Here is a 57516-nt window from a genome sequence, read left to right on the forward strand (position 1 = left end):
AGCTATCCTTGATGAATCAGCGCTTTTAGCCTGCATTGCCTATGTTGATTTAAACCCTGTTCGTGCTAAAGCTGCGAGCACGCCGGAGCAATCGGACTATACCAGTTTTAAAAAGCGATGCGAAAGCGCGAAGGAGTCAAAGCAACCTAAATTACTAGCTCGTTTTATTGGTGGCATGAGTAAGTATAAATCAAAGGGAATACCTTTTGAGTTAAAGTCATACCTGCTACTTGTGGAGCAAACTGGGCGTTGTATCAGCGCGGATAAGCCTGGATATATAGAGCATCATTTACCTCCTATTCTTGAAAGGCTGAATTTGGAAGCTAAAAACTGGTTAACATTAACAACTCAATTTGAAAACTTATTTCATGGAGCTGCAGGTCGAGTAGGGGCTATTGAACGTTATTGCAGTAAAACTGCGCGTAAGCGACGAAGTAACATTACAAGCTGTAAGTTATTACTTGCCAGTTAATCTTAAATTTCTCTCAATTTTTATTTTTTGCAAACACTTGCAGCTAACTTGTGCTTTCAATTCTCATAAAGCTAAATCTTTTGTCTTGGTTGTTATTGTTAGATTAAGCTAATAGGCTAGCTTGCCTACGCAACTATTATTTTAGGTTAACAAATTTAAGGAATTTGGAGATTCAACAGGCACTTTTAACAGTGCCTGTCTTTTTAAATCGTGTTTATTCTAAATTAATTAACTTAGCTCCTAAAACAGCGTACTTATTTTTACCGTTTGCTTGTAAGAAAAAGGCGGCAGGTGCATGAAGTGAAGGTATTGATGTAAATACACTTTTGCATGCGTAAACTGGCCAATTTGTGGAGTTTTCTAGCATATTAATATCGCCAGAAAAGCAACTATAGCCTTGTATTAAAAGCTCTTTATATTTATTTTCGGTAAGCGTTAACGACTCATTTAAAACAAAACTGTTACCGGTTCTAAAGTTCAGGTTGCTTGCATCTAAACTCGTGTAACCTTGGCGGATACTGCTTATATCACCCAATTCTTTAATAATGGGTGACTGTCCTTTGTTGTTTATTGCAATATCTATCTGATAATCACCTAGCTCACTCTTTACAGTTACATCATCTATTAGTAAGTCTACCCAATTGTCTTTAGTGTTAAATGGAATGGCGTGGTACTGGGCTATTTTAGCGCTTTGCCACTCTCCCGAAGTTATTGAATCAATGGTCTTTTTATATAAAACACGGTTAACCTTACGTGCTATTTGGCGATTTGGGTCGTTTGAGTAAGCACCTGATTCAATTAATATAGTTCGGATACCTTTTTCCGAAAAAGTATCCCCAAAACTGCGGTAAGAGTAACTATCGTTGTACTTTCCTAAGTGCCCAGGGATCATGGTTTCAACCGTTTTGGCTAAATGAGCAATAAATTGCATAGCCTCACCACGAATTTTATTCACTTCTCTTGCTTCATTATAGGCGGGTGCTAGCACTGAAATAGTGGCTTGTTCTCCCATTTTTCCGGCACCGTAATAGGCATTCTGATCATGTAAATTAAAGCCGAAATCAGGTTTGAATTCATCAGCCGCAGTCATGAGTATTTGTCCTTCTTTTGTGCGAAGGGCTTTTGCATCACGATTTAAATCAATACCTTGTGCATTATGGCGAGTTTGAGCTGCCGCGCCGTCTGGGTTCACCATAGGGATTATGAGAAGAGTTACTTTTTGTTGCCAGCTTTCTAGCCATTGTGCGTTTTCATCTGCGGTTATAAAGCTTAAAAAATCCATTAGTGCGGCAGTAGCTGTGTTTTCGTCGCCGTGCATTTGGCTCCACATCATCACCTTGATTGGGCCGGTGCCGATTTTTAGAGAATTAAGTGCCTGTCCTTGGAAAGAGGTGCCGATTTGTTTTAGTGTGACGCTTGGATGTTTTGCTGCGCGTTTTAAGTGGGGTTCTATATCGGCGTAGTAAATCGCAGGTTTATCTAAGCCAGCTACAGCGGTGTCTTCAATCGTATTTGCAAGTGTACTGGTACTTAGTGCTAAAAAGGCTGCAGCGAGTACATATAGGCGCATAATCATCTCTTTTATTCCTTATTTTGTTATTTTATAGAATATTATATTTTAACGTCTATGGCTAATCTTTGTTCAGTATTAAAGTTTCGATTGCTACTGACTAAGTATGCTTTAAAACGCTATTTTTATGCTATTTTCTTTTTCTTCATTGCTTTTCGCTATATAAAATACAGTATTACTTTTAAATACTTAGCTTTAATTAGTTTGGCTTTTTACAGTTTATTATCAAATGGCTAAACAATACTTAACCATATGCTGTTAAATTCTACTTGTACCGTCTGTTGACTTTGTTATACTCCACATCGAAATTTCAGTAATTACTGAAACTTTATTGATGAAGATCATGTTACCGCATTAAAAAATAGGGTAAGCCATTTACCTAAAATGCAGTAAAAGCGATAAAAAGGCGTGAGTTTTGCGAGCAATTAATCAGTCACAAGGTGTCAAACAGTCTAGCTTAGCTAGGTTGCAATTGGCTGCGCGTGCGCTTTTTGCTGGTAAAGAGCTAATGTCAGTTTTAGCCTTGTTGCTGATTAATTCAGCGATGCTAATCAACGGCACATTAGAAGATGCTCACGGGCTAAGAAGTTTATTAAGTGAAGGTGCTTTATACGAAACACCGTTGCTTAATGTTTTGAGTTTTTTAGCTTACCCTGTGGTGTCTTGCCAATTACTTATTGGTTTATGCTGGTTGGTCTTCCATTTCTTCCCTGCGCGTCGTGCAGGTGTCATTTTACGTAAAGCGGCCTTCGCTGCGCGTGAAACGATAAAGTCTTTAGTAGTACACAGCGCTCATGGCTGTCGTGCTCCTCCTCGTGTAAGTGGTTGTCTGTAAATAAGCTTTGTTGCTTAAGTTCAGCCATTTTAGTCGTTTTCTAAGTTGTCTTTACTAAGCACCTAGTGGGTTTTTTACGCCCAAATTTCAGTCAGCCAACCTAAACTCCCTCACTTCTTAGCGTGCCGATTTGTCGTGCTCGTTAGTCAGCCGAGGGATATCTGTAGCATCTGTTGCAGAAAAGCGTCGTGTTCTTATTTCGACAAGTGTTAACTTTTAGGTTGTAGGATATTCCTTTGTCAATTCGAAACCTTTGTAATATTGCTCTAGCGTCTTTAGTGCTGGCCTTGTCTGGCTGTAAAGGCGGGGTACTCGATCCAAAAGGTCAAATTGGTGTCGACGAGAAGTATTTAATTATCGTAGCTACGGTGTTAATGCTGATTGTTGTGATTCCAGTTATTGCCATGACAATTTATTTTGCATGGAAATACCGTGATGGACGAGATCAAGAAATTTACGCTCCAAAGTGGGCGCACTCTAATAAGATTGAAGCTGTAGTTTGGACCATTCCTATCATCATCGTTGCGATTTTAGGTGTGATCACGTGGCAGTCAACGCAACAACTTGACCCATATAAACCACTTGAGGGTAAAGGTAAGCACCTTACTGTTGAGGTTGTTTCTTTGAACTGGAAATGGCTATTCATTTATCCAGAGCAAGGCATCGCCACAGTGAATGAGCTTGTTTTTCCTGCCAATGTGCCTGTGCAGTACAAGATCACCTCAGAAAGCACCATGAACTCGTTTTTCATTCCACAGCTTGGTAGTCAAATTTATTCAATGGCAGGCATGGAAACAAAGCTTCATTTAATTGCTGATGAGCCGGGTACTTTTAAAGGCTTCTCTGCTAACTACAGTGGTGCAGGTTTCACAGGTATGAAGTTCGATGCCATTGCAACAGCCACTGAAGCTGATTTCGATGCATGGGTTAACAATGTGAAAAACACAGGCGGTGCACTGACTAAGCAAAGCTATGTTGAACTTGCTAAACCAAGTGAATACGACCCAGTTAAATACTATGCCAGCGTAGATAAAGATATGTTCCATTCAATCGTAATGAAATATATGCAAGCGCATGGCTCTCACGGTGCAATGCAACACGCTATGCCAGAGCACTCAGCTCATAAGAAGCACAGCGAGGACGAGGAATAATCATGTCGTTGTTAGGTAAATTAACATTAGACGCAATCCCGTTTCATGAACCAATTATCATGGTTACCATGACGGTTGTTGCTGTCTTAGGTCTGTTAGTGGCAGGCTTAGTAACAAAATATAAAAAGTGGGGCGTGATTTGGCACGACTGGATCACCTCAATTGACCATAAGCGTTTAGGTGTTATGTACATCATTCTTGCGCTTATCATGCTTTTCCGTGGTTTCGCGGATGCCATTATGATGCGACTGCAATTAGCAATGGCTACTGGCGGTGCAAGTGGTTACTTACCACCAGAGCACTATGACCAAATATTTACGGCTCACGGGGTGATCATGATCATCTTTATGGCGATGCCGTTTATGATTGGTTTAATGAACATCATTTTACCTCTACAAATTGGTGCCCGTGATGTTGCATTCCCATTCTTAAATAACCTTAGCTTTTGGTTAACTGCTGGCGGTGCAATCCTAATCAATATCTCATTATTCTTTGGTGAGTTTGCGAAAACGGGTTGGGTGGCCTATCCACCGTTGTCAGAGTTGTCATTCAGTCCAGGTGTCGGGGTCGATTATTATATATGGGCCTTGCAGATATCCGGCTTGGGTACCTTATTAACATCGGTAAACTTCTTAGCGACTGTATTTAAAATGCGTGCACCAGGCATGACATTAATGAAAATGCCTATTTTTACTTGGGCATGTACGTGGGCGAATATCTTAATTGCAGCATCGTTCCCAATTTTAACTGCTGTTCTGGCTATGTTAACGCTTGATCGTTATCTCGATTTCCACTTCTTCACGAATGAATTAGGTGGTAACGCGATGATGTACATCAACTTATTCTGGGCATGGGGTCACCCTGAAGTTTACATTCTGATCTTACCTGCGTTTGGTATTTTCTCAGAAGTTATCTCAACGTTTGCTGGTAAACGCTTGTTTGGTTATAAGTCGATGGTTTACGCAAGTGGTGCAATTTCGATTTTAGGTTTTATCGTTTGGCTTCATCACTTCTTTACTATGGGCTCAAGCGCTAACGTTAATGCCTTCTTTGGTGTTATGACCATGGTTATTGCGGTACCGACCGGGGTTAAGTTGTTTAACTGGTTATTCACTATGTATCGTGGTCGTTTACGTATTACTGTGCCTGTCCTTTGGACTTTAGGTTTTATGGTGACGTTCACTATCGGTGGTATGACCGGCGTGTTACTTGCTATTCCTGGTGCTGACTACGTATTACACAACAGCTTATTCTTAATCGCTCACTTCCATAACACCATCATTGGTGGTGCGGTATTTGGTTATTTAGCTGGTTTTGCGTTTTGGTTCCCTAAAGCAATGGGCTTCAAACTTGACGAGAGCTGGGGCAGACGATCTTTTTGGTGCTGGTTAATTGGTTTCTTCGTGGCATTCATGCCGTTATACGTACTTGGTTTCTTAGGTATGACACGTCGCTTAAACCACACGAACAACCCTGATTGGAACATTTGGTTATACATTGCAGCTGGCGGTGCGGTGATCATTATGTTCGGTATCTTGTTCCAAGTTGTGCAACTTGTAGTAAGCTTCAAAAACCGCGAGCAACTTGATGATACAACGGGCGATCCGTGGAATGGTCATACTCTTGAGTGGGCATCTGCTTCACCTCCGCAGTACTACAACTTTGCGAAAATCCCTCATGTTGATGACATCGATGCGTGGACAGACATGAAAGAGAAAGGCTTAGCTTACAAGCAAGAAGCCTCTTATAGCCCAATTCATATGCCAAAGAATACATCGGCAGGTGTATTAATGAGCGCAGCTTTAACAACCTTCTGTTTTGCCATGATCTGGCACATTTGGTGGCTTGCAGCCTTTGGTTTACTGGGTGCTATCGTGGTGTTCATCAAACGTTGTTACACCAGCGATGTTGATTACTACGTGCAACCAGATGAAATTGTTGAACTAGAAACGGCTCACAATACAGCCGCTACGAAGGAGGTGAATGCATGAGTAGCATTTCTGCAGGACTCGACACCTTAAACGGCGCACACGGTCATGTCGATGCACATGACCATGAGCACCACGATACAGGTGGTAACACCGTATTTGGTTTCTGGCTTTATCTTATGACTGACTGTTTGTTGTTTGCATCATTCTTTGCAACCTACGCAGTATTGTTCATGAACACTGCTGGCGGTGTGTCGGGTAAAGATATTTTTGAACTTGATTTTGTTGCGGTTGAAACCGCAGCTCTACTACTTAGTAGTATCACATTTGGCTTTGCGATGATCTCTGCTCACGGGCAGAAAAAGGCGGCTACGTTAACTTGGTTGCTGGTTACCTTTGCCTTTGGTGCAGTGTTTATTGGTATGGAAGTGTACGAATTTCATCACCTAATTGCGCACGGTAATGGCCCTCAGCAAAGTGCCTTTTTAACATCGTTCTTCTCTTTAGTGGGCTTACATGGTCTTCACGTTACAGCGGGTCTTATTTGGATGACTGTCCTGATGATTGAAGTTGTGCGCCGTGGTTTAAACCCACAAACAGTGACACGCCTAAGTTGTTTAAGCTTATTCTGGCACTTCTTAGATGTGGTGTGGATCTGTGTATTTACCGTTGTTTATTTAATGGGAGCAATGTAATGAGTCACAGTGAATCACATGTAATTAATAACTTAGAAGTTCATGCACATAATGATCAATCACATGGCAGCGTTAAAGACTATTTAATTGGTTTTCTACTGTCAGTGGTTTTAACGGCTATTCCATTTTGGGCTGTGATGAGTGGTTCGTTTTCTAAAACGACCACTGCATGGTGCATCGTGAGCATGGCGGTTGTGCAAATTTGGGTGCATTTGAAATATTTCTTACACCTAAACTTCAAAACTGAAGACGGCAAGGCAAGTTCATTGTCGTTTATCTTTAGTGCTTTAATCATTGTAATGGTGGTTGGTTTGTCGGTGTGGATCATCTACGAATCGAACGCCATGATGATGTACTAATAACAATTACTTTGTAATTGGTAAAAGATTTACGAAAGGAGCTGGTTAGTCTGAGGTTGTGTCTCCAGTTCTTACAGTCTGTTACTAGCTAGTTTCTTTCGTAATATTGCGTTTGTGCTGAAAATTAGAGGAGTCGAGGAAGTGTTTCGACGTTATTTAAATGTCACTAAACCTGGCATTATCATGGGCAATTTGATCTCTGTCGCGGGGGGATTCTTGCTAGCCTCTCGCGGTGATATTGACCCATGGTTAATGATCGCAACCTTACTAGGGTTATCTTTAGTAGTGGCATCAGGATGCGCGATCAATAACGTGATTGATCGTGATATTGATGTTGCTATGGCGCGCACTCGCAAACGCGTCACAGTAACTGGCGAAATGTCAGCAAAGGCGGCTATGGCACATGGCATCGTGCTTGGTGTTATTGGTTTCGGGTTATTAGCTGTGTATACCAACGTAGTGGCACTCTTATTTGCTACTTTTGGTTACGTCATCTACGTAGGTGTGTACAGCTTATATATGAAACGTCGTTCTGTGTACGGCACCTTTGTAGGAAGTTTATCTGGCGCAGTACCACCTGTAGTGGGTTATTGTGCCGTAACTGGGCAGTTTGATGCTGGTGCTGTGATTTTATTGGTTATGTTTAGTCTATGGCAAATGCCTCATTCATATGCAATTGCAATCTTTCGTTATAACGACTACCAAGCGGCCAGAATTCCTGTGTTACCAGTAGCGCAGGGGATCGAGAAGGCAAAGCATCACATTGTTTTATATATCGCCGTGTATGCGTTGGTTGTGATGTTATTAACCATTAGTGGTTATACAGGTTTAGCCTTTATGGCTGTAGCTTGTACAACGAGTTTTTGGTGGTTGCTAATGGCGCTTCGTGGCTATCGTCGCAATATTGATGTAAGCGGCTGGGCGCGCCAAGTGTTTGCTTTTTCAATTGTAAACATCACGGTTTTGAGCATAGCTATGGCTTTAGATTACCATTCGGTAGCTCCACAGCTACTTGTTTTAACTTAGAAAAAAGTTGCTAACATATCCCAATGTTACAGTAGCAAAGGCCCGGTTTTTTCTCCACCGGGCCTTTTTTCTTTGTTGTTTTTAAAATCGAGCAGCTTGCTCTACTACAATGCCATGACGAGCCGCTAAACGGCGATGGTCTTTATCATAACCACCACCAATCACGGTTGCGACAGGTACATTGTGTTCAAGGCAGCGTTTGAGAACTAAATGGTCGCGTTGTGCTATCCCTTGCCAGCTTATATCAAGTTTTCCTAAGCCATCTTGCTGCCATACATCTACACCTGCATCATAAAGTACTAAGTCTGGGTTTAGGGTGTTTAATAAATAACTCAGCGTATCGTCAACAACGCCTAGGTATTCACTATCAGCGACATTCGGTGCTAAACCTATATCTAAATCGCTGGCTGATTTTCGAAACGGAAAATTCTTTTCACAGTGAATAGAGCAGGTATAAGCATAGGGCTGATGCGCCAGCATTGCTGCGGTACCATCACCTTGATGAACATCTAAATCAAAAATAAGTATATTGGTTACTTCACCACTTTTTATCAGGGTTTCGCTGGTGAAAGCGAGGTCGTTTACCATGCAATAGCCTGAGCCAAAATCAGTATGAGCATGATGAGTGCCACCCGCTAAGTGGCAAGCAATGCCATGTTTAAGAGCTAAACGTGCTGTTTGTAAGGTGCCCAGAGGCGCAGTAAAGGTACGTGCCATCAGCTCTTTTGACCAAGGTAAGCCAATACGGCGCATCGCTTTTTCATCTAAGCGGTTGTGCCAAAGGTCGTGGATATAATTTTCGCAGTGCACTAACTCAAGGGGCTCAGGGCTGCCAAGCATCGGTTGAGTTAGGTTGTCATTTATTAATCCAAGACTTTGTACATGCTCATATAAATAAGCAAACTTACTCATCACAAAGCGATGGTTAGGATCGAAACTAAACGAGTAATTTGGATGATACACCAAGGGTAAGTGGGGATTTAACTGCATAGCTTATTAAATAGCTGAATTTGCTACAGCATAACGAATCTAACGGCAAATGTTTACTCTGGCGCGTGAATTAAATGAGCTAACTCGCGATGTAATAATGCCTCATCACCCAGATTTAGCTCAATCAATCGTTTTAAGTGAGTAATACTATCAATATCGATATGTTCGCAGCGAAGGCCTGCATGCTGATGCTCAACATGGCACAGCTCCACTTGCATTTTAATCTCGATAGTTGACTCTGGCAGGGTAAAGATTAAGTCAGCTTTACTATGAATAGGCACTAAAAATGAATCACTTTTAGTAATGAGCGCACCTTGCAAAGATAGATCAAGTAACTGACAGTGATAGTCGTTATCTTCGATACGAAGGACCGCAGGGCAAGAAAATAATACCCGCGAAAACTCTCTGCGTTCATTCATAGCTGTATCTCCAACTTTAGTTACTTAATAGTATAGATCATAATGGAGTGAGTGATAGCAAAGCTTAATACAACAAAAAAGCCCCTGAGTAGGGGCTTTTTGAGTATCAGCTAATTAGCCAATTTTTTTGTATTTAATACGCTTAGGTTGTGCCGCTTCTGCGCCTAAGGTTTTCTTCAACCATTCTTCATACTCTGTGTAGTTACCATCGAAGAAGTTAATTTGGCCTTCGTCACGGTAATCAAGAATATGTGTAGCAATACGGTCAAGGAACCAACGGTCATGCGAGATACACATTACACAGCCAGGGAACTCTAAAATAGCGTTCTCAAGTGCACGTAGTGTTTCAACGTCTAGGTCATTGGTTGGCTCATCCAGTAGTAATACGTTGCCACCTGCTTTTAATAGCTTAGCTAGGTGTAAACGGTTGCGCTCACCACCTGATAGGTCTTTAACGAATTTTTGTTGGTCGTTACCTTTGAAGTTAAAGCGGCCAACATAGGCACGGCTTGGGAATTCAAAGTTACCAATTTTTAATACGTCTTGGCCGTTAGAGATTTCTTGGAAAACAGTGTTGCTTTCGTCCATGTCGCCACGGAACTGATCAACCGTTGCAAGCTCAACAGTGTCACCAACAATGATCTCACCACTATCTGGCGTTTCTTCACCACTTAGCATTTTGAATAGCGTTGATTTACCCGCACCATTGGCACCGATAATACCTACGATAGCGCCTTTCGGCATTGCAAAGTTTAAGTCATCGATTAATACACGATCGCCAAAGCTCTTCTTCAGGCCTTTCACTTCGATAACTTGGTCACCTAAGCGTGGACCCGGTGGAATAAATAGTTCATTCGTTTCGTTACGCTTTTGGTAATCGTTTTGCTGAAGCTCAGAAAACTGTGCCATACGTGCTTTAGACTTAGCTTGACGGCCTTTCGGGTTTGAACGAACCCATTCAAGTTCTTGCGCGATTGATTTTTGACGTGCTTTTTCAGATTTCTGTTCTTGTTGTAAACGTAAATCTTTTTGCTCAAGCCACGATGAGTAGTTACCTTCCCAAGGAATACCTTCACCACGGTCAAGCTCTAAAATCCAACCTGCTACGTTGTCTAAGAAGTAACGGTCGTGGGTTACAGCAACCACGGTACCTTCGTAGTCGTGTAAGAAGCGCTCTAACCAAGCAACTGACTCAGCATCTAAGTGGTTGGTTGGTTCGTCAAGAATAAGCATATCTGGTTTTTCAAGTAGTAAACGACAGATCGCAACACGGCGACGCTCACCACCCGAAAGGTGTTCAATTTTTGCATCCCAAGGTGGAAGGCGTAATGCATCAGCTGCACGCTCTAACACGTTGTCGATATTGTGACCATCGTGTGCTTGGATGATAGCTTCTAATTCGCCTTGCTCTTTCGCAAGTGCATCGAAGTCAGCACCTTCCATTGCATACTCGTTGTATACTTCATCAAGGCGGTTTAGTGCATTTTTAACTTCGCTTACTGCTTCTTCTACTGTTTCGCGGACTGTTTTGCTTTCGTCTAGTACAGGTTCTTGCGGTAAGTAACCGATTTTAGTGCCTGGTTGAGGGCGAGCTTCACCTTCAAAGTCTTGGTCAACACCAGCCATAATGCGAAGTAACGTTGATTTACCTGCACCGTTTAGACCTAGCACACCAATTTTTGCGCCTGGGAAAAAGTGTAAAGAAATATCTTTTAAGATAGTGCGCTTAGGTGGCACAACCTTAGAAACTCGACTCATCGAGAATATAAACTTATCTGGTAACACCATGAAAGGAGCCTTCAATTTATAAGAAAAATTAACAGCAAGTATTGTATACCCAAACTACCTCAAAATACAGAATTCAGCGTTTATGATAGGCTTAATATCAAGGTGTTATTTACTCAAAGAGTCATACATTTTAATTAATGACCACTCAGAAACACTACTTCATTTAGACATCTAAACATCTAGAGGTTGAAATTTCTAACTATCCGTTCATAATTAGCAGTCAGATAAGTATGCTCGGAGCCAGCTATGCCCATTACAGTAAAAGATGAATTGCCTGCCATTGCAAAGTTACGTCAAGAAAACGTGTTTGTTATGCCAAAAAGTCGTGCTAAAACGCAAGAAATCCGCCCAATGCGTTTGGCCATCTTAAACTTAATGCCAAACAAAGTTGAAACCGAAGTGCAGTTTATTCGCTTGTTAGCAAACTCACCGCTGCAAGTTAATGTTGAGCTGTTGCGCTTAGATACCCATCGCACCAGTAGTAACTCTGAGCAGCACATGGATACGTTTTATCGTTATTTTTCAGAGGTGAAAGATAATAACTACGATGCGATGATCATAACGGGCGCGCCGCTTGCTCATTTAGAGTATGACGAAGTTGCTTACTGGGAAGAACTAAAAGTTATTTTAGATTGGGCAGAGCAGCATGTGACGTCTACGCTGTTTTCGTGTTGGGCGGCCCATGCTGGGCTTTATCACCACTATGGTCTCAAACGTGATCTGAAACCAAACAAACTCAGTGGCGTATTTACCCATAAAAGCTATTTTGACCATGCAGCGCTAACGCGTGGCTTTGATGATACCTTTTTAGTGCCACATTCTCGTTATGGTCATATTGATATCGATAAGATCAATGCCTGCGAGGAGCTGGTGGTGTTAGCCGGATCAGAGCGAGTAGGTGCCTACTTAATTAAAAATAAATCAGGCAGCCAAGTGTATATTACTGGCCATCCAGAGTACGATGCTCATACTTTAAAAGGGGAGTATTTGCGGGACCAAGAAAAATCAGCGGATGCACCTAAGCCAGAAAATTACTTCCCAGACGATAACCCTGACAACGAACCGTCGAAGACCTGGCAAAGCCATGCCTTTTTATTGTTTTCGAATTGGTTAAACTATTATGTGTACCAAACTACACCGTATGATATTAACTTAGTTAGCCAAGATGTAAGGACTAACAACTATGCCGAGTAATGCAGTGAATAAACGCGAACAATTAACCGAGGCGCTAAAAAAGCGAATTTTAATCCTCGATGGCGCGATGGGCACCATGATCCAAGAACATAAATTAGAAGAACAGGATTATCGCGGTGAGCGCTTTAAAGACTGGCATGTACTCATTAAAGGTAATAACGATTTATTAAGCCTGACTCAGCCAAAAATCATTGCGGATATTCACCGTGCCTATTTAGAGGCGGGGGCTGATATCATCGAAACGAATACCTTTAATGCCACGACTATTTCGATGGAAGATTACGATATGGCGAGCCTTAGCCGCGAAATCAACCTCGAATCAGCGAAACTTGCACGCAGCGTCTGTGATGAGTTTGAAGCAAACGATCCTAGTAAACCGCGTTATGTAGCCGGTGTACTTGGACCAACATCAAAAACCTGCTCTATCTCTCCAGATGTAAACGACCCGGGTTACCGTAATATCAACTTTGATAAGCTGGTGGCTGCGTATGTTGAGTCGACACTGGCACTGATGGAAGGTGGTGCTGACCTTATTTTAATAGAAACCATCTTTGATACCCTTAATGCTAAAGCGGCTTCGTTTGCCGTAGAAGAAGCATTCGAGCAAGCTGGTCGTAGTTTACCTGTGATGATCTCAGGCACCATTACCGATGCCTCTGGCCGTACTTTATCAGGGCAAACCACAGAAGCATTTTATAACTCAATTCGTCATATTAAACCGCTATCAATCGGCCTTAACTGTGCCCTTGGCCCTGATTTACTGCGTCAATATGTTGAAGAGTTATCACGTGTTTGCGAAACCTTTACCTCGGTGCATCCCAATGCCGGTTTACCGAATGAGTTTGGTGAATATGATTTAGAAGCCCCTGAAATGGCAAAAGAAATTATCGACTGGGGTAAATCTGGCTTTATTAATATTGTAGGTGGTTGTTGTGGCACCACACCGGCTCATATTAAGGCGTTTGCAAAAGGCCTGAGTGGTGTTAAGCCACGTCAATTGCCAGAGCTTGAAGTGCGTATGCGCTTATCGGGCCTTGAAGCGTGTAACTTAAACTAGGAAACCGACATGACTGACCAAATTGCTGTATTTACTAACGTCGGTGAGCGTACCAATGTAACTGGTTCGGCTATGTTTAAGCGCTTAATCATGGAAGAAGATTACGAGACCGCTCTTAACGTTGCCCGTGAACAGGTAGAAAATGGCGCGCAAGTGATTGATATCAACATGGATGAAGCCATGTTGGACTCAAAAGCGGCGATGGTAAAGTTTTTAAACTTAATTGCCTCAGAGCCAGATATCTCAAAAGTACCGATCATGGTCGACTCATCGAAATGGGACGTGATTGAAGCGGGCTTAAAGTGTATTCAAGGTAAGGCCATTGTAAACTCAATTTCACTAAAAGAAGGTGAAGAGCCGTTCATCCGCCAAGCTAAGTTAATTAAACGCTTTGGTGCTGCTGCGGTTGTAATGGCGTTTGATGAAACTGGGCAAGCAGAAACTGCTGATCGTAAGTTCGAGATTTGTCAGCGTAGCTACAAAATACTCGTTGATGATATTGGCTTTCCGCCAGAAGACATTATTTTTGACCCGAACATTTTTGCCGTCGCAACGGGCATTGAAGAGCACGATAACTACGCTGTTGAGTTTATTGAAGGTACGCGTCGAATTAAACAAGGCTTACCGCACTGTAAAGTGTCGGGCGGTGTATCGAATGTGTCGTTCTCGTTCCGTGGTAACAACCCAGTACGTGAGGCTATTCACTCTGTGTTTTTATATCACGCGATTAAAGCGGGTATGGACATGGGCATTGTAAATGCGGGCCAATTAGCGGTTTACGATGATATCCCTGAAGAGTTGCGCAAAGCTGTAGAAGATGTGATCCTCAATACCGACCCAGGTGCCGGTGAACGACTTGTTGAACTTGCACCAAAATACTCAGGTATGACGCAAGCAGAGAAAGTTGAAGATTTAGAGTGGCGTACTTGGCCTGTCGAAAAGCGCCTAGAGCATGCGTTAGTAAAAGGCATTACCGAGTACATCGATGAAGATACCGAAGAGTGCCGCAAGGGCAAAGCTAAGCCTATCGAAGTGATTGAAGGCCCACTTATGGACGGCATGAACGTTGTAGGTGACTTATTTGGCGCGGGTAAAATGTTCTTACCACAGGTTGTTAAGTCTGCTCGTGTGATGAAGCGCGCCGTTGCCTATCTTGACCCTTTCATTGAAGCCGAAAAAGAAGAGGGCGCAACCAACGGTAAAGTGGTTATGGCAACCGTTAAGGGTGACGTACACGACATTGGTAAGAATATTGTAGGCGTGGTACTGCAGTGTAATAACTACGAGGTTATCGACCTTGGTGTGATGGTGCCGGCAGAGAAAATCTTGCAAACCGCCATTGACGAAAAAGCCGACATTATTGGTTTATCAGGGCTTATTACCCCTTCGCTTGATGAAATGGTGCATGTTGCGAAAGAAATGACTCGTCGTGGTTTTGAATTACCGCTACTGATTGGTGGTGCAACAACCTCTAAAGCGCATACCGCGGTTAAAATTGAGCCTCAGTATGATAAAGGTGTGGTTTATGTCAATAACGCCAGCCGCGCTGTAGGTGTGGTTTCTAATTTATTGTCGAAAGAGTTAAAGCCAGCATTTTTAGAGAAAACCAAGGCTGAGTATGAAAAAGTACGTGAACAACAAGCACGTAAAAAGCCGCGCTCAAAACCCGTTACTTTACAGCGTGCTCGCGACAACGCTGTAAAACTTGATTGGGACAACTACACACCACCTGTGCCTAAAAAGCTAGGTGTGACTGAATTTAAAGATGTTTCGATTGCGACGTTAAGACAGTACATCGACTGGACTCCTTATTTCATGACGTGGTCAATCGCTGGTAAGTACCCACGTATTCTTGAAGATGAAATTGTAGGTGAACAGGCTAAAAGCTTATTCGCTGATGCTAATGCAATGCTTGATGAGCTAGAGCAATCAGGTGCACTACAACCTCTAGGTGTCATTGGTTTATTCCCTGCAAACCGAGTAGGGGATGACATTGAGATTTACACTGATGAGTCGCGTACAACGCTTTTAACTACATCGTGTCATTTACGCCAACAAACTGAAAAAACCGACTTTGCTAACTACTGTTTAGCTGACTATATTGCGCCTAAAGGCACTCCTGACTACTTTGGTGCGTTTGCGGTTACCGGTGGTCTTGAAGAAGACGACCTTGCCGATGCCTTCGATGCTAAGCAAGATGATTATAATAAGATTATGGTTAAAGCCGTTGCAGACCGTTTAGCTGAGGCGTTTGCTGAGTACTTGCATGAGCAAGTGCGTAAAGAGTATTGGGGCTATGCGGTAGATGAAAATCTATCGAACGATGAACTTATTCGTGAAAACTACCAAGGTATTCGCCCAGCGCCAGGTTATCCGGCTTGTCCTGAACATACAGAGAAGAAGAAAATCTGGCAGTTACTTGATACCGAACAGCGTATCGGCATGAAGCTAACAAGTTCATACGCAATGTGGCCGGGTGCGGCGGTTTCTGGTTGGTATTTCTCTCACCCTGAAGCTAAGTACTACGCAGTGGCGCAAATTCAACAAGATCAGGTTGAAGATTACGCTAAGCGTACCAACATGACGCTTGCAGAAGCCGAGCGTTGGTTGTCGCCTAACTTGGGCTATGAACCGGAATAATAACCTTTAGTTATTAGCTTTTGTTTAAATTAAAAACGAGCCCCCAAATGGCTCGTTTTTTTATGCCCATTTTTTATCATACTTTTTTCTTTTTAATTGCTTTAATACTGGCAAATTCCTTCTAATTTATATATTTGTGTTAAAGTTATACCAATTCGCTTAATAAAGTGGTCTATTTTGAGGCAATAAAACCTCGTTGATAACAAGGCAAAAATTTCGTTATTTAGTTGTTCTAAATCAGAAATTTTTAACGCAGGTAGCGACAGGTTTAATCCCTCAAAATGATTAAGTATTATTGCGGATTGGTATTGTTGAGATTGATCAAAAAATCTAAGGTGAAATAGTGATTGATACAGTGAATGCAAGTGACAAAGATAAAGCACGATTTTTACGTGTTTTTGCATTTATTGGTTCAATCACCTCGTTTTTAATGGCGATCACCAGCTATCAAGATGGTTACCATGCCCTTAGCTATTTATTGATTATTGGCGGCTTTGTGTTTGCCTCACCTTTTGTCATTAAAAATCGTGACGAAACCATCGCAGTACTTATGCTGTACGCTCTCTATTCGATGATGTGTTATTTAATTGTCTCTGGGGGGAGTAATGGCACTGGGCCGTTATGGCTATTTATCGTCTCTCCTGTGACATTTTTTATTCGTGGTTTAAAGCGCGGGGCGTTTGATCTTATCTTGCTTGCCATTATTATCTCGGTGCTTTTCTACTTTACCGATCGATTTGGTTACTACAGCTATCCGAGTCATTATTTTCCTACACGGGTCATGCTGTGCTTCTCTATTTTATGTATTTTGGGTGGCTTCTACGAATATTATCGCAACAAATACAGTTTGCAGTTAATGGAGCAACTTAAACTTAATCAAAAGCTGGCTCGTACTGACGCAATGACAGAACTCGCTAACCGTCGCTATGCAACAGAATACTTGCAAGATAAGCGCTTTGGCGAAGGAGCTGTGTTCTTGCTGATGGATGTTGATAACTTTAAACAAATCAACGACACCTACGGTCATCAAGTGGGCGATGAGGTGCTAATATTTTTCGCTGATGTATTTAAAAACGTGTGCACAGAAGAAGATATTATTTCCCGTTGGGGCGGCGAAGAGTTTTTAATTGTGATCCCAACAGGGCATGAGCTTAGAGCCAGAAAAGTCGCTGAAAAAATCCATAAGAAGCTCGCTGAAAAGCCATTTACGAGTGACCAGCATCGGTTTCATGTCACCTTAAGTATTGGCCTGTACGTGCGCGTCGCTGATGAGAGCATGGATCATTGCTTAAACATTGCTGATAAACGACTTTACCGCGCTAAATCACAAGGTAAAAATCAAACGGTTGCTGAAGTAGATTTAGCAAAGCATGAGCCTGCTTGATAAATATTTGCTCTTCGACTGTATTAACTTAGCTGTTGTTTGTTGGTTATTTATGTATGATGTACCCATTATTTACAAGGGCGTGTGAATAGTGAGTTAAGATAAGGAACATCATCAACATCTTCTTTCCGTTAAGTTCGCAGCCTATTTTAAGGCTCATTTTTAATGTCACTTTTAGAATCATTTAAGAAATTGGGTAACTATTTCGGTGCATACAAAGTACATCTATGCTCCGAAGTTAAAGGCCAAGTGAGTGAAAATGGCAAACCTTTAATTAATGCAAAAATAGAAAGGCTACTCTGTTTCTCTGACGGAAAATATGTAGAAAACTATGTATATACCGATGACAAAGGCGGTTTTTCATTTCCAGAAGCCAATATTCGCTCTAACCAACCAGCTGTGCCATTTGCAGAGCTTTTTACATCTCAAATAATAACGCTTATTCATGAAGGCACTAAATATATCTTATGGACATCAAGGTTGTCAGGAACAAAGTATCGCCATGAATATGCTAAAAAATTAAGTTGTTTGAAAGCAGATATATCTGATGAAAAAGTATCTTTCTTTTTCAGAAATGATGAAGTCCAAGGTTATAAATTAAGTGCTGGTGGTATAGCTCGTTGGGATGAAGACTTTGAAGTTATAGATCTAGACTCATATTATGGATTATCGGAAATTGAATCTGATGATGAAGACCATTAATTCTAATATAGGGAAATAAATATGAAAACATTAACGCCAGCTTTTGCTGCTGATTTTGCCGCATTGGCCTATGAAACGTTGGAAAGAGCCCCATTAGAGTCTATGGAATATTATGGCCGATTAGAACATACTTTTCAATGGAAGCTGGTTCTATAAAAGGTGTCAGTGGCTCTATTCTTGAACGAGTTTTTAGTCATTCGACCAACTTTGGTTGTATAGCAAAAGCTAAAAAGGGATTATTTGATGGTGATTATGTCTTAGCATTACGCGGCACAGCTAAAATGCGAGATGTGATTACTGATCTCAATTGTGGTCTGAGTACCTGTAGTAATAATCAGCCTGTACATGCGGGATTTAATCATACTTTTAATTCATTTAGAAAGCAGCTAGAGCAATTCTTTAATAAAAGAGCAAATCAAAAACTAAATATACATGTTGTGGGCCATAGCTTAGGCGGTGCTTTGGCTAACTTAGCTGCGAATTGGTTAAAAAATCACTTTGGTGCAAATGTGAAGCTTTATACATTTGGTGCTCCAAGAGTTGGTTATCATAGCTTTGCTTTACAGACGGAAGCTGCAACAAATAACCATGTTTATCGCTGTGTACATGCCGCCGACCCTGTACCTTTAGTGCCAGTGTGGCCATTTATGCATACTGAAAAAGAGTATATTTTAAATGGTGCTGCCACAATTACTCCAAAAGCTCATAGAATGACAGATCAAACGCCAGGCTACTTAAATACTGCTAGTAGCTTTAAAAGTTATGCTGCTATAAGTAGAGGAATGGAAAAAAGAATACAAGAAGAAGTCAGGCTTGATTATGAAAAACGGTTAGAGTGCACTCGTACTTCTCGTTGGGCAAGAAAAATAGGCGCAGCGTTAATTACTCATTTACGTGATACAGGTAAGTTATATGCTATACAAAACCATTACACAAATACACTTACCGTTTATGATCAAATAGCTAAAGCTCTGACTGATAGTATTGATTTATCTAAAAGCTATACTAGTGATGTGAAGGGGATCTTAGGTTACATGCTGGCTTTTTGTGGCTATCCATTTAAAGCTATCTCGTTTACATATGCATCCATCAGACATATTTTGAAATTGATGCTCACTAATGTATTTTCTCTTGCAGGCCAAGCAATAGCTCTAACAAAATAAATACAAAAGCCGCCAATGGCGGCTTTGTTAGGCTGCGAAACTAATGGCTTTTTTCAAAGTCGTTGACTTCACGCTCAGCTTCTTCCTTTGATTTACCGTATTTTTGCTGAAGTTTACCAACCAGCTCTTTACGGCTACCTTCAATTTTATCTAAATCATCATTGGTAAGGTCACCCCATTTACGTTGTGCTTTACCTTTAAGCTCTTTCCAATTGCCTTCTAAACGATCGCTGTTCATCATAATCTCCTTACTCTGTTAAACATTCACCTTAGTAAGAGCAATCGCTGTACCAATTTGGTGAAACTCATTAAGTGATTGATTTGTAATTATTTTGTGTTTTTGAATCTAATGAGTGGAATTTAAAAGTTTGCAATTACTACGTAGTTTTTAGAATCAGCCTGTAATATTTTCTGTTGCGCTAGTTTTAGATACTTAGTGGCTCTTAGATGTATAGCGATTGATTATCCGCGTGTATTCTTCAGTTGATTTTAGTTTACGTAAACTCTCGTTAAACCGGTCTCTTAAGGCTTCATCATGAAACAAAAAACCATTGGGGCTTTTGCCGAACAAAGCAAACCGCTGCACCGGTTCAGACACATCAACCTCCCCATGTTTTGTAATTAACGCTCGGTAGTAGTCAAAAATTTTTCCGTCCATTTGGATCACTTCATACCGTTCACGATATAAAAGCCGTACTTGGGTTGATTGGTCGTATGTTTCTGAATAATTAGGATTTTCTTTTGCCATGTCGCGATATTCAGGTGAAAGTCGCGCTTTAGCACCTTGCCAAGATAGCACGGTATGATGTTTTAGTTGGGCGATGGACTTGAGGTCGAAATTTCGCTTGGCTAGGCTAAACGCAAAGTTCTCATAGTTGTAAGCAATATCTGAAAAGTAACCGTTCATTTGATTAGCTTCAATAACTTTATTGTTTATATCAGATACTACATCAACTAAGTTTTCATTATATAAAAGGATCCGTCTTGCATAAGGCACGTAGACGAATTGTAGTTGGTAACCTTGAGCACCCAGTGTCGCGTGAAGTAAGTCAGGAATAATGCCTGTGTTGTCTTCAGCCATCACCCAAGGTGGAAGTGTATTGCCAAGTGCAACCGTAATCTTTTGCTGGCTATATGCTTTTTGAAGCGGTAAAGCTAAAAATAGCAAGGTGATTAAAATACGGGTGTAAATCCTGAACAAGTTTATTCCTTATTCTGACTTTTGTGCGGTCGTTTAATCAAGAATAAGTCTAAACTGGCAGAATGCAATGTTTTCACTTTTTAAAGCCCGAAATAGAAAATAAGCCTATAGCCATCGCAATTTTTAGTTTTTTGATACAATGCGTGAAAAGAAAGTAAGAGATACCTAACGTGCTGCCAGTTCAAGATATTTATCAATCCCTGTTAACCACATTACAGAGTAACCCAATGGCCTTATTGCAAGCGCCACCGGGAGCGGGTAAATCAACATGGCTGCCTCTTACCTTAATGCGCGAAGGGCACTTTAAACGCATTGTTATGTTAGAGCCAAGACGACTGGCCGCACGCAATATTGCCCAGTATTTGGCAAGTCAGCAGAATGAAATAGTCGGTGACAGTGTCGGCTTACGCATTCGTGGCGAATCAAAAGTAAGTTCTACAACTAAACTCGAAATTGTCACTGAAGGCATGCTGACGCGTATGTTGCAAAATGACCCAGAGCTTAGTGATGTAGACTTACTTATTTTTGATGAATTTCACGAGCGCTCAATTGCCGCAGATACGGCTTTGGCATTTGCCCTCGAAACACAGGCAGCACTTCGCGATGATTTAAAAATATTGCTGATGTCGGCAACCTTAGACGGCGAACGTTACAGTGAGTTTTTCAGCTGTCCTATTATTTCATCACAAGGTCGAAGCTACCCTATTGATGAAGTGTATATTCCACTTAAAGACGAAAGCCGTTGGCTCGATGACATACCTGCACTAATAAAACAGGCGCTTAGTGAGCAATCGGGCAGTGCTTTAGTGTTTTTACCTGGACAGCGTGAAATCATGCGCGTTCAGCAGTCTTTAAATGATTTAAATGATAGCGTTGAAGTATTTAGCCTGTATGGTGAGCAAAATAAAAAAGAGCAACAAGCTGCTATTGCGCCCGCTAAAAATGGCAAACGCAAAGTGGTACTAACCACCAATGTCGCTGAAACCAGTTTGACCATTGAAGGAATACGTATTGTGGTTGATAGCGGCAAACGCCGTGCTGCCAGTTTCAATTTAAAAACTGGTGTTACTGAGCTTGTTACGCAGAGTATTTCTCGTTCTTCAGCTATACAGCGCGCAGGTCGTGCTGGGCGAATTGAGCCGGGGGTTGTGTATCGTTTAGGCTCTAAGCAAACCTTTGAGCGCCGTAACAGTCATGATGCGCCAGAAATTCTGACCAGTGATATTAGTCAGTTGTTATTAGAGGCAAAGCAGTGGGGGGCATCACTTGCTGAGCTTAGCTTACTCGACCCACCTAGTAGCCAGCAGATTAAACAGGCAACAGCACTTTTAAAAATGCTCGAAGCCATTGATGAAAATGAAAAGCTAACAGCCCTTGGCAGCCAAATGCTTAGCTATGGAGCCGATATTCGCCTCTCGCACATGCTCATTAAGGCAAAGCAACTAGAGCAGCACATGCCTGGTATTTATGTATTAGCGGGGTATTTAACTGCACTGCTTGAAAGCCGCATTAGTATGCCAGCTGATCTTAATTTGGCATTACACAGTCAGCACAGTAAACCGCACCCAGTATTTAAGCAGCAATTAAATTATTGGCTATCGCGCTTAAAGCTCAAGCCGGTTAATGAGCTTAAAACAGAGTACTTGTCGCTGCTAGTGGCACTTGCCTTTCCTGACCGTTTAGCCAAAAAGCGCGGTAATGGTTATTTACTTGCCAATGGTGCGGGCGCCGACTTAAGTGAGGAGTTTTGGCATAACGATGACTATATTGCCATTGCGCATATGGGCGGTCATAAGGGAAACCGGGTTTTTGCTGCTGTTGCCTTTATGCCAAGTGAGCTAGAAGATGAGCTTTCGCATTTATTTGCTGAGCAAACTCGCTGCGAATACGATGAAAAAGCAGGGCGCTTTATCCATCAAGATGAGCTCAAGCTCGGTGCTATCACCATAGCGAGTCAGCCAAGTAAACAGCCCCTAGATAAGAGCGAACGCACTAAAGCGTGGTTAAACTTATTTAGTAAGCAGGGCTTTTCTTTATTTAATGAACAGCCCGACAGTGAGCAGTTACTTATTCGAACGAGTTTGGCAAGTAAGCTGTTACCAGAATCATTCCCGCTTTTAAATCATGATGATTTAATTGCCGATAGCCAATGGCTTGCACCTTATTTGGATGATATTAAAAACCTTGAGCAATTAAAAAAGTTCAATTACAGCGAAGCAATTAAAAGCTGTTTTGATTGGCAGCAGCAAAGTTTATTGAATGAACTCCTCCCCTTGCGATTAACGGTGCCAAGTGGTTCAAATGTAAAAGTGAGCTATCAGCTCGATGGTCCTGCGAAGCTCAGTGTGCGCATGCAAGAAGTGTATGGCATGACTAGCACGCCTTTGCTGGCCCAAGGTAAACTGCCATTATTAATGGAGCTATTATCACCAGCGAGGCGACCGCTGCAGTTAACTCAAGACTTAGCTAACTTTTGGCAAACGAGTTACCGCGATGTGCAAAAAGAAATGAAAGGGCGTTATCCAAAACATTTTTGGCCAGACGACCCCGCAACTAGTCAAGCGACTAATAAAGTAAAAAGTAAGATGTGATTTTAATGAAGCTGAGTGCTTAGCTCAGCTTCATCACTTGCCTTAGAGCTGCATGCTTCATAAACCGTTACAATTTCCAGCCTTGTTTTGGTTTCTCTTTTATTGGCTGTTTAGTAGTCTAATTGAGTCATTAGTAAAAAAGAGAAAGTTGGTGTCAGCAGCTATTACCCTTACTCAATACGTTAAAAAACGTACAGGTGTGCCTCTGGGGCATAAAGATTCGCTGCGCAATATGCTGACACGTTCTCTAGGTGCTAGCTCATTTTATCTGTTTTGGCGATATTGGAATCCGGTGTGGAGCTATTACTTATCTCGGTATGTCATGAAGCCTTGCAATGACATTATGCCGGTTTGGTGTGCGGTTGTTGTTACTTTTGCCGTCAGTGGGGCGCTGCACGATTTAGCGGTGAGTTTAGTGAAGTTAAAGCCACTATTCTTTTTTACTCCTTGGTTTACTGTGATGGGCGCTTTGGTATTAGTAAGCAAGTATAGCCAAATACAGTTTAGCTCTGCTCCTTGGTGGTTAAGAGCGCTCGCCAACATTAGCTTTATTGGATTGAGCTATTGGTTGACGAGCCACCTTTTTTAGCGCGTCACTGCGTTGCTAAAGGGTAGTCAGTGTAGCCTTTTGCACCGCCTCCAAATAAGGTATCTGGATCATGCTGCGTAAGCTCAATACCTTGTTCAATACGAGCTGGCAGATCTGGGTTGGCAACAAACGGGCGACCAAAACCAATTAAATCAGCCCAGCCTGCGGCTATTGCTTGTTCTGCTTTCTCGCCAGTGTATTTGCCTGCATAAATCATTAATCCAGCATAGTTTTCACGTAGCGCTTGCTTAAAACTTTGCTCCATTAAAGGCGCATCATCCCAATCAGCTTCAGCAATGTGCAAATAAGCAACGTTAAGGTCATTGAGTACTTTTGCTGCGCCAATATAGGTTTCAAATGGGTTATCATCGACCGTCCCATTGAGGGTTGTGAGTGGAGCAAGGCGAACGCCAATACGTTCAGCGCCAATTTCATCACAAACCGCTTGTGTCACTTGTTGTAAAAAGCGTAAGCGGTTTTCTAAACTGCCGCCGTATTCATCAGTGCGTTGGTTTGACTCTGAATCAATAAATTGATTAATTAAGTAACCATTAGCAGCGTGAAGTTCAATACCATCAAACCCTGCATCAACTGCATTACGGGCAGCTTGGCGATATTCGTTTATAACCTGTTTGATGTCGTCATGGCTCATTGCGCGTGGCTGTGCTGTGGCAACAAAGTCGGGTTTGTCATCTTCATCAATAAAAACTTTTACGTCTTTAGCTGCAATCGCAGATGGCGCAATTGGTTGCTCGCCACCTGTGTTACTTGGGTGAGACACTCGGCCAACATGCCAAAGCTGAGCGAACATAATGCCACCAGCTTGATGAACTTTGTCGGTTACTTTCTTCCAACCGGCAATTTGCTCGGCAGTGTAAATACCCGGTGTCCAAGCGTAACCCTTACCTAGGGCTGATATTTGTGTGCCTTCGCTGATAATTAAGCCGGCGCTCGCACGCTGTGCATAGTAGTCGGCCATTAACTCATTGGCGATATCACCCGGTTGTGATGAGCGAGAGCGAGTCATCGGTGGCATGGCAATACGGTTTTTTAATGTATGACCGGCAAGTTGTATAGTATCGAATAATTTGTTCATTACGGCTCCTTGAAAGCGAATATGCTTTCAGCATAACGAAAATTATTTATGAAATTAATGCCGGTAATAACAAAACACTTTTGTTAAAAGTGCAAAAAAAACTACAGCGTTAACCTGGGTGCTATAAAGTCTAAAAACGCTAATACTCGTGATGACACACCGCTGTTTTGATAATACACCGCATGCACTTTTTCGCGACGATTAGGGCTCAGTACTTCGCCTTCGAGCACTTTAACTAAACGGCCTGCTTTTAAATCTTCGTTGATCATAAACTCCGACAACAAGGAAATGCCATGACCTTGAATACAAAGTTGGCGCACAGTTTCACCGCTTGATGCACTGATTGAAAATTTAAGGTCTAAAGGTGTGGTTAGCGGCCAGTGATTTAAATGCGGCGCGTCGGTAAAACCAATAAGATGATGTGAGGCTAAGTCGGTTAGCTCATTTAATGGCGGTGCTGCTTTTAAATAATTAGGGCTGGCAACGAGCTGTAATTTACTGACTCCCAAAGTGCGCGCATGCAAGTTTGAGTCAGCAAGCTCACCAATACGAATAGCAATATCGGTTTTATGCTCAAGCAAATCGATAATGTTGTCGTGGCTGGTGATCTCAAGTTTTATGTCAGGATAAGCTTGGTTAAAGGCTTTTAAATGTGGTGCTAATTGGTGAAACACAAAAGGACTTGCAGCATCGACTCTTAATTTTCCTGAAGGGGCGCAGTGTAGAAGCTTTAAGGCTTCTTCGCCTTGTGCTAGCTGACTGAGTGCTTCTCTAGCATAGCCTAAAAATAACTGACCTTCTTCGGTCAGCTCAATACGTCTTGTGGTGCGGTTGAATAAGGTAACGTTTAATGATTTTTCAAGCCGAGTTACCGCCCGTGATATTTTTGCTACTTGCTCATCTAAGGCATTGGCTGCACTTGAGAAGCCGCCGGTATCAACCACGCTAATAAATGCTTCTAAATCTTGGGTGTTGGAGATCACGCTCATGGTTTTACCTTTTCATTTTTGACAAAAGTATTTTGTCACTACTGCTATTTTTTGCAAATTTAATTTTAGCCACAATAGCTGCACTTTCAAAATTAATAGAGGATATGTGATGCCAATAGCATTACTTGCATTAACTCTCAGTGCGTTTGCCATAGGCACCACTGAGTTTGTGATTGTCGGCTTAGTGCCAACCATCGCTGATGATTTAGCGGTTTCGTTACCGAGTGCCGGGCTACTTGTTAGCTTGTACGCATTAGGGGTTGCGGTGGGGGCGCCAGTATTAACTGCGCTTACCGGACGCTGGAATCGAAAACATGTATTACTTAGCTTAATGAGCCTATTTGTAATCGGTAATTTACTGGCTTGGCAAGCACCTAGTTATGGTAGCTTGATCACCGCAAGGATTCTAACAGGCCTTGCCCATGGGGTGTTTTTCTCAATTGGTTCAACCATCGCTACTGGGCTTGTCAGTAAAGATAAAGAAGCTAGTGCCATTGCGATTATGTTTACCGGTTTAACGGTTGCATTAGTAACCGGTGTGCCATTAGGAACGTGGATTGGTCAGCACTTTGGCTGGCGAGCGACCTTTTTAGTGGTGTCTTTACTGGGATTAATTGCACTGATCGGTAGCGCGTTTTTAATTCCGAGCAACTTAAAGCAAAGTAAACCAGCTACTTTGAGTGAGCAGCTAAAAGTAATGGTGCAACCTAGGCTTTTACTGGTGTACTTGATGACCATACTTGGTTATGGCGGCACATTTACTGCCTTTACCTATTTAGCGCCAATTTTAGAGCAGCAAACTGGATTTGCATCAGCCACCATTAGCTTAATTATGCTGGTATATGGGGTATCGGTTGCTGTTGGCAATATCTACGGCGGTAAGTTAGCTGATAAAAAAGGCCCGATTAGTGCGCTGACCATTATCTTTAGTGCTTTGAGTATTGTGCTGTTAGTGCTGACCTTTACCATGCAATCTAAAGTCGCTGCGGTACTGACCATACTTGTATGGGGGGCATTTGCGTTTGGTAATGTGCCTGGGCTGCAAGTCTATGTGGTTAAACTTGCCGAAAAGTTCACACCGAATGCTGTCGATGTTGCCTCAGGGTTAAACATTGCAGCGTTTAATATCGGTATTGCGCTGGGTTCAGTGTTAGGTGGTGTTGTTGTTGAAAACTATTCATTGCAAGACACTGCTTGGATTGGTGCTATCATTAGTCTAGCGGCGTTAATTGCAACACGATACAGCGGTTATTTAGATAAACGCGAGACCCCAAGGCCACAAACAGCTTAAACTAATATATTGATAGTTCGGGGCTTTGTCGTTATTTTAGGTGCGTAGTTTGATTATTAGTCAATAACTAAAACCACAAGGAATAACGATGAAGCACCTTTATTTTCTAGCTATTTGCCTGTTAAGCACATTTACTAGCCAAGCAAAGCAAGCTAACCCAGAGCTCACAGCATTAGCACAGCAGTACTTTAATACCATGGTTGCAACACAAGCACCTAATGCTACCAACAAAGAGCTAGAAGCTTTTTTAGCTTTATTAACTGATGATGTAGCAAACCAACATTTACCTTATCAAACAGATGATTCAAGAGAGCCAGATGGCAAAGCGATGATGCGCAAAGGCATGACTTTTTACCTTGGTGCGCACACTGAATACCAAGCAAACTTACTCGATACCTTTATTTTTAATGATTCTGCCATTGCTTTGCGTTATACCCATCATGCTAAAGGTATACATCCGCAAAACCAGCAAGAAATTGAATACACGCAAACCATTATGGATGTGCTCGAAATCGAAGATGGCAAGATAGCGGTTATTCGTAAATACCACGAATGAGCCTCGCTTAACTTTTAGCCTAATATGAGCGCTTTTATAAGCGCTTTTTTATTAAAAATACGCCTGCAATAAATTTTCTCTTTTTTCCGTATTTCAGCCTAAAATCATACTTTTTAGGCTTTATTTTGAATAAATTTAAAACTTTTTTATATTTCGGATAATAAACGTAAGAACAGTGGGTTAGCTTAACTTACGAGTGTAGCTTTGCGGTTGTTTACAATTTGTCAACCTTGAATTGCCATGCTCATTACCTTAACCTTTATTTTAATTGAACGTTCAATCAATAAAAAATTATGCCGAAAGTTGGAATGGAACCTGTTCGTCGTCAGCAGTTAATTGACGCCACAATAGAGTCGGTTGCAGAGCTTGGTTTGCAAGGCACCACCATAAATAGCATTAGTAAAAAGGCGGGCTTATCGTCTGGCATTATCAGTCATTATTTTGGTGGTAAGCAGGGCTTAATTGAAGCCACTGTGCGTTATTTATTGACCAGCTTAAAGCAAGCTCTGATGAACCAAGTAACGCCGCAGACCAGCCCTGAGCAACGATTAATGTTTATCGTTGAAGCAAACTTTTCGCGCATTCAGCAGCAAAGCAATAACACCAAAACTTGGTTGAGCTTTTGGGCGCATTCAATGCACGACGCCCAGTTGCATCGCTTACAAAACGTAAATAGTAAACGTTTATTTAGTAACTTATTAAGCTCATTCAAACAGTTAATGAGCGATAGTGATGCCAACTTAGCCGCTGAGTTAAGTGCAGCCATGATCGATGGTTTATGGCTAAGAGCTGTATTAAGTAAGTCAGACCAAGATCAATTCGAACATTGTGAGCAATTAGCTAAAGACTACATTCGTTCACTGATAAAACAGTATGGAGCCTAAAATGACCACACCTGTTTACGAAAATTTTATTAATGGCCATTTTTTAAAGAATCAAACTGGCGATACCTTTGCGGTTAAGAACCCTGCAACGGATGAAGTGATTTATCACGTTGAAATCGCTGATGAGTTTATTCAAAACGCGGCAATCGAAAGCGCAAAACAAGGGTTTGCAGCATGGTCTGCAATGACGCCAATTGAGCGTAGCCGTATTTTATTAAAAGCCGTGGCAATCTTACGCGAACGTAACGATGAACTGGCAAAAGTAGAAGTACTTGATACGGGGAAGCCTTGGCAAGAAGCCGAGTGTGTCGATGTTGAAACAGGCGCCGATGTTATCGAATATTTTGCTGGTCTTGCGCCTGCACAAGTGGGTCAGCAACAAATGGTTGGCAATGACTTTTACTACACACGTAAAGAGCCTTTAGGTATTTGTGCAGGTATTGGTGCATGGAACTATCCACTGCAAATTGCGTGTTGGAAATCAGGCCCAGCACTGGCTGCGGGTAATGCGGTTATTTTCAAACCTTCTGAAGAAACACCACTTGGTGCAATTAAACTTGCAGAGATTTTCATCGAAGCGGGTGTACCTGCTGGCGTATTCAACGTTGTGCAAGGCGCTGCTGAAGTAGGGCAATGGTTAACAGCAAACCCAAATATTGAAAAAGTGTCTTTCACTGGTGAAGTAGGCACAGGCAAAAAAGTAATGGCAAGCGCTGCTGGTTCACTTAAAGATGTGACCATGGAGCTTGGTGGTAAGTCACCGTTATTAGTATTTGATGATGCCGATGTATCACAAGCTGTTAGTGCGGCAATGTTAGGTAATTTTTATACGCAAGGCGAAATTTGCACTAACTGTACGCGCATTTATGTGCATAAAAATGTTTATCAGCAGTTTATTGATGAGCTGAAAACACGCACTGAGCAAAATATTATTGCTGGCGACCCAATGGATCCGGAGGTGAATTTAGGGGCGCTTATCTCTAAAAAACACCAAGAGCTTGTACTTGGCTATATCGATAAAGGTATTCAAGAAGGCGCAACCTTGCTAACCGGTGGCAAGGCTCTGTCACCTGCATCTGCACCAAACGGTTACTTTGTTGAACCGACCGTTTTTGTCGACTGTAAAGACGACATGACCATAGTTAAAGAAGAGATCTTTGGCCCGGTAATGAGCGTGTTGGTGTTTGATGATGAAGATGATGTTATTCAGCGTGCAAACGATACCCACCTTGGCTTAGCCGCAGGCGTGTTCACTAAAGATATTCAGCGTGCACACCGCGTGATCCATCAATTACAAGCCGGTATTTGTTGGATAAACAGCTATGGTAATTCACCTGCAGAAATGCCAGTAGGTGGTTATAAGCAATCAGGAATCGGCCGTGAAAACGGTATCGAAACCTTAGATCACTATACCCAAACTAAATCGATTTATGTGGGTATGAGCAATATAGAGAGTCCATTTTAATGAGTACGCAGAACTATGATTACATCATAGTCGGTGCTGGCTCAGCAGGCTGCGTGTTGGCAAACCGACTATCAGCAGACCCTTCTAATAAGGTGTTATTACTTGAAACGGGCGGTAGTGATAAAAGCATTTTTATAAAGATGCCTACCGCGCTATCAATCCCAATGAATACCGACAAATATGCATGGCAATTTCATACCGAGCCAGAGCCATATTTAGATAACCGCCAGATGCACTGCCCGCGAGGTAAGGTGTTAGGTGGTTCATCATCGATTAACGGCATGGTGTATGTACGCGGTCATGCCAAAGATTTTGATGAGTGGCAGCAACACGGCGCTAAGGGCTGGGATTACCAAGCATGCTTACCGTACTTTAAACGTGCTGAATCATTCTACTTAGGTGGTAACAGTTACCGTGGCGATAACGGCCCATTAGGGGTTAATAACGGTAATGAAATGGCTAACCCGCTTTATAAAGCCTTTATCAAAGCGGGCCAACAAGCAGGTTATGCGCAAACTGATGACTACAATGCAGCCCAGCAAGAAGGTTTTGGGCCAATGCATATGACGGTAAAAGACGGCGTAAGAAGCTCTGCTAGCCGTGAGTATTTAGACCCAGTTAAGTCACGTAAAAACTTAACGCTAGTCACTGGCGCCTTAGCTGAAAAAGTATTGCTCGAAGGCAAAAAAGCCGTTGGTGTTGAGTATTCAGTGTCTGGCTCTAAGCAGCAGGCATTTGCAGCAAAAGACGTTATTTTAAGTGCGGGCCCAATTGGTTCACCGCATATTCTGCAATTATCAGGTATTGGTGATAAAGACATCCTGAGCGAAGCGGGGGTTGAGGTTAAACATCACTTACCAGGTGTTGGCCAAAACTTACAAGATCACTTGGAGTTTTACTTCCAATATAAGTGTAAGCAACCAATTACTTTAAACGGCAAATTAGGCCTTGTTTCAAAAGGGCTAATTGGTGCTCGTTGGTTATTAAATCGCTCAGGTTTAGGGGCGACGAACCATTTTGAATCATGTGCATTTATTCGCTCAAAACCGGGTGTTGAATGGCCAGATATTCAGTATCACTTTTTACCAGCTGCAATTCGTTATGACGGTAAAAGTGCCTTTGATGGTCATGGTTTCCAAGTTCATGTTGGGCATAACAAACCAAAAAGCCGTGGTGCAGTAACGATTAAGTCGGCGGATCCACAGGTTGCACCTAAGATCCAATTTAACTACTTACAGCATCAAGATGACATTGAAGGCTTTAGAGCTTGCGTGCGTCTAACTCGCGAGATTATTGAGCAAAGTGCGTTTGATGAGTATCGCGATGGTGAAATTCAACCCGGTAAAGATGTTCAAAGCGATGAAGAAATCGATGCGTTTGTTCGTCAAGCGGTTGAGAGTGCTTACCATCCGTCATGTTCGTGCAAGATGGGTGAAGACGAGATGGCCGTGGTTAACTCGCAAACTCAAGTACACGGTATCGAAGGTTTACGGGTTGTAGATTCATCTATTTTCCCAACCGTTCCAAACGGTAATTTAAATGCGCCAACCATTATGGTGGCAGAAAAAGCGGCGGACCACATTTTAGGTAAGCCTGTGTTATCGGCATCAACTGCAGATGTTGCTATGGAAAAACAATGGCAATCAACGCAGCGTAGTTCGGAGATCTAATAAGGCCACCCGCAGTTTCGGCTGTGGGGCTTGCAGTGGCGCGCATCACGAGTTGTTTGTGATGCGTTAATGCGAGGAATAAAACTGGAGAAACAATGAAGTATTATTACTTATTTTGGGGGGGTAACTATGACCTTTTGGCTTAGTGCTGGCATCATTTTTACCCTGTTAGCAATTGCGGTTATTTTATTTAAATGGGGTACGGTAAGGTGTGTTGGCGTCACACCGGTTAGAACGTTTACGTTCATTGCAATTTTATTTACATCGGGCCTAGATGTTGGCTTGATTATGTTTCCACTGACAGAGTTTGCAGGTTATGCAGACATAAAAGCAAGCCCAGAGTATGCGTTTGCCAATCCATTAGCCATCGAGTTTGGTTTTTGGGGCTTCTTGATCTGGGGATTTTATTTCCTTACGTGCTTTTATTTCTGTGTAATAGAACCCAAAGTAAAATTCTTTGAAATTGCTTGGGTAAAACTAATTAATAACATCGTTATTATTGGTACATGCGCATTTACTGCATTTTTACTGCTGTCGAATTTACCTTGGTATTTGCCGTCGCTTGGTGATGGTGAGTCAATTATTCCGACATTCTACTTAATGGTGTTTGCAGCGATTTGTTTTGCTGTGTATTCGAGCACAGACATTAAGTATGTACGCTTTTTAAGCATTTCTACTACTTGGTTGTTTATCGCTTTAATCGCATTTATGTGGTTCGGTGCCTTTGTGGGTTCTGATGCACAAACATCAGCATTTGTTGATAACCTTGCGTTAATTGGCAGCTACTTTGGCAACATCAATGAGTTTGTATTACCACTAAATGATTACCATGCCTTCTACCTGTTTTGGTGGTTTGCTTGGAGCATTATGATTGGTCAATTTACTTCGCGCTTTGTGGGTGGTTTAAAAACTTACCAAGTACTGGCAGCTATGTTGATTTTCCCGTCTATTCCAATCGCTATCTGGTTTAGTGTTTTGTATCAATACCATGAAGCGGGTATTGCAACTGCAGGCCTGAAAAACATCGCTATGGTGTTTGTTGGTGTGGTGTTTGTGATCAACTCACTTGATTCTTTGATCCGTTTATACACAGATAACCTAAACTTAACGGTGAAACGTTTAGGTAAATTTAATTATATTGCCTTAAATGTGGTGGCGCTTTCATTGTTAACCCTGCTGTTTAAGTTCGACTTTTTACAGATCCAATGGGTTGGTGCGCTCGTTATTGCATTATTTTTCGGCTGTGCTGCGTTTATTGGCTACAGCAAGTTAAAAACAGTGAAAAATATCGAAGGCTCACCAAAAGACAATAAATTAGATTACACAAAAATAGAAACAGTTAGCTAGGGGAAACCAACATGACAACAAGACAAACAGTATTAGCAGCAGCGTTGCCATTGGCATTACTATCGACATCAGCCATGGCTGACTTATCGACTACGGTTACATTGGCATCAGATTACACCTTCAATGGTGTAAGCCAGACTCAGAATGATCCTGCAATTCAAGGTAGTTTAGATTACGCCTTTGCCGATTCAGGCATGTATGTAGGTACTTGGGCTTCAAATGTAGATTTTGGTGAAGGTACTGACATTGAGTGGGATGCTTATTTTGGTAACTATGCTGAGTTAACTGACGCCCTTAGTGTTGATTATGGTATTGCTTATTACTCTTACCATGGTGAAGATTACTCAAGCGACGGTAATTATTTTGAGACTTATGCAAAGTTTGGCTACACCAATAGTCTGGGTTTCACAGAACTTAACTTTTGGTACGCTTGGGATTATTTCGGTACCGATGCTGGACATGTAATTTCTATGCTTGCGCATACCTTTGAAATTGCCCCAAATCATGCAATTCGTGCCAGTTTTGATGTATCTAACTCATTAGATGGCAATAAGTTTGCTTGGGATGGTAATGATAAGTCATACAACCATTATCGTTTAGCCTATCAAACAAGCTTTGCAGGTTTTGATTTTGAGCTTGCTGGCGAAAATACCAGCCTAGACTGGGATACCGCAGACGAGCGTATTGTTGCGTCTATTTCACGTAGCTTTGATTTATAAGTAGCGTTTTATAGTACGGCTTTAATAAAACGGCTAACCTTCGTTAGCCGTTTTTTTATGCTTAGAATATGGGTATTAAATCTCTTCGCCTTCGTGTTGCATCGCTAAATCATCAAGCTCTGCAAGGGTGTAATCAAAGCCACTATTATCGACTTCGTAACGTATTTTCACGCCATAACCACCTTGGCAAAGACTCGCAGTGACCTTAGCCACTGACCAATGCTTAAGCTTGTTTAAAAACCGATTGGCGGTTTGCTGTGAGTCAAAGCGATAACTGACTTGCGATTCCATCTCTTTTCTAGCCTAAAATTTTTTCGAGAGTGTATGAAATTGCTCTGTTTAAATCAATTGCTCATTGAAAAACGCCAATGTGCGTTGCCATGACAGCTCCGCCTGTTTTTCATCATAACGAGAGGTAGAGTCGTTATGAAAACCATGATTTGCCTGTTCATACATATGCATAGTATAAGGCACTTGATGTGCTTTTAAGTCGCTCTCGTATTCTGGCCACGTTGCATTAACGCGTTTATCAAATTCAGCTAAGTGTACAAGTAGCGGGGCTTTGATATTTTGTCTGAGTTCTTTAACGGCTGGAGTGCCGTAATAGGGCACGCCCGCATTGATTAGTTTGCTATCAACGGCTGCTAGGTAGTTAACCATATAACCACCAAAGCAAAAGCCTACCGCACCGAGTTTGCCATTACTATTTGGGTGTCTTTTTATGTATTCAGCTGCGGCAATAAAGTCTTGTTGGATTTTTTCTTTATCCATAGAGCGCTGCATTGCGCGACCTTCATCGTCATTGCCAGGGTAGCCACCAAGAGGGTGTAATGCATCTGGCGCAAAGGCAATAAATCCAGCTTTGGCAAGGCGGCGAGCAACATCTTTAATATAAGGGTTTAAGCCTCTGTTTTCGTGGATCACTAACACTAATGGGTGCTTACCCGTTAAATTAGCAGGTTCGACTAAATAACCTTTACCTTCGCCGTGACCTTTAAACGAGTCAAAGGCTTTATAGCTGGCTTTGATATCAGGGTCATTAAAGGACACTTGCTCAGCTAATGCGTAGTTTGGCAGTAAAGCGCTACTTAGCATTGCCATTGAATAACCAAGGGCGACTAAGCCACCTAGCTTTTTCATAAAGGTACGGCGGTCCATCAAGCCATGGGCGTATTCATCGTACCAATCGAAAGCTTCTTGGGGAATGTGATTGTGGCGTTGCTCAGTCATACTTATATCCTTTAAAAACGAGTTAGGTTTATAACTTTAGCTGAAATATCAGCGATTAACAGCCAGTTGCTTTGTTTGTATTACCATATCCATAAAGCGGCGCTGCCAAATAGCCTTAAAGGCTTTGTTAAATAGGTATAAAAATATTAGCGGCATTAATAACAGCTTTAAAATTAGTAGAGACAAGATATTCAAAAAGTCGATGAATAAGTCTTCGACGGCTGCCACCATGTTGCTAATGCCAGAGGTGACGGTATCGATAATTTTGCTCACTTGCGATGATTGGTCTTGGTTAAGTGATGCATTTAAGTTTTCTAGTTGTTCGTTTAAGGCGTCTTTGTCTAGGTTCAGCTGTCTTTGCTGGTTTAGTACCGCATTAAACTGCGCTGTTAATTGCTGCTTTTTATCAAGTAATGGCTTGGCTTGTTCAAGCTCAGTAAAGGTCAGTCGCTCAGACAAGCTGCGAGTTGCTTGAATCGCTTCTATTTGGCTATCGACCTCTGTTAGCTTAACTTTGAGTTCTGTCGCTTGCTGGTGGTTCTTAATCTGCTGCTCATTTAATAGAGAGAGCTTGTCGAAGATGGTTTGTTTTTCACTATCGACCTCGGCCTTTAGCTTGGCAGATAAGGCCGAGGTATTATTTGCACTGCTATTCACTGTCTCGACTTTCTCGCTCACCAGCTCACTTTGCTGGTTAATTTGCTCATCTAAGAATATCTGGCTGACGAGGCCTGTTGTCAGCACCACCGCAGGCACTAAAAAGCGAATTAAAATCAGGCTTGCCATAATCTTATGACGTAAGTTAGGTAAATAGTTACGCCATTCACAGATAAAGTAAGCGACGACCGAAACAGTAAAAACACCACTAAAAATAACCCCAGAAGAAATGGTGTATAAAATGCGCTGTAAAAATAACGAGCCTATTGCAAGGCGCATAGCATCCGACATGTATTCAGCTAGGTCATTTACTGGGTCGAGTAGTTGTGCAGGTTGAATACTGGCAATACCAATGCCCACTTCGGCTGATTGCAATAGCGATATAGCAGCATTAACTGTACGAGATGAAGCATACACTAGGGTTGATTGTACAAGGGCGCTGTCGATAAAGCGCATAATGAAATGGTTATAATGCTCTAGCCAACAAAGAAGTAGCAGTATTGTAAGAGATAAATACTTGATAATATGTTGTTTAGTTAGCATAACGCCCCCGACAGTTAGTACGTTTCTTCACGCTACACTATTCATAGCCGTTGAAGCAATCTAATAGGATTGAATTATTTTGCCGATTAACTGTCTATGAATTGCTATTCATCGCTTTAGAGGAAATATGAAAGAACCTGCATCAATTGGCCAGTGCTGTATTGAAGATTTAGATCCCGTGCAAGACTTAGGTCGCTTAGTCTCTTATTTACGTTCAAATCTGGTGACTCATCTTGATAATGCGTTAGAGGATAAAGAGCTAACCTCGGCTCAGTACATCGTGGTTGTGCTACTTGCACGCGGTAAAGTAAATACCTTGGCTGAGCTTTGTGAGCACATGGTGTATGACCGTGGTGCCATGAGTCGATTACTTTCTCGTTTAGAAGACAAGGGCTTAGTTGCTAAGAAGCAGTCAGTTGAAGATCGCCGTTCAACTCTTTTATGCCTCACAGAAAAAGGCCAACAGCTCTACCCGGAAATTTTACCCACTGTAAATGATATCTATCGCAAAGCACTCACAGGCTTCTCTGATGATGAGCAAAAGCAACTCGCAAGCTTACTATTTAGAGCAATTCATAATTTAAAAGCATAAATTTCTCTAAGCGGTACATTGTCGCTGTAGATGCATTTTGATAATATAGTTGCCTAGGCATTTAATTTTAACAAGTCCGGGTTGTTATGTTTGAATCATCTTTGCTTGCGCAGCTTCACGCTCAATTTCCAGCTCATCAATTTAGCCCAGAAGGTTTGTCGGTTGTTCACACAGGCCGCTTTGCCAATGCCATTGTTTATCGTTATAAAGACGCGCAATTTGATCTAATTATTAAAGACTTTCAGCACAGCCCGTGGTGGGTGAGAAAAACCATCGCGCCGCTATTTATCAATCAAGAGTACAAGGGGCTGGCACGCCTGCAAGACGTAGACGGAGTGGTCGATAACTTTTGTCGTTTGTCATCAATTGCCATCGCTTATGATTTTATTGAAGGCACGCCACTTCGCCAGCTTGCCTTGCAACAGCAGCATTTACCGGGTGATTTCTTTAAAGAGTTTGAGCGTTTGGTAGCAAAAATGCATCGCCGCGGGGTGGTGCATCTGGATTTACGTAATTTGGGAAATGTGATTTGTTCAAAAGATGGCAAGCCTTATATTATTGATTTTCAGTCAGCGATTCGCTTTGCACGCTTTCCGCGCTGGTTACAGCGTTTTATGCGTGGTGCCGATATGAGTGGGGTTTATAAGGCGTGGCAGAAGTTAGCCAAAGACTCGTTACCGCAAGCAAAGGCGGATTATTTGCATGACTTTAATCATGTGCGTAAGCGTTGGATTTTTAAAGGTTATCCGATTCAACGTGCCTATTTGTGGTGTAGCGGAGCAGTTACTCAGATTCTTAATTCTGAATTTGTTCGCAGTATATTAGATAGATTGTAAAAAGCGCGCTTGCACGCGCTTAGTGGGGAGAACTAGTATTTAGGCCAACCGTTTGCATCCCAATTCAGGGTGCTGATGAGCAATTTAGGGGTGCCATTGTCACCTGCATCATAGGCATGACGAACAATCACATCGGTATTTAAAATGTCTTGTCCCCCTGGACCTACCCATTGGCTGTTACCCGCATCTAGAATGCTACCGCCGCTAGCTAGCATGTCGGTGCCATTTTTATCTAGGTATGGGCCGCGAATGTCACTAGAGCGACCATATGCAATACGGTAAGTACTATTCGTGCCATCACAGCATTTGCCAACTGAAACAAACAAATAGTAATAGCCTTGGCGATACACTATGGTAGGCGCTTCGATGCCACCAGAGCGACTTGCTAAAGAGTAGATTTGACCAAATGGTTTCATGGTCATTGGGTTAATACGCGTTAGTTTAATACCCGAATTCCATGAACCAAAGGCAAGCCAAGGTGCACCATCTTTTGCCACCACAAGATCAGGGTCAATGGCGTTATAATTATTGCTATTGGTCGTGTTAATGACTAAACCATCATCACGCCAATCACCGGCTGCTACACTGCTTGCTGATGTAAGGCCAATAGCGCTAACACGTGAACCAAAGGTCGAAATCGAATAATAAAGCCAGCTACGACCATTGTAGCTTTTTAATTCAGGCGCCCAGACATCAATTCCATCATGATCTGGCACATAGTTGCTCCACCAGCTTAAACCATTTGAGAAAATCGGTTGCGCATCATTCCAATCTACACCGTTACTTGAATATTTACCGTAGATACCAGGGCCTGTTTGAAAAACCCACCAAGTGCCATTTTCATAGCCAAGGGTAGGATCGTGGGTGACTAAATTACCAGTAAGTGGCCAGTGATCTGCTGCGCCATTGGTTGTGGATGGATCCCAAGGGGTTGATTCAACATTAGCAAGCTTGGTTAGCTGCCACTGCTGTGCATCGCTGCCGTTGTAGCTCCACTGGCTAATATTTGCGCCATCGTTGCCATCAAAAGCATAAAGGTCGAGTGCCTTACCACTGTGATCGTTAATGAAGCTGTAATAGCCGCTACCTTCATCATTAATTTGCCAGTGTTGGCTGGCAACATCAGCATACTCATATTGCACCACATTACCGCCATCAGCAGTCGAGAAGTCAAACACTTCGAGGGCTTTACCACTGTTTAAGTTAATAACCGAATAGTTGCTGCCACCTATGTTAGTGATTAACCAGCGCTGGGTGTCGTGATTAGTGTCAGCCCACTGACTAACATTCGCACCATCGTTGGTTTGCGCGCTGGCTACTTCAACAAATTTAGCACTGTACTTTGATTTAATGGTGTATACGCCATTATCAATCGCATAAGCATTGGGCAGTATGAGTGTTGCTGCCAAGCTGAGTGCAGCTAGGGCTTTTTTTGAAAGTATCATTTTGTCTCCAAATCATTGTTATTGAGCTTTCCTTGTGTGTTCTGCTCCTTGGATGAGTTTTGATCAACACCAATTAATTAAGAGTAATGGTGCAAATGAAAACCATTTATAATACTTTATTATATTATTACCTTTGTAAAGGTTAATGGTAAAAATAATTAACAAAAATTTTACCTTCAACTGTTTTGGAAGGGACTTTAGTGTTTAGCTGAGATACAAAAAAGCCACTCAGTGAGTGGCTTTTCGGATGTTATTGAGTAATAAACTGGCTGGGAATATCCCATTTGAGGGTATGCAGTTGGCCTTGCCAAGTTTGGATGGTGATCCACAGTTTATCATCTGCTGATATGGTTTTAGGAGCTATTGCGTGGGCGTGCTGACCATGATTGGTGCCATGCATTATGCCTTCTTCATCTTTAGCAAACTCCGTTAGTGCTAAAGGCGCTTGGCCAATATTTAAATACGCCTGTCGAACATTGCTTATGTCACCTTGATTAAAGGCGATAAAGAAATCCTTCACATACTCATTGTGGTGTGAGTACGGGGCATCTTCATTTAGCGGCATCGGGGCGATTTTAAATTCGCCCGCTTGTTGCTCTTGCCAAAGTGCAGGAAACTGAGGGTTTAATGACTGATAAATAAACCATACAGGTAAAGCCAGTACCACAGCATGTAAAACATACTTTTTACGTTGCCACCAAGTTGCTTGTAAACGAGCCATTAGTTTGCCTCCTGAACGTTATTCACTGGCGCTGATTGGCGCGCTTTTACAGGTTTGTTATTTACTAATTTTGCGGCGTACATCATAAAACCAGTGATCGACATACCACTTAAAATCAAACCAAAGATAAACCAAATAACCTTTGTCCACAGACCGCCAATATTACCGTAATGCAGCGGATCGGCGATATGCGAAAGGGTGAGTAATCCCGACATGGTTTCTGGGCTTTTACTTGCTGCAATTTCACCCGTCCAAGGATTGATTGAAGTTGAGTAAGCGTAGTTATCGTAGAAAATAGTATCGCCACTGCCCATGATATTAAACATGCCGCGGTTATGCTCTGGCAGCATCACATAACTAGGTTTGAAATCTGGGAATTTCTCTTTGGTAATAGCCAGTGCCGCTTTTAAATCGGTTGGCGGTGTTTGTTTATTCGCAGGCAAAGTTGAAACCGCCACGAGCGGTGCATGCTCTTCTATGTCTATTTCGTTATGCCACATGATGGCTTGCACTAAATACCACAGGCCTGTGAGTGCCATTACTGCCATAAACCAAATTGACCAAACGCCACTTAGGGTATGTAAATCTTTTAGGAAGGTTTTTTTGCCTTGGTTAAAACGTAGTTTTGGCTGACTAAATGCACGCCAAAAGTTTTTATAAATCACTAAGCCTGTTACTAGTGCACCTAAAATAACAAAAGCCATGGCGCTGACAAGATAGTAACCTACGCTGTAACCCTCTTGCCAAGGGAAGAATAGCCAGCCGTGCAGGGTACGCATAAATTCAATGAATGAGATCGTTTCATTAACCGCTTGTACTTCGCCAGTGTATTGATTGACGTAAGCCACAGCGTAAGGTTTGTCGGTATCAGTGAAAATAACCGCATTTACCAAGTAAGGCTCATAATTGAGTACACTCATTACATCGGCAGTCGGGTAGGCTTTTTCAACGCTATTAATAACTTGATCAACACCAAGTGCTGGTAAATCATTTGGGTTGTTTGCACGTGCTTCACTGTTGGTCAGCCAAGTAAGCTCATGGCTTATCACAGATACAGTGCCTGTGACGCAAATAAAGCAAAATAGCACCCATACTGGGAGCGAAAACCAACCATGTAGTTGGAACCAAAGACGTTTACTCATGGTAAAAATAGCCCGACGTTAATTGATGATAGTAATTGTTATCATTTAAATTGTACTACAATCTTTTGAGTAAACACAATCTCTGTCGACGAGCTGCAAAAAAGGCGCTTTAAGCGCCTTTATCATTAGTTTGGTTGAGGGTAACAATTCGTTGTGGGAAAGGTATTTCGATATCCGCCTCTTGAATTACTTTAAATACATTGCGGTTCACCGCTAATTTAGTCTCAATAATTTTGGTGGTTGGCACCCAAAAGCGATAGCTCAAGGTAACACCGCTCTCAGCAAAGCGCTCGATACCGACTTGTGCATGAGGAGAATCACTAACTAGCTCATGATCGTTTAGCACCTTTTCGATAAGCTCAATTGCAAGGTCTGCATTGGCATCATAAGCGATGTCTATTTCACCTTTAACTAACGAATAGCTAAACGAGTTATGTATAATTTCGCCAACAATATGTTTGTTAGGAATGGTGATTTCGACTTTTTCTTCGTTAATCAGAATAGTGTGACCAAGTTCAATGGTTTTAACTTGCCCACTGACGCCTTTTACTTCGATGGTATCGCCAACAACAAATGGCCTTGTTGCAATGATAGCAAGGCCCGCACCGTAGTTTGAAAGCATGCCTTGCATTGCTAAACCAGCACCTAAAGATGCGGCACCAATGGCAGCGACAAATGGGGTCACGCTAATGCCAATTTTGCCAAGGGCAATAACTAAGAACATAATGATCAGCAATACTTTGATGACATTGCTGACAAAGTTGGTGAGGGTAATATCGATATTGTGACGCTGCATGAGGCCAGCAACCATGTTCGATACTTTTTGCGCAATCCATAGGCCAATAAATAGAATTAAGATAGCACCTAAAATTTGCATACTGTAGGTGACCAAATATTCCATAATCAGATTGTAGTATTTTTCGACTTGCTGAATTTCTGAGTCAATCATGTGTTTTCCTAACAAGGTTACTGCGAATTCTGACTATACCAGAACATGCTGAATAACAGGATAGAGTATCGGCACTATTATCGCGCTGAGAAGCGCACTTAATGCCATCGCCACAGAGGCAAAGGCACCGGCTTTTGGCTGATCACTAATCAGTGATGCTGTGCCAATGGCATGGCAAGCAGTACCAATAGCAACACCTTTTGCTTGGGCATTGCGAATATTTATCAGCGAGAAAATCAAATTACCAAATATTGCCCCAAGTACGCCAATAAAAATCACCATGGCTGCCGCTAAAGAAGGTATGCCGCCTAGCGACTCTGTTACTAACAAGGTGATGGGGGTTGTTACAGATAAACTTGCTAAAGATGCGCTTAACTGTGCTGGGGCTGCAAAAAAATAACAAATAAGCGACGCGACAAAGGTGGCATTGATCACCCCTAAACTACAACTTATGAGAATTAGCAGCAGGTTCTTTTTGACATGGATAAATTGCTGATAAAGCGGTAAAGCCAATGCCACAATGGCAGGCTCAAGCAACCAGCTTAGAACTTTACTGTGCTCGGCAAAAGGCTCATAGGGGAGCTTCAGTGCCACTAACAACGCTGCAATTAACACAATTGCCCAGCACACAGGGTTACTAAGCGCTTTAACAGTGGCGTGCTGGGTTTTCGTGTTTAAAAATCGCAGTACTAAGAAAAGTACAATAATAAGCGGGACGCTGAGCCACCATAAACTAACTGTCATTTTCACGGCCCTTAAAATAGGCGATAACAGCGCCTATGATTAAAACACTACTCAGTGGCACGACTATAAAAATAGTCAGTAATAAAGGCCAGTTCTGTGAAATTAAACCCAGATGTTCAATAATACCAACCCCTGCAGGGATGAAAAACAACGGCATGTAATTAAGTAAAGGGCTGGCTGTTGGTTTTAAATGCTGTTCTTTAACGAGGCCTGTTAACAGTAGCACGAGCAGTAACACCATACCGAGTAATGGAGCAGGGAATGAGCTTTGAAGCAAAGTCGTTAAAAACTTGGCAACGGCTAAGCAGGTAAGAATAATAACGCTACTGATAAGGTATTTCATAAGTCAGGATAATTGCGAATAAAGTACAATTACATCATACCCTTGTCAGTTGTACTATGCGACTTTAGCTTACCATGATTTGGCATTATTAAACTTGATATCCTCTGCGCCTTTCGCTTTTGCTATCGCTTTTTTAGTATTTGGATTCATCAGTAAGCGAATTTGACTCCAGGTTTCTTTAGCGAGAATCTTGCGCTGCTGTGAGCGAAAGCTTTGCTGTGTGATTCGTTTAATTGCAGCAAGGGTATCCGGCGAGCGCGCCATGAGGGTTTCTAGTACAGCATCGGTTTGTTTATCAACGTCATCAGTAAGTTGTGTAACTAAGCCATATTCTTTAGCGTCTTCAGCCGAGACAGGACCTGCATGACTTGCCAACCAAAGTGCTTGGTCACGCTTCATTAAACCTGCAAGCACCACGTTAGCCCCCATATCAGGGCATAAGCCCCACCGGGCTTCCATGATCGCTAATTTAGCGTTTTTATCGACGATGCGATAATCAGCGCCGAGTGCGATTTGCATACCGCCACCAAAGCAGTGTCCGGTTACTTTTGCTATCACCGGAATACTTAAGTCTTGCCAACCTAGCACCACTTTTTGCGCTAGATTTTGGTTTCCTGGTAACCATTTGAATAAAAGCTTGATGATATTGCTTGGCTTTTTCATCACTGCAGCAACATCCAGTCCAGAGCAAAAATGCTCACCTTCTCCAGAGATAACCACCGCACGCAAGCTGCGATCACGTTTAATTTCTTTGATTACGTTTGAAAGCTCAACGAACATAGCAAAACTGAGTGCATTTTGTTTCTCGGGACGAGCAAGGCTAACCCATGCGACTTGTTGTTTTATTTCTAGTTTTATCATGGTGACTCCTCTGACCTGTTTGTTAGAGCTTACGAGTTAATTACATCTAAGTAAAGAATTGCTGATGTGTCGCAAGTAATCATTATATTTTCCAAAAATGGGTAACCTTGTCATATATTTAGTTACAAATTGGTGTATATTTTTAAAACAAAGGTGCTAGTTCGCAGCTAGCTTTGTTTTGTGATTAGTTAGATACTTTCGCAAAATCTCATGACACGACTAGACTTAGTTTTAAGTCGCGCTACTAGGAGTAAATATATGCTGATGGGCAAAACAGCTCGCATAACTAAACAATCATCTCGTTCTTTGGCTTTTGCTGCAATTTCTGTCGCATTAACAACTACATTAGTTGGCTGTTCAGATGAAAAAGCACAACAACAAACTACGCCGCCACCGGCCGTATCTGTATTTAATGTCGTCACACAGGAAGTTGGTAATTACCGAGAGTTTGTCGCGCGTACTGAAGCATTCCAAGAGGTTGCGATTAGAGCCCGAGTTGAGGGTGAACTCATTGAACGCCACTTTAATGAAGGCTCATCGGTTGAGAAAGATCAGCTTTTATTACGTATTGACCCATCTGAGTATCGCTCAACTGTTGCAGAAGTTGAAGCTGATTTAAAAAGTAAAATTGCCGCAGCGGGCGCCGCTGAAAGAGATTTAAAACGTGGTAAAGATGTGGCTGCGCAAGGTTTTATTTCGCAATCAGATCTCGATAAACTCACCACGAATTTTGAACAGGCTACAGCAGCTGTAAAAGCCGCGGAAGCTGAGCTTGAAAAAGCAAAACTTAATTTAAGCTATACTGAGATACGTGCACCGTTTGCAGGGCGCATCGGTAAAGTGAACTATGATGTGGGTAATATTGTTGGGCCATCATCTAATGAGCTTGCAGAGCTGACCGATGTTGACCCAATTTATGTAAGTTTTCAGGTTGAAGAAGCTGACTACATCTCTTATCGCCAAAATAATCAAGCACCTTCAGAAAAAGACCCTCGTGATGTGCCTATCGACTTAACTTTGCGTTTACCAAACAACTCAACTTTTGCTGATAAAGGCGAACTTGATTTTGCAGATACCAAAATTAACCGCAATACAGGCACGGTTGAGCTAAGAGCCGCTTTTGATAACCCTGATGGCATCGTTATGCCGGGTCTATTCGTCACTTTAATCGTTGAAAGTACGAATAAACAAGACTTGGCACTCATTCCTCAAGTTGCAGTGCAAGAAAACCAGCAAGGAAAGTTTGTACTCGTTGTTGATGACGAAAATAAAGTGGCTATGCGGATTGTTAAGCTGGGTCGTCGTATTAATGCAATGTGGGTGGTTGAATCTGGTTTAGAGGCGGGTGAAAAAGTCATTATTGAAGGTTTACAAAAGGTACGCCAAGGCGCTGAAGTGAAAGCTGTTGAAAAAAATGTCGATGAAACAACCGGCACTATTTCTAGCAAAGCTAACTCTTAGGAGTGAGATATGATCAGTAAAACCTTTATATCTCGCCCAAAATTTGCCTTGGTAATTTCGATTGTTATTACCATAGCGGGTTTAATTTCAATGGCCTTGCTGCCTGTGAATATGTACCCGCAAATAACCCCTCCGCAAGTACAAATTAGTGCCAATTACCCGGGGGCAAGTGCGCAAATTGTTGAAGAGTCGGTGATCCGGCCCATAGAAGAGCAAGTTAATGGCGTTGAAGATATGATGTATATCGAATCAACATCGTCGAATAACGGCACGGCCAACATAACTGTTTACTTTAAAGTCGGTACAGACACGGATATAGCCCAAGTTAACGTACAAAACCGTGTGGCACTTGCTGAAGCAGGGTTACCTGAAGAAGTTAAACGCCAAGGTGTATCGGTTAAGAAAAAGTCGAGTTCGATGCTTCTCGGTATCAACCTGTACTCTAATCAAGAAAATATCGACGCTATTTTCTTAAGTAACTATGCAACCAATTACTTAACCGAGCCACTTGGCCGTATTAATGGGGTTGCCTCTGCTGAAGTAATGGGGGAGCAAACCTATTCAATGCGCTTGTGGTTACGCCCAGATCGAATGGCATCATTAGGTTTAACTGTGTCAGAAGTTCAAGCGGCACTGCAAGAGCAAAATACCATCGTAGCCGCGGGTAAGCTGGGTGCTGCACCCTCAGCACCGAGTCAGCAATTTGAGTATTCGATTCAGGCTAAAGGGCGCTTAAAAACCCCTGAAGAGTTTGGCCAAACCATTATCCGCTCGAGCAAAGATGGTAACTTTGTGCGCTTGAATGATATTGCCCGTATTGAATTAGGTGCAGCAAGCTACAGCACAACAGCAAAGTTAAACCAGCAAGACACTGCATTCATCGTTATTTATCAGCTAACAGAAGCGAATGCGACGCAAGTAGCTGCTGATGTAAAAGCCCGTATGGCAGAGCTGGCTAAACAGCTACCTGATGGTGTTGAGTACTCAATTCCTTATGACACCACAGAGTTCATCAATCGCTCGATTGATGAAGTGGTCGTCACCCTTGTCCAAGCGGTTGGCTTGGTTATTTTAGTGGTATTTTTATTCTTACAAAATTGGCGCGCTACGCTCATTCCAACGGTGGCTATTCCGGTATCCTTGGTGGGGACTTTCGCGTTTATGATGATGATGGATTACTCCATCAACTTAATCACCTTGTTTGGTTTAGTACTTGCAATAGGTATCGTGGTCGATGATGCCATTATCGTTATTGAAAACGTTGAGCGAATACTAAAAGAAGAAAAGCTGCCAATTAAAGAAGCGGTTACCAAAGCGATGGAGCAGGTATCGGGGCCAATCGTGGCAACGACCTTAGTATTGCTTGCGGTGTTTGTGCCAGTAGGCTTTATGCCGGGAATAACCGGGGAGCTTTATAAACAGTTCTCGGTGACGATTTCATTTGCGGTACTCATTTCTTCTTTAAACGCACTGACATTAAGCCCTGCATTGTGTGCTTTATTGTTAAATGAAAAAGCCATGAAGCCGATTAAATGGTTAGCCCCATTCGAAAATATCATTACTCGTTCGACCAATGGCTACAGTAAAGTTATTAACTTTATCCTCAAACGTACCGCGAGAATGGCATTGTTTGCGGTGGTTATTTTTGCAGCTGCAGGTTGGCTAGTAAAAACAGTGCCTACAGGCTTTGTACCAGCAGAAGATCAAGGCTTTCTTTTTGTTGATGTGCAATTACCAGATGCGGCAGCTAGTGGTCGTACCCAAGATGTAATGCATAAGCTGGGCGAGATTGTAAAAAATGAACCAGCGGCAACTGACTTTATTGCGGTTTCTGGCTTTTCATTACTCGGTGGTGCGGGTTCTAATAATGCGCTTGGTATTGTGGTACTCAAGGATTGGGAAGAGCGTACCAGCCCAGAGCTTGGCTTACGTGCAGTACTAACGCGCCTGATGGGGCAGTTCTGGGCGATGCCAGATGCGCAAATCATGGCCTTTAATCCGCCTTCAATACCTGGACTTGGCACAAGCGCAGGCTTTGAGTTTAGGTTACAAGACAGTGAAGGACGCGAGCCTGCTGAACTTGCACAAGTGTTAAATGGCTTAATTTATGAAGCGAACCAGCGTCCAGAGCTGTCAAATGTTTACAGTACATTTAGAGCAAATGTGCCACAGTATTTCCTTGAAATTGACCGTAATAAGGCAAAAGCTCAAGGGGTGGCGCTTAGCGATATTTTCTTAACCTTGCAGGCGCAACTTGGCTCGTTATACATAAATGACTTTAACCAATTTAGCCGTACTTACCGCGTTATCATGCAGGCGGAAAGCCGTTTTCGTCAAAACCCAGCAGACTTACAGTACTACTATGTACGTAATGATGAGGGAGCAATGGTGCCGCTCACTACATTGGCTAAGCTGGAGCCAATTTTAGGCCCTACAAGCTTAACGCACTTTAACTTATATCGTAGTGCAAGCATTAGCGGACAACCTGCAGCGGGTTATGCCAGTGGTGATGCCATTAAAGCAATGCAAGAGCTAGCTGAGCAATTACCTACAGGCTATGTGTATGAGTGGGCTGGGCAGTCTAAACAAGAGATTGAAGCGGGTAATATGGCGCCAATCTTATTTGGCTTAGCGGTGGTATTTGTGTATCTATTCTTGGTTGCGCAATACGAAAGCTGGACAATTCCGTTTTCGGTCATTGCAGCGGTACCGTTGGCGTTATTTGGTGCCATGCTTGCGCTGTATGTGATTGGTATGGAAAACAACATCTATGCGCAGGTTGGTTTAGTGCTACTGATTGGCCTATCCACCAAAACCGCTATTTTGATTGTTGAATTTGCTATGGAAGAGCGTGCGGCAGGTAAAGGTATTTTTGAAGCGGCTCTTAATGCGGCAAGATTACGCTTTAGGGCCGTATTGATGACGGCATTGTCGTTTGTACTTGGCGTATTACCGCTGGTGTTTGCAAGTGGCGCAGGGGCTGGCAGTCGAATATCGCTCGGTATTACCGTGTTATTCGGGATGTTAGCTGCAACCATTTTTGGCACCTTGCTTGTTCCGCTATTTTATACGCTCGTGCAATCAATGCGCGAAAAGATAAAAGGCACAGCAAGTGCGGAGTAAAATCTGTTATTAATTACAAAAAAGTCAGGGCAACCTGGCTTTTTTTTTGGTAAAACTCAAAAGAGGTTTGTTATCATAGCCAGATTCAAAGCGATACACATGTGCAGAGGTTTAAGGAATGGCTGGTCCACGCTTATACAGTGAAGAAGAAGTAACTCATCAGGCTTATGATATCTTTTTAGAATTAGCGCCTGATAATTTAAGCGAGCAAGATATTGCTGATTTTAACGAGCACAGAGAAGAGCTTGGCTTTATTGAAGAAGGTGAGCCTGACGAGCAGTGGCAAGATTTTGTTGCACTAGAAATTGAACCTGAGCTATTTGTTCAAGTCTTAGTAGGACTTGAATTCGACAATCAAGATATCTTGTTTGCGAAAATTTTAATTAGCCGAGACAAAGATGCACCGTTTTGCCACATTCTTTGGAAAGATAGCGAATAACTCTCCAGCCGATGTTTGACTCTACTTTTAGTTGTTTTAATTCAATAAAACGAATTATTTTGCCCGCCCTGCTAGTTTGCAGTTGGCAGGCTTTTGCTGTTGATCCGTTTGAAGACTTTCATGAGTACGGGCAATTATCAGAAGAAGAAATCCATAAAATTCATAAAGGCGAGTTGCTGTACGGAGATATGGAGTTTGGTTTTATGGTAAGCCGCGGTAATACCAACTCAACTAGTTTCAAACTTAAAGGTAACCTTTACCAAGATTTCGAAAAGTGGCGTAACCAATTTAAGCTCGATACTTTATACAAACGTGACCGTAATGAAGAAACCGGTGATGAAGAAGTTTCTGCTGACCGTATTTTTGTATCAGGCCAAGGTAACTATAAGCTAAATGTGAAAAATGAGTCATTTTTCATTTACGGTGACTATGAGCGAGATAAGTTTAGTGGTCTTGAGTTTAAGAGCACCATAGCGACGGGTTACGGTAACCGCATTTACCAAGGTAGCAAGAATAAAGTCGATATCGATGTGGGCCCTGGTTTATACCGCTCGGTGGCTGATCAAGAGACTGCAACAGAAGAAGATGAAACAAAAACCGGTTATCTGCTTCGTCTAGCGCTGCAGTGGGAGCGTACGGTTTCTGCTCGCACTCGCTTTAATCAAGATGTCAGTTATGAACAATCATTGTCAGGGTTAAACTCGCGTTTAAAGTCAGAAACATCCCTGATCAGCAAAATTATGGGTGATGTATCACTCAAATTTACTTACATGTATCGCTATAACTCAAAACCAGAGGAAGATAAGCTCAAGTACGATTCTGAGCTGAGTGCAACCTTTGTTTATAGCTTTTAAGAGAATACTTCAGAATGTATCAACATAAACAGTACGCTATTTTTATTTTTGTTATTTTAGGCTGGATTGGCGCCTTCATTGCCTTAGCTTGGAACTTAATTGGTGCAGATATTCCTCTTATGGCGTTTAGCGCTATCTTAGTGCTGGTGGCCTTTTTGTTTCATGGTTTAACGATTAAGGTGAGCGATAAAACAGTAAGCTGGGCATTCGGTCCGGGTGTATTTGGAAAAACCGTGACTTTTGATGAGATTGAATCTGTTCGAGCGGTAAGTAATTCATTTCGTCATGGTATTGGTCTGCGTATCACCCATGATGGCTGGGTTTACAGTGTATCTGGATTTAGTGCTGTTGAATTGGCAATGAAAGACGGCACGCACTATCGCTTAGGAACCAATGACCAAGAAGGTTTACTGGCTGCGCTTAGAGAACATATTGCTGAACCTGTGACAGACGCTTCTGTGGATACAGAAGAAGTAGTCGAATAACAGATATAAAAAAAGCGCCAGTGGCGCTTTTTTTATAGTAATGGTTTAGTGGCTGTGACCACAACCACCTTCACCGTGCACATGACCATGTGCTAATTCTTCTTCAGTTGCATCGCGTACTTCAAGTACTTCAACATCAAAATGAAGGGTAATACCTGAAAGTGGGTGGTTACCATCGACAATAACGTCTTCGTCTTGAATTTCGATGATCATCACTGATTGGTCGCCAGCGTCAGTCGTAGCGCGGAACTGCATACCCACTTCAATTTCCATACCTTCAAACATTGATTTTGGTACTGCTTGCATTAGGTCATCGTGACGCTCACCATAGCCTTGCTCTGGCTCAACAGTTACGCTGAATGTGTCGCCCGCTTCTTTACCTAATAGCGCATTTTCGAGGCCTGGAATTAAGAAACCCGTGCCAACGATAAACACCAGTGGCTCGCCATCGAAAGAGTTGTCGATGGTGTTTTTGTTATTATCCAATACTGAATAATGCATTTTTACCACTTTGTTTGCTGCTACGATCATAGTCATTCCTATTTATTCATCTTCGAGAGAGTAAGGCAGAGCTTGAATAGATAACTCTACCTGAGGGAGGTGTTTAGCTCGCAAAATTTGGCCTGCTTCATTATCGTTCGGAAGCACAACAAGGCCCATTAAGGTTTGCGTTTGTTGATTATAACTTTGGCTAATAAGCTTGCCAGCACGGCGCCAGTTTTCGCCCATTTGTGTTTCGAGTTCAAGCTCGTCAAGTAAGCCTTCAGCTTTGCCCGAAACTATGTACATAGCACGTTTATTTTTGCCTAGGTATTTCATACGGGCGACAGTTTCTTGCCCTGTGTAGCAACCTTTTCTGAAACTGATACCACCAAGCGCTTGCAAGTTAACCATTTGCGGTACGTATTCGCCAATAGCGTCGCTGTTTAATGACGGCTCGCCTGCGGCAATAGCTGCCTGTTGCCATAACGCGTCATCATCAAGAGCTGTGACGTTATCAGGTAAGCTAAATTCTTCGTTGACCATAAGCAATACGCGGTTATCTGCAAGCTTTAACGCTTTACCGCCAGCAAAATCGACAGCGTTGTGCTCACTGTCAAAATTAATTGCTAAGGTTTCTAGTGTCGCTGTTAGATCATCACCTAGTAAGCCAATTAGCGGTTTTTCAGATTGCTGAATTTCTACTTGCGAAAAAACGGCGTATTTTTTTAACTCGACTAGCGATTGCTCTACCTCAGGTTTTGACCCTGCAAGGTAATAGTTATCAAGGTGTGAAAACAACCTAAACACACCCCAAAGCTTGCCTTTTGCATTACAGTGGCCAGCCCAAAGGAAGTTATCATCAGTTAATTTGTTGATATCTTGCGTAATTTGTCCGTGAAGGTAAGACAACTTATCTTTGCCAGTTAGGCTGATAAGTGAATAAGATAAAGGACATGCGTAAACAGTCGACATAAAAACCTTCTTTACGATATGAATGAGCGCTAATGATAACTTAGTTAGGGTAGCAATTTAAATAGCTGTTTATTCGATAGCAATTTGGTAAACTGCAGACAAATAAGTACGAGGTTTAAAATGACTGAAATTCACAGTAAAGAACGTATTCGTTGGGCATGCCGTCGCGGTATGTTAGAACTAGATGTTTTATTTATGCCATTCGTTGAAGAAGCGTTTGACTCACTATCAAAAGAACAGCAAGCCGTTTTTCAACGCTTACTTGAGTGCGATGATCCTGATTTATTTGCATGGTTTATGGGTCATGAAGAGTGTAAAGACCCTGAGCTAAACGGCATGGTTACGTTAATTTTAGACCGAGTTCGTGTATAGATTTACCGTTACAAATAACACCCCCGACCACAAACCCTTTGTGGTCTTTTTTTGCTTAACAGCCATTATTTCATGTTTTGCTTATCAGCATGTTATCGCTCAGCTGTTGGTTTGCTTTGCGTGCTTTTTCTTAGCCATTCTTAGTTTTAAAAAAGTCCAACAAGCACAACCTGAAAAGGGTTTTATAATTTTAGAGCAAGCAGAGCTTAGATTTGCAAACGACAAACTGAAAGTACAAGGCCAAATAACGGCTAAAAGTTATGTGTTTGCTAATTTTGTAGTGCTGAGGTTGGCTGGGTTTTATCAATCACACTGGCTGATTATAAGCTCAGCCAGTGTTGATGAAGAAAGTTTCTCGCGTTTAAAGCGCGCGATTATTGCAGTGCAGCAACCGACTTAGGCGTTAAAATTGTCGGTGTTGGATTTTCGTTTTGCTCTGGGTAATCAATCGTGTAATGAAGACCACGACTTTCTTTACGCTCAAGGGCGCTGCGAATAATAAGCTCTGCAACCTGTACTAGGTTTCGAAGTTCTAATAAGTTATTTGTCACCCTAAAGTTTGCGTAATAGTCGTGAATTTCTTGCTGCAGTAATTCAACGCGGTGAAGCGCACGTTCTAAACGTTTCGTTGAGCGTACAATACCCACGTAATCCCACATAAATAACCTTAGCTCATGCCAGTTGTGGGTAATAACGATTTCTTCGTCTGAGTTAGTTACGCGACTTTCATCCCATAATGGTAAGGCTTCAAGGGCAGGGCTTGCATCGATTTTGCTCAGAATATCTTTCGCGGCAGCATGGGCAAATACAATGCACTCAAGTAAAGAGTTGCTCGCCATACGATTAGCACCGTGTAAGCCTGTGTAAGCTACTTCGCCAACCGCATATAAGTTATCTAAATCTGTACGGCCATTAAAGTCGGTCATAACACCGCCGCAGGTATAGTGTGCAGCAGGCACCACAGGAATGGCTTCTTTGGTAATGTCGAGGCCAACACTTAAGCATTTTGCGTAGATAGTTGGGAAGTGCTCAATGATAAAATCTTTATCTTTGTGGCTAATATCAAGGTACACACAGTTCGCACCAAGGCGTTTCATTTCAAAATCGATGGCACGAGCAACAATATCGCGAGGGGCAAGTTCTTCGCGCTCATCAAAGTCTTTCATAAAGCGAGTGCCATCAGGGCGTTTTAAATACGCACCTTCACCGCGCATAGCTTCTGTGATCAAAAAGTTTTGCAGCTCTGGGTGATACAAACTTGTTGGGTGGAATTGGTTAAATTCCATATTGGCTACACGGCACCCCGCACGCCATGCCATTGCGATACCATCACCACTCGATACATCAGGGTTGGAAGTATATAAATATACTTTACTTGCGCCGCCTGTTGCCAGTGATACGAACTTGGCAGCGATAGTTTCAACTTTTTTATCTACACAATTCCAGACGTATAAGCCGTGAACATGCTTGCCTTTTTTAGCTAAGCTTTTATCTGTGATTAAATCAATGGCATTGTAATTTTCTAACAGGGTGATGTTAGGGTGTGCTTGTACTTGGCTAATTAAGGTTGTTTGCACTGCTCGGCCTGTGGCATCGGCGGCATGTAAAATACGACGATGACTATGACCACCTTCGCGAGTTAAATGAAAACGCTCTTTACCTTTTGAATCGAACTCCATATCAAAAGGTACGCCTTGCTCAATTAGCCACTTTAAACATTTTTTAGCATTGCTTGCTGTGTAGTGAACAGCATCACGGTCACATAATCCGCCGCCTGCATCGAGAGTATCTTCAACATGAGATTCAATGCTGTCATTCTTTTTATCAAATACTGCTGCAATACCACCTTGAGCATATAAGGTAGAACCCTCAGTTAATGCGCCTTTACTAAGTACTGTCACCTTACAGTGATTAGCAAGCGATAAGGCAAGAGATAGGCCAGCGGCGCCGCTGCCAATGATAGCGACATCAGTAATGTGATGTTTATTTTGGTTCATGTCTGTGGTCTTTGCGGTTACAATGCTCGGCTAGTAGTGCCAAAAGTTTGAGCAAATAAATTTTTATGTGGTATACGTATATGTACCATATTTGCTTTAACACTATTAGTCATTTTAATACGTTATACCAATCTTATTAGTTTTATCGTCACATAAACAGTTTATTGTTAGCTGTTTTAAATTGTGAGTTTAATTTAGATAACCGTTGATTTTTAAGCAGTTATTGAGGTTGTCGTGTAATAAGATTGGTATGACTCAATTTATTTGCGTGCTATTTTATAAAAAAATCATTTTAAACTGAACTTTTATATTCATGGTGCAGTCAGAGTTTGTGTAAACAATGGCGAGTATATGAATAGCAAGCAAGAATCAAACAGAGGAGTACCGGCTCGAATGAGCGAGCAGGATTTGGATTTAGCGCTAGTTAAAAGGGTCCAGCAAGGAGATAAAAACGCCTTCAACCTATTAGTTAGAAAATATCAGAATAAAATTGCAGGTTTGATTTCACGTTATGTATCGAACCAAGGTGATGTTGCTGATGTCGCACAAGAAGCTTTTATTAAAGCCTACCGTGCATTACCTAACTTTAGAGGTGATAGCGCCTTTTACACTTGGTTGTACCGTATCGCCGTAAATTGTGCTAAAAATTACTTAGTTGCGCAGGGTCGCAAACCCCCAGCTAACGATGTTGATGCCGAAGAAGCAGAATTTTATGACAGTGCAGATGCAATGCGTTCAAACGCATCGCCAGAAAACCTGTTATTAAGTGACGAAGTACGTGCTGTAATTTTTAATACGATTGATAGTTTGCCTGAAGATCTAAAAACCGCGATTACCCTTCGTGAAATTGAAGGTATGAGCTATGAAGAAATAGCCGTGGTTATGGATTGCCCTGTGGGAACGGTGCGTTCACGTATTTTCCGTGCCCGTGAGGCGATTGATAATAAATTGAATCCATTAATAGGTGAGTCTTAGTATGACAAAAGCAGACGTTAACAAGTTGGATAATGAGCAGTTGTCCGCGTTACTTGACGGCGAGCAGCAGTTAACTGATCAAGCGATCACAAACGACGATGTGTCTACATTTGGTCGTTACGCATTGATTGGTGATGTAATGCGTGCTGAGGCAAATAACAACGCTTTTAATTTTGACATTGCAGATGCAGTGGCTGAATCACTAGAGCAAGAACCTGTTTACGCAGATTTCGCGAATAAAACAACGGCACCAAAAAGCGAAGAAATCGTGGCGGCAACAGGCACTGATAACGTAGTAGCATTTAATTGGCGTCGTCCATTTGCCCAAGTGGCCATTGCTGCTAGTGTTGCCATGTTTGCTATTGTGGGCGTACAAACTTTGCCACAAAACAGTGAAGTGCCACAAAATGACATCCCAACATTACAAACTGTACCATTAACCGGTATGGCCTCTCCTGTTAGTTACTCATCTGAGCAACCTGCATTAGAAAATGCAGAGCAAGGTTTACGTGAGTTACAACAACAGCGTATTGGTGCATTAGTGCTTGAGCACCAACGTCAAGCACGTGTTGCATATTCGCTAGAAAAATCGCAAACTGCAGAAAATGCAGACGAGGAAAAAAACTAATTAAATGAAAGTTTTTACTTTTATTTTGTCGCTGGTATTAACGGCTCCAGCCATTGCCAGCGACGAAAATCCCGCCAAGACTTTATTAAATGATATGGCTATGGCCGTTCATACTCGCAACTTTGACGCATCATTTGTGGTTGTAAAAGGCCAAGCCATGGAACCCTATCGCTGGTTACATGCAAAACAAGGCGATATTGAGCTTGAGCATTTAAGTTTACTCAATGGCGCTGGCCTCGAAATGGTGCGCGTTGACGATCAAGTGACCTATTTTGAGCCTCATTCTGAGCCTTATTCAGTGAAAACAGACTCTATAGCCGGGCCAATTCCTGAAGTACTTTTTAAAGATATTAATCGACTAAGCGCTCACTATGATTTTGTGCTTGGCGGAAAAGGCCGTATTGCAGGGCGCTCAGCACAGTTAGTGCGTATCGAATCAAAAGATGAATACAAATATAACTATTGGATTTGGCTAGATACTGAGTCATCGTTGTTGCTTAAATCTGCCTATGTGAATCACAAAGGTGAAATGCTTGAGCAGTTACAGTTAACTCATATCAGCGTAACAGAGCAGCCAGCACCTATGTTAGTTGAAATGCAAAATCGTGACTTTCCAGCAGTCCTTGCGACTAACGATTTAGCCAGCGATGGTGACGGCGCAGCGAATGATTGGAAAATTGGTTGGCTCCCTGATGGCTTTAAGTTATTAAAGTCAGATCGCCATAAACTTGATTTAAATAATGAACTTGCTGACTATTATTTATATTCAGATGGGTTTGTTGAAGTGTCTGTTTTTATTCAAAGACCGTTACCTGGAAAGCGTGCAAGCGGCGCTTTAACCTCAGGTGCAACGACTGTGTATGTGCACAATGGTGGTAGCTTTGATGTATCGGTTGTTGGTAATATCCCAGCTATGACAGCCAAAGCTATAGCTGAGTCGGTAGCACGACCTCTTTAAATCATGATTGAACAAACACTCACTGTCGTGTCAGTTAAAGGCACGACAGCGAATTTAGAAGCAGAACAAAAGCAAGCCTGTGCCGGCTGTAATGGTCGTTGTGGTTCGCAAGTTTTTGCAAAGCTGTTTGGAACAGCTAAAAAAACCTTTCCTTATACCTTCGAAAAAGAGCTCCAAGTAGGGCAAAAAGTAACTTTAGCACTCGATGATAGCCACTTAGTTAAACACGCTATGGCTGTTTACATGCTACCCCTTTTGTTTAGTTTAGGGTTTGCTTTAATCGCATTTTCGGCTTTTTCGCTTGCCGAAGGCTGGCAAATTTTAGCCGCCGTGATTGGTGGTTTGACGGGCTATGCGATAGCAAAATCAAGGGTTAAGAGCCTGAAGCATGATATTAAAGTAATAAAAATTCACCCAATTACTATTCCTTTCACTCAAATAGATGGTGATTAAAGCCAATTAAATGTAAAATTGTCGCTTTATACACTTAGTCCATTTTATATAGAAGTTTAGAATCCAGTTTATGAAGCATATCCGTAATTTTTCGATCATCGCCCATATTGACCATGGTAAATCGACTCTCTCTGACCGTCTTATCCAAGTTTGTGGTGGTTTAACAGACCGTGAAATGCAGCAGCAGGTGTTAGACTCAATGGACATAGAGCGTGAGCGTGGTATTACCATCAAAGCGCAAAGTGTAACGCTAAATTATAAAGCTAAAGACGGCGAAACATACCAGTTAAACTTTATCGACACGCCAGGACACGTTGACTTCACATACGAAGTATCACGTTCACTTGCAGCCTGTGAAGGTGCACTTTTAGTTGTTGATGCGGGTCAAGGTGTAGAAGCTCAAACCTTAGCTAACTGCTACACAGCAATCGAAATGGACTTAGAAGTTATTCCAGTTCTAAATAAAATCGACTTACCACAAG

58 protein-coding genes (2 of these 58 running past the window's edge) are annotated in these 57516 nt (G+C 42.1%); 37 read left to right on the forward strand and 21 right to left on the reverse strand.

The window, feature by feature from the left end:
- On the forward strand, window positions 1-472 hold the end of the coding sequence (locus tag AOG27_RS17485; RefSeq protein ID WP_054554285.1) for a transposase. Its footprint begins 506 nt before the window's first position; only the last 472 of its 978 coding nucleotides appear in the window; the start codon falls outside the window, past its left edge; the stop codon is at window positions 470-472.
- A gap of 214 nt (window positions 473-686) precedes the next feature.
- Here the strand turns inward: AOG27_RS17485 and AOG27_RS17490 are convergent, their stop codons facing one another.
- A complete protein-coding gene (locus AOG27_RS17490; protein WP_054554286.1) occupies window positions 687-2048 on the reverse strand; it encodes a M14 family zinc carboxypeptidase in 1362 nt (453 codons plus the stop codon).
- A gap of 409 nt (window positions 2049-2457) precedes the next feature.
- On the opposite strand from AOG27_RS17490, the gene AOG27_RS17495 reads away from it, so the two are divergent.
- The 6 genes from AOG27_RS17495 (at window position 2458) to cyoE (ending at window position 8036) form a co-directional block, all read left to right on the forward strand.
- Window positions 2458-2877 (forward strand): hypothetical protein, encoded by a 420-nt coding sequence (locus AOG27_RS17495; protein ID WP_054554287.1) that lies wholly within the window; start codon window positions 2458-2460, stop codon window positions 2875-2877.
- A gap of 236 nt (window positions 2878-3113) precedes the next feature.
- Entirely contained in the window at window positions 3114-4028 is a 915-nt protein-coding gene (cyoA, locus tag AOG27_RS17500; protein WP_054554288.1) for a ubiquinol oxidase subunit II, read from the forward strand.
- A 2-nt stretch (window positions 4029-4030) separates the two neighbouring features.
- On the forward strand, window positions 4031-6019 hold the full coding sequence (cyoB, locus tag AOG27_RS17505) for a cytochrome o ubiquinol oxidase subunit I (protein WP_054554289.1): 1989 nt from the start codon (window positions 4031-4033) through the stop codon (window positions 6017-6019).
- Window positions 6016-6651 (forward strand): cytochrome o ubiquinol oxidase subunit III, encoded by a 636-nt coding sequence (cyoC, locus tag AOG27_RS17510; RefSeq protein WP_054554290.1) that lies wholly within the window; start codon window positions 6016-6018, stop codon window positions 6649-6651. The genes cyoB and cyoC overlap by 4 nt, the downstream gene beginning before the upstream one ends.
- Window positions 6651-7010, forward strand: a complete 360-nt coding sequence (gene cyoD / locus AOG27_RS17515) for a cytochrome o ubiquinol oxidase subunit IV (protein ID WP_054554291.1) — start codon at window positions 6651-6653, stop codon at window positions 7008-7010. Before cyoC ends, cyoD begins: the two co-directional genes overlap by 1 nt.
- A 141-nt stretch (window positions 7011-7151) precedes the next feature.
- The gene (gene cyoE, locus AOG27_RS17520; RefSeq protein WP_054554292.1) at window positions 7152-8036 is read left to right on the forward strand and encodes a heme o synthase; all 885 of its coding nucleotides are present in this window, start codon (window positions 7152-7154) and stop codon (window positions 8034-8036) included.
- Window positions 8037-8117: 81 nt separating this feature from the next.
- Here the strand turns inward: cyoE and AOG27_RS17525 are convergent, their stop codons facing one another.
- The 3 genes from AOG27_RS17525 to ettA form a co-directional block, all read right to left on the reverse strand.
- Window positions 8118-9026, reverse strand: a complete 909-nt coding sequence (locus tag AOG27_RS17525) for a histone deacetylase (protein WP_054554293.1) — start codon at window positions 9024-9026, stop codon at window positions 8118-8120.
- 53 nt (window positions 9027-9079) lie between these two features.
- Window positions 9080-9445 carry a PilZ domain-containing protein gene (locus AOG27_RS17530; protein ID WP_054554294.1) on the reverse strand — a complete coding sequence of 122 codons (366 nt, stop codon included), beginning with the start codon at window positions 9443-9445 and terminating at the stop codon, window positions 9080-9082.
- Between the two features lie 114 nt (window positions 9446-9559).
- Window positions 9560-11233: an energy-dependent translational throttle protein EttA gene (gene ettA / locus AOG27_RS17535; protein WP_054554295.1), complete on the reverse strand. Its 1674-nt coding sequence runs from the start codon at window positions 11231-11233 to the stop codon at window positions 9560-9562.
- A gap of 246 nt (window positions 11234-11479) precedes the next feature.
- Between ettA and AOG27_RS17540 the strand changes: the two genes are divergently transcribed.
- From AOG27_RS17540 to AOG27_RS17565, 7 genes are all read left to right on the forward strand, one after another.
- Window positions 11480-12427, forward strand: a complete 948-nt coding sequence (locus AOG27_RS17540; protein WP_054554296.1) for a homoserine O-succinyltransferase — start codon at window positions 11480-11482, stop codon at window positions 12425-12427.
- Window positions 12417-13484: a homocysteine S-methyltransferase family protein gene (locus AOG27_RS17545; RefSeq protein WP_054554297.1), complete on the forward strand. Its 1068-nt coding sequence runs from the start codon at window positions 12417-12419 to the stop codon at window positions 13482-13484. Before AOG27_RS17540 ends, AOG27_RS17545 begins: the two co-directional genes overlap by 11 nt.
- 9 nt (window positions 13485-13493) lie before the next feature.
- Entirely contained in the window at window positions 13494-16124 is a 2631-nt protein-coding gene (gene metH / locus AOG27_RS17550; protein ID WP_054554298.1) for a methionine synthase, read from the forward strand.
- 343 nt (window positions 16125-16467) lie between these two features.
- On the forward strand, window positions 16468-17508 hold the full coding sequence (locus AOG27_RS17555; RefSeq protein WP_054554299.1) for a GGDEF domain-containing protein: 1041 nt from the start codon (window positions 16468-16470) through the stop codon (window positions 17506-17508).
- Between the two features lie 165 nt (window positions 17509-17673).
- Window positions 17674-18210: a DUF6795 domain-containing protein gene (locus AOG27_RS17560; protein WP_054554300.1), complete on the forward strand. Its 537-nt coding sequence runs from the start codon at window positions 17674-17676 to the stop codon at window positions 18208-18210.
- Window positions 18211-18231: 21 nt separating this feature from the next.
- On the forward strand, window positions 18232-18366 hold the full coding sequence (locus tag AOG27_RS21890) for a hypothetical protein (RefSeq protein ID WP_268795060.1): 135 nt from the start codon (window positions 18232-18234) through the stop codon (window positions 18364-18366).
- On the forward strand, window positions 18348-19373 hold the full coding sequence (locus AOG27_RS17565; protein WP_235523718.1) for a lipase family protein: 1026 nt from the start codon (window positions 18348-18350) through the stop codon (window positions 19371-19373). Before AOG27_RS21890 ends, AOG27_RS17565 begins: the two co-directional genes overlap by 19 nt.
- A gap of 40 nt (window positions 19374-19413) precedes the next feature.
- Here the strand turns inward: AOG27_RS17565 and AOG27_RS17570 are convergent, their stop codons facing one another.
- Together AOG27_RS17570 and AOG27_RS17575 are read right to left on the reverse strand one after the other, a co-directional pair.
- A complete protein-coding gene (locus AOG27_RS17570; RefSeq protein WP_054554301.1) occupies window positions 19414-19611 on the reverse strand; it encodes a CsbD family protein in 198 nt (65 codons plus the stop codon).
- Between the two features lie 195 nt (window positions 19612-19806).
- On the reverse strand, window positions 19807-20574 hold the full coding sequence (locus AOG27_RS17575; RefSeq protein ID WP_235523719.1) for a substrate-binding periplasmic protein: 768 nt from the start codon (window positions 20572-20574) through the stop codon (window positions 19807-19809).
- A gap of 170 nt (window positions 20575-20744) precedes the next feature.
- On the opposite strand from AOG27_RS17575, the gene hrpB reads away from it, so the two are divergent.
- On the forward strand, window positions 20745-23165 hold the full coding sequence (gene hrpB / locus AOG27_RS17580) for an ATP-dependent helicase HrpB (RefSeq protein ID WP_054554302.1): 2421 nt from the start codon (window positions 20745-20747) through the stop codon (window positions 23163-23165).
- Window positions 23166-23316: 151 nt separating this feature from the next.
- Window positions 23317-23754, forward strand: coding sequence for an acyltransferase (locus tag AOG27_RS17585; protein WP_054554381.1), 438 nt, complete (start codon window positions 23317-23319; stop codon window positions 23752-23754).
- 4 nt (window positions 23755-23758) lie between these two features.
- Here the strand turns inward: AOG27_RS17585 and AOG27_RS17590 are convergent, their stop codons facing one another.
- Window positions 23759-24850, reverse strand: coding sequence for an alkene reductase (locus AOG27_RS17590; protein WP_054554303.1), 1092 nt, complete (start codon window positions 24848-24850; stop codon window positions 23759-23761).
- A gap of 101 nt (window positions 24851-24951) precedes the next feature.
- The gene (locus AOG27_RS17595) at window positions 24952-25839 is read right to left on the reverse strand and encodes a LysR substrate-binding domain-containing protein (protein WP_054554304.1); all 888 of its coding nucleotides are present in this window, start codon (window positions 25837-25839) and stop codon (window positions 24952-24954) included.
- A 109-nt stretch (window positions 25840-25948) separates the two neighbouring features.
- Here AOG27_RS17595 and AOG27_RS17600 point away from each other — a divergent pair, with 109 nt between their 5' ends.
- The 7 genes from AOG27_RS17600 (at window position 25949) to AOG27_RS17630 (ending at window position 33771) form a co-directional block, all read left to right on the forward strand.
- Window positions 25949-27130, forward strand: coding sequence for an MFS transporter (locus tag AOG27_RS17600; protein WP_054554305.1), 1182 nt, complete (start codon window positions 25949-25951; stop codon window positions 27128-27130).
- Between the two features lie 88 nt (window positions 27131-27218).
- On the forward strand, window positions 27219-27686 hold the full coding sequence (locus AOG27_RS17605; RefSeq protein ID WP_054554306.1) for a nuclear transport factor 2 family protein: 468 nt from the start codon (window positions 27219-27221) through the stop codon (window positions 27684-27686).
- Window positions 27687-27979: 293 nt separating this feature from the next.
- Window positions 27980-28570 carry a transcriptional regulator BetI gene (gene betI / locus AOG27_RS17610; protein WP_054554307.1) on the forward strand — a complete coding sequence of 197 codons (591 nt, stop codon included), beginning with the start codon at window positions 27980-27982 and terminating at the stop codon, window positions 28568-28570.
- A 1-nt stretch (window position 28571) separates the two neighbouring features.
- On the forward strand, window positions 28572-30035 hold the full coding sequence (gene betB / locus AOG27_RS17615) for a betaine-aldehyde dehydrogenase (RefSeq protein WP_054554308.1): 1464 nt from the start codon (window positions 28572-28574) through the stop codon (window positions 30033-30035).
- A complete protein-coding gene (gene betA, locus AOG27_RS17620) occupies window positions 30035-31705 on the forward strand; it encodes a choline dehydrogenase (RefSeq protein WP_054554309.1) in 1671 nt (556 codons plus the stop codon). Before betB ends, betA begins: the two co-directional genes overlap by 1 nt.
- Window positions 31706-31834: 129 nt before the next feature.
- A complete protein-coding gene (locus AOG27_RS17625) occupies window positions 31835-33052 on the forward strand; it encodes a choline transporter (protein WP_054554310.1) in 1218 nt (405 codons plus the stop codon).
- A gap of 11 nt (window positions 33053-33063) precedes the next feature.
- Window positions 33064-33771, forward strand: a complete 708-nt coding sequence (locus AOG27_RS17630; RefSeq protein WP_054554311.1) for a TorF family putative porin — start codon at window positions 33064-33066, stop codon at window positions 33769-33771.
- 75 nt (window positions 33772-33846) lie between these two features.
- Here the strand turns inward: AOG27_RS17630 and AOG27_RS17635 are convergent, their stop codons facing one another.
- From AOG27_RS17635 to AOG27_RS17645, 3 genes are read right to left on the reverse strand one after another with little or no spacing between them, the layout of a single operon-like run.
- On the reverse strand, window positions 33847-34062 hold the full coding sequence (locus AOG27_RS17635; RefSeq protein WP_054554312.1) for a hypothetical protein: 216 nt from the start codon (window positions 34060-34062) through the stop codon (window positions 33847-33849).
- Between the two features lie 48 nt (window positions 34063-34110).
- Window positions 34111-35001 (reverse strand): dienelactone hydrolase family protein, encoded by an 891-nt coding sequence (locus AOG27_RS17640; RefSeq protein WP_054554313.1) that lies wholly within the window; start codon window positions 34999-35001, stop codon window positions 34111-34113.
- Between the two features lie 48 nt (window positions 35002-35049).
- On the reverse strand, window positions 35050-36201 hold the full coding sequence (locus AOG27_RS17645) for a hypothetical protein (protein WP_054554314.1): 1152 nt from the start codon (window positions 36199-36201) through the stop codon (window positions 35050-35052).
- Between the two features lie 127 nt (window positions 36202-36328).
- Here AOG27_RS17645 and AOG27_RS17650 point away from each other — a divergent pair, with 127 nt between their 5' ends.
- On the forward strand, window positions 36329-36793 hold the full coding sequence (locus AOG27_RS17650; RefSeq protein WP_054554315.1) for a MarR family winged helix-turn-helix transcriptional regulator: 465 nt from the start codon (window positions 36329-36331) through the stop codon (window positions 36791-36793).
- Window positions 36794-36879: 86 nt separating this feature from the next.
- Window positions 36880-37629, forward strand: coding sequence for an RIO1 family regulatory kinase/ATPase (locus AOG27_RS17655; protein ID WP_054554316.1), 750 nt, complete (start codon window positions 36880-36882; stop codon window positions 37627-37629).
- A 32-nt stretch (window positions 37630-37661) separates the two neighbouring features.
- On the opposite strand, the gene AOG27_RS21955 is transcribed toward AOG27_RS17655, so the two are convergent.
- The 7 genes from AOG27_RS21955 to AOG27_RS17690 form a co-directional block, all read right to left on the reverse strand.
- Window positions 37662-39074: a family 43 glycosylhydrolase gene (locus AOG27_RS21955; RefSeq protein WP_054554317.1), complete on the reverse strand. Its 1413-nt coding sequence runs from the start codon at window positions 39072-39074 to the stop codon at window positions 37662-37664.
- A 250-nt stretch (window positions 39075-39324) separates the two neighbouring features.
- The gene (locus AOG27_RS17665; RefSeq protein WP_054554318.1) at window positions 39325-39795 is read right to left on the reverse strand and encodes a hypothetical protein; all 471 of its coding nucleotides are present in this window, start codon (window positions 39793-39795) and stop codon (window positions 39325-39327) included.
- Window positions 39795-40937 carry a PepSY-associated TM helix domain-containing protein gene (locus AOG27_RS17670; protein ID WP_054554319.1) on the reverse strand — a complete coding sequence of 381 codons (1143 nt, stop codon included), beginning with the start codon at window positions 40935-40937 and terminating at the stop codon, window positions 39795-39797. Before AOG27_RS17670 ends, AOG27_RS17665 begins: the two co-directional genes overlap by 1 nt.
- Window positions 40938-41046: 109 nt before the next feature.
- Window positions 41047-41886, reverse strand: coding sequence for a mechanosensitive ion channel family protein (locus tag AOG27_RS17675; protein WP_054554320.1), 840 nt, complete (start codon window positions 41884-41886; stop codon window positions 41047-41049).
- 33 nt (window positions 41887-41919) lie between these two features.
- Window positions 41920-42630, reverse strand: a complete 711-nt coding sequence (locus tag AOG27_RS17680; RefSeq protein ID WP_054554321.1) for an LrgB family protein — start codon at window positions 42628-42630, stop codon at window positions 41920-41922.
- Window positions 42620-42973, reverse strand: coding sequence for a CidA/LrgA family protein (locus AOG27_RS17685; protein ID WP_054554322.1), 354 nt, complete (start codon window positions 42971-42973; stop codon window positions 42620-42622). The genes AOG27_RS17680 and AOG27_RS17685 overlap by 11 nt, the downstream gene beginning before the upstream one ends.
- Before the next feature lie 69 nt (window positions 42974-43042).
- Complete coding sequence (locus AOG27_RS17690; protein ID WP_054554323.1) at window positions 43043-43834, reverse strand: crotonase/enoyl-CoA hydratase family protein; 792 nt, start codon at window positions 43832-43834, stop codon at window positions 43043-43045.
- A gap of 264 nt (window positions 43835-44098) precedes the next feature.
- Between AOG27_RS17690 and AOG27_RS17695 the strand changes: the two genes are divergently transcribed.
- The 5 genes from AOG27_RS17695 (at window position 44099) to AOG27_RS17715 (ending at window position 50196) form a co-directional block, all read left to right on the forward strand.
- Complete coding sequence (locus AOG27_RS17695) at window positions 44099-45295, forward strand: efflux RND transporter periplasmic adaptor subunit (RefSeq protein WP_054554382.1); 1197 nt, start codon at window positions 44099-44101, stop codon at window positions 45293-45295.
- Between the two features lie 9 nt (window positions 45296-45304).
- Window positions 45305-48418 (forward strand): efflux RND transporter permease subunit, encoded by a 3114-nt coding sequence (locus AOG27_RS17700; protein ID WP_054554324.1) that lies wholly within the window; start codon window positions 45305-45307, stop codon window positions 48416-48418.
- A gap of 118 nt (window positions 48419-48536) precedes the next feature.
- The gene (locus tag AOG27_RS17705; protein WP_054554325.1) at window positions 48537-48857 is read left to right on the forward strand and encodes an HI1450 family dsDNA-mimic protein; all 321 of its coding nucleotides are present in this window, start codon (window positions 48537-48539) and stop codon (window positions 48855-48857) included.
- Window positions 48858-48916: 59 nt separating this feature from the next.
- Complete coding sequence (locus AOG27_RS17710; RefSeq protein WP_370316364.1) at window positions 48917-49711, forward strand: DUF481 domain-containing protein; 795 nt, start codon at window positions 48917-48919, stop codon at window positions 49709-49711.
- Window positions 49712-49725: 14 nt separating this feature from the next.
- A complete protein-coding gene (locus AOG27_RS17715) occupies window positions 49726-50196 on the forward strand; it encodes a hypothetical protein (protein ID WP_054554326.1) in 471 nt (156 codons plus the stop codon).
- A gap of 45 nt (window positions 50197-50241) precedes the next feature.
- Here the strand turns inward: AOG27_RS17715 and AOG27_RS17720 are convergent, their stop codons facing one another.
- Complete coding sequence (locus AOG27_RS17720; protein WP_054554327.1) at window positions 50242-50727, reverse strand: FKBP-type peptidyl-prolyl cis-trans isomerase; 486 nt, start codon at window positions 50725-50727, stop codon at window positions 50242-50244.
- Between the two features lie 12 nt (window positions 50728-50739).
- A complete protein-coding gene (gene ygfZ / locus AOG27_RS17725; protein ID WP_054554328.1) occupies window positions 50740-51651 on the reverse strand; it encodes a tRNA-modifying protein YgfZ in 912 nt (303 codons plus the stop codon).
- 120 nt (window positions 51652-51771) lie between these two features.
- On the opposite strand from ygfZ, the gene AOG27_RS17730 reads away from it, so the two are divergent.
- Window positions 51772-52023 (forward strand): succinate dehydrogenase assembly factor 2, encoded by a 252-nt coding sequence (locus tag AOG27_RS17730; RefSeq protein WP_054554329.1) that lies wholly within the window; start codon window positions 51772-51774, stop codon window positions 52021-52023.
- Window positions 52016-52423, forward strand: a complete 408-nt coding sequence (locus AOG27_RS17735) for a protein YgfX (protein ID WP_054554330.1) — start codon at window positions 52016-52018, stop codon at window positions 52421-52423. The genes AOG27_RS17730 and AOG27_RS17735 overlap by 8 nt, the downstream gene beginning before the upstream one ends.
- Here the strand turns inward: AOG27_RS17735 and nadB are convergent.
- Window positions 52398-54020 (reverse strand): L-aspartate oxidase, encoded by a 1623-nt coding sequence (gene nadB, locus AOG27_RS17740; protein WP_054554331.1) that lies wholly within the window; start codon window positions 54018-54020, stop codon window positions 52398-52400. The two genes, AOG27_RS17735 and nadB, sit on opposite strands and share 26 nt — an antisense overlap.
- 393 nt (window positions 54021-54413) lie before the next feature.
- On the opposite strand from nadB, the gene rpoE reads away from it, so the two are divergent.
- The 5 genes from rpoE to lepA all read left to right on the forward strand — a co-directional run.
- Window positions 54414-54995, forward strand: a complete 582-nt coding sequence (gene rpoE / locus AOG27_RS17745; protein ID WP_036969086.1) for an RNA polymerase sigma factor RpoE — start codon at window positions 54414-54416, stop codon at window positions 54993-54995.
- A gap of 1 nt (window position 54996) precedes the next feature.
- On the forward strand, window positions 54997-55623 hold the full coding sequence (locus AOG27_RS17750) for a sigma-E factor negative regulatory protein (protein ID WP_054554332.1): 627 nt from the start codon (window positions 54997-54999) through the stop codon (window positions 55621-55623).
- Between the two features lie 4 nt (window positions 55624-55627).
- Window positions 55628-56581: a MucB/RseB C-terminal domain-containing protein gene (locus AOG27_RS17755; protein ID WP_054554333.1), complete on the forward strand. Its 954-nt coding sequence runs from the start codon at window positions 55628-55630 to the stop codon at window positions 56579-56581.
- Window positions 56582-56584: 3 nt separating this feature from the next.
- Window positions 56585-57034, forward strand: coding sequence for a SoxR reducing system RseC family protein (locus AOG27_RS17760; protein WP_054554334.1), 450 nt, complete (start codon window positions 56585-56587; stop codon window positions 57032-57034).
- 70 nt (window positions 57035-57104) lie between these two features.
- Window positions 57105-57516: the 5' portion of a translation elongation factor 4 gene (gene lepA, locus AOG27_RS17765; protein WP_054554335.1), read on the forward strand. 1376 nt of this gene lie beyond the right edge of the window; the window shows 412 of its 1788 coding nt (coding positions 1-412); it begins with the start codon at window positions 57105-57107; the stop codon falls past the right edge of the window.

The organism is Pseudoalteromonas lipolytica, assembly GCF_001306915.1.
Classification (GTDB): Bacteria; Pseudomonadota; Gammaproteobacteria; order Enterobacterales; family Alteromonadaceae; genus Pseudoalteromonas; species Pseudoalteromonas simplex.

What these genes read in the sequence shown, in the direction of transcription:
- AOG27_RS17490 (WP_054554286.1), bottom strand. Translation starts at nt 2,048, where the DNA reads ATGATTATGCGCCTATATGTACTCGCTGCAGCCTTTTTAGCACTAAGT.
- cyoB (WP_054554289.1), top strand. Translation starts at nt 4,031, where the DNA reads ATGTCGTTGTTAGGTAAATTAACATTAGACGCAATCCCGTTTCATGAA.
- cyoC (WP_054554290.1), top strand. Translation starts at nt 6,016, where the DNA reads ATGAGTAGCATTTCTGCAGGACTCGACACCTTAAACGGCGCACACGGT.
- cyoD (WP_054554291.1), top strand. Translation starts at nt 6,651, where the DNA reads ATGAGTCACAGTGAATCACATGTAATTAATAACTTAGAAGTTCATGCA.
- AOG27_RS17525 (WP_054554293.1), bottom strand. Translation starts at nt 9,026, where the DNA reads ATGCAGTTAAATCCCCACTTACCCTTGGTGTATCATCCAAATTACTCG.
- AOG27_RS17530 (WP_054554294.1), bottom strand. Translation starts at nt 9,445, where the DNA reads ATGAATGAACGCAGAGAGTTTTCGCGGGTATTATTTTCTTGCCCTGCG.
- ettA (WP_054554295.1), bottom strand. Translation starts at nt 11,233, where the DNA reads ATGGTGTTACCAGATAAGTTTATATTCTCGATGAGTCGAGTTTCTAAG.
- AOG27_RS17540 (WP_054554296.1), top strand. Translation starts at nt 11,480, where the DNA reads ATGCCCATTACAGTAAAAGATGAATTGCCTGCCATTGCAAAGTTACGT.
- AOG27_RS17545 (WP_054554297.1), top strand. Translation starts at nt 12,417, where the DNA reads ATGCCGAGTAATGCAGTGAATAAACGCGAACAATTAACCGAGGCGCTA.
- metH (WP_054554298.1), top strand. Translation starts at nt 13,494, where the DNA reads ATGACTGACCAAATTGCTGTATTTACTAACGTCGGTGAGCGTACCAAT.
- AOG27_RS17560 (WP_054554300.1), top strand. Translation starts at nt 17,674, where the DNA reads ATGTCACTTTTAGAATCATTTAAGAAATTGGGTAACTATTTCGGTGCA.
- AOG27_RS21890 (WP_268795060.1), top strand. Translation starts at nt 18,232, where the DNA reads ATGAAAACATTAACGCCAGCTTTTGCTGCTGATTTTGCCGCATTGGCC.
- AOG27_RS17565 (WP_235523718.1), top strand. Translation starts at nt 18,348, where the DNA reads ATGGAAGCTGGTTCTATAAAAGGTGTCAGTGGCTCTATTCTTGAACGA.
- AOG27_RS17570 (WP_054554301.1), bottom strand. Translation starts at nt 19,611, where the DNA reads ATGAACAGCGATCGTTTAGAAGGCAATTGGAAAGAGCTTAAAGGTAAA.
- AOG27_RS17590 (WP_054554303.1), bottom strand. Translation starts at nt 24,850, where the DNA reads ATGAACAAATTATTCGATACTATACAACTTGCCGGTCATACATTAAAA.
- AOG27_RS17595 (WP_054554304.1), bottom strand. Translation starts at nt 25,839, where the DNA reads ATGAGCGTGATCTCCAACACCCAAGATTTAGAAGCATTTATTAGCGTG.
- AOG27_RS17600 (WP_054554305.1), top strand. Translation starts at nt 25,949, where the DNA reads ATGCCAATAGCATTACTTGCATTAACTCTCAGTGCGTTTGCCATAGGC.
- AOG27_RS17605 (WP_054554306.1), top strand. Translation starts at nt 27,219, where the DNA reads ATGAAGCACCTTTATTTTCTAGCTATTTGCCTGTTAAGCACATTTACT.
- betI (WP_054554307.1), top strand. Translation starts at nt 27,980, where the DNA reads ATGCCGAAAGTTGGAATGGAACCTGTTCGTCGTCAGCAGTTAATTGAC.
- betB (WP_054554308.1), top strand. Translation starts at nt 28,572, where the DNA reads ATGACCACACCTGTTTACGAAAATTTTATTAATGGCCATTTTTTAAAG.
- betA (WP_054554309.1), top strand. Translation starts at nt 30,035, where the DNA reads ATGAGTACGCAGAACTATGATTACATCATAGTCGGTGCTGGCTCAGCA.
- AOG27_RS17625 (WP_054554310.1), top strand. Translation starts at nt 31,835, where the DNA reads ATGACCTTTTGGCTTAGTGCTGGCATCATTTTTACCCTGTTAGCAATT.
- AOG27_RS17630 (WP_054554311.1), top strand. Translation starts at nt 33,064, where the DNA reads ATGACAACAAGACAAACAGTATTAGCAGCAGCGTTGCCATTGGCATTA.
- AOG27_RS17635 (WP_054554312.1), bottom strand. Translation starts at nt 34,062, where the DNA reads ATGGAATCGCAAGTCAGTTATCGCTTTGACTCACAGCAAACCGCCAAT.
- AOG27_RS17640 (WP_054554313.1), bottom strand. Translation starts at nt 35,001, where the DNA reads ATGACTGAGCAACGCCACAATCACATTCCCCAAGAAGCTTTCGATTGG.
- AOG27_RS17645 (WP_054554314.1), bottom strand. Translation starts at nt 36,201, where the DNA reads ATGCTAACTAAACAACATATTATCAAGTATTTATCTCTTACAATACTG.
- AOG27_RS17650 (WP_054554315.1), top strand. Translation starts at nt 36,329, where the DNA reads ATGAAAGAACCTGCATCAATTGGCCAGTGCTGTATTGAAGATTTAGAT.
- AOG27_RS17655 (WP_054554316.1), top strand. Translation starts at nt 36,880, where the DNA reads ATGTTTGAATCATCTTTGCTTGCGCAGCTTCACGCTCAATTTCCAGCT.
- AOG27_RS21955 (WP_054554317.1), bottom strand. Translation starts at nt 39,074, where the DNA reads ATGATACTTTCAAAAAAAGCCCTAGCTGCACTCAGCTTGGCAGCAACA.
- AOG27_RS17665 (WP_054554318.1), bottom strand. Translation starts at nt 39,795, where the DNA reads ATGGCTCGTTTACAAGCAACTTGGTGGCAACGTAAAAAGTATGTTTTA.
- AOG27_RS17670 (WP_054554319.1), bottom strand. Translation starts at nt 40,937, where the DNA reads ATGAGTAAACGTCTTTGGTTCCAACTACATGGTTGGTTTTCGCTCCCA.
- AOG27_RS17675 (WP_054554320.1), bottom strand. Translation starts at nt 41,886, where the DNA reads ATGATTGACTCAGAAATTCAGCAAGTCGAAAAATACTACAATCTGATT.
- AOG27_RS17680 (WP_054554321.1), bottom strand. Translation starts at nt 42,630, where the DNA reads ATGACAGTTAGTTTATGGTGGCTCAGCGTCCCGCTTATTATTGTACTT.
- AOG27_RS17685 (WP_054554322.1), bottom strand. Translation starts at nt 42,973, where the DNA reads ATGAAATACCTTATCAGTAGCGTTATTATTCTTACCTGCTTAGCCGTT.
- AOG27_RS17690 (WP_054554323.1), bottom strand. Translation starts at nt 43,834, where the DNA reads ATGATAAAACTAGAAATAAAACAACAAGTCGCATGGGTTAGCCTTGCT.
- AOG27_RS17695 (WP_054554382.1), top strand. Translation starts at nt 44,099, where the DNA reads ATGGGCAAAACAGCTCGCATAACTAAACAATCATCTCGTTCTTTGGCT.
- AOG27_RS17700 (WP_054554324.1), top strand. Translation starts at nt 45,305, where the DNA reads ATGATCAGTAAAACCTTTATATCTCGCCCAAAATTTGCCTTGGTAATT.
- AOG27_RS17705 (WP_054554325.1), top strand. Translation starts at nt 48,537, where the DNA reads ATGGCTGGTCCACGCTTATACAGTGAAGAAGAAGTAACTCATCAGGCT.
- AOG27_RS17715 (WP_054554326.1), top strand. Translation starts at nt 49,726, where the DNA reads ATGTATCAACATAAACAGTACGCTATTTTTATTTTTGTTATTTTAGGC.
- AOG27_RS17720 (WP_054554327.1), bottom strand. Translation starts at nt 50,727, where the DNA reads ATGATCGTAGCAGCAAACAAAGTGGTAAAAATGCATTATTCAGTATTG.
- ygfZ (WP_054554328.1), bottom strand. Translation starts at nt 51,651, where the DNA reads ATGTCGACTGTTTACGCATGTCCTTTATCTTATTCACTTATCAGCCTA.
- AOG27_RS17730 (WP_054554329.1), top strand. Translation starts at nt 51,772, where the DNA reads ATGACTGAAATTCACAGTAAAGAACGTATTCGTTGGGCATGCCGTCGC.
- nadB (WP_054554331.1), bottom strand. Translation starts at nt 54,020, where the DNA reads ATGAACCAAAATAAACATCACATTACTGATGTCGCTATCATTGGCAGC.
- rpoE (WP_036969086.1), top strand. Translation starts at nt 54,414, where the DNA reads ATGAGCGAGCAGGATTTGGATTTAGCGCTAGTTAAAAGGGTCCAGCAA.
- AOG27_RS17750 (WP_054554332.1), top strand. Translation starts at nt 54,997, where the DNA reads ATGACAAAAGCAGACGTTAACAAGTTGGATAATGAGCAGTTGTCCGCG.
- AOG27_RS17755 (WP_054554333.1), top strand. Translation starts at nt 55,628, where the DNA reads ATGAAAGTTTTTACTTTTATTTTGTCGCTGGTATTAACGGCTCCAGCC.
- AOG27_RS17760 (WP_054554334.1), top strand. Translation starts at nt 56,585, where the DNA reads ATGATTGAACAAACACTCACTGTCGTGTCAGTTAAAGGCACGACAGCG.